The sequence below is a fragment of the Paracoccus liaowanqingii genome (assembly GCF_004683865.2).
GTDB classification, from domain to species: Bacteria; Pseudomonadota; Alphaproteobacteria; order Rhodobacterales; family Rhodobacteraceae; genus Paracoccus; species Paracoccus liaowanqingii.
This window is the reverse complement of sequence record NZ_CP038439.1, coordinates 1342334-1398220: the sequence shown is the minus strand read 5'-3', so window position 1 is coordinate 1398220 and position 55887 is coordinate 1342334. Positions and strand designations below refer to the sequence as shown.

The window sequence follows — 55887 nt, the reverse complement described above, 5'->3', positions numbered from 1 at the left end:
ATCGGTCAGCCAGGCCTCCAGCAGGTCGATGGGCACGGGGGCGCCGGTCCATTCCAGCGCCAGCCGCATCTGGTCCGCCTGGTCGGGATGGACGGCCAGGACCGGCGCATGGCCCCGGTCGCGCAGCCGCGCGTCCAGCGCCAGCAGCAGCGCGTTCAGCCCCGCCGCCTCGGCGCGGAAGGCCAGGCGCGGCAGGGGGGCGGCGGAGGTCAGCCCGGCGGCCAGCTCGTCCAGGCCCGCCATCTGGGCCGGCGCAACGCTGGCCAGGATCTGCGACAGGGTGCGGGTGGTCAGGGCCAGGCCCTGCCCCTCGGCGCGGATGGCCTGCGCCAGCGCGGGCGGGATCGGACCGTCCAGCGCGTCCAACATCGGCACCAGCGTCGCCGCATGGCGGCGCAGCGCTTCCAGCGTGGCGCGCGGCGCGGGCCGGTCCACGGCGGCGTCGCGCAGGATCAGAAGCAAGCCCCCCTCGCCCATGCTGTCGATAGGGCGCAGCCGTCCCGACAGGCGCAGCCCCGCCATGGTGAGACAGGTCAGGTCGGTCGCCCCTGCGCCCGCCGCCAGCCGCACCTGTGCCGCGCGCAGCGCGCCGGGGGTCAGCAGGCGGTCCATCATCCCGTCCAGCGCCAGCCCCGGCAGCAGCCGCGCCGCGCTGGCGTTGTAGAAGACCACCCGCCCCCGCGCATCGGCCATGACCGCGCCCGCCCCGAAATCCGCCAGGATCGATTCGAGGCTGGCCTTCTCGCGCGCCAGTTCCGCCGCATGGGTCTGCAGGGCGGCGTCCAGCGCCTGATCCGACCGCTGCCGCGCCAGCGCCGCGTCATGGGCGGCGGGGCCCAGATCGGCCAGATAGCGGGATTGCGCCAGATCGGGCACCCGCCCGGTGCGCAGCGCGCCCGCCAGCGTCTCGATGGGCCGGGCGATGTTCTGGTCGAACAGATACCACAGCCCGGTCACGATGCCGGTCAGCCCGAAGCCCGCCAGCAGCGCCCCCTGGATCGCGGCATCCGTTCCGCCCGACCCCGCGCGCCACAAAGCCAGCCCCGCGACCGTCAGCGCCGCCCCGAGCGTGCCCGCGAACATCAGCAGGATCCGCCCCCGCAACGAGCCGCGGACCGCCCCGCCCGATGCGGGGGGTCCGGCATCCGGGGCGGGGGCGGGCGCGGTCATGACGTGGCGGGTCCCGGCGCCAGCAGCCGCGCCATCTCGGCGCGCAGCTCGGCCAGCTCGAAGGGTTTGGCAATGAAGCCGTCGGCGCCAAGCGCCAGGCCCTTGCGGCGTTCGACGACCGATCCGCGCGCGGTCATCATCAGCACCCGCACATCCGCCAGCGCCGGATCGGCGCGCACGTCCTGCACGATCTGATAGCCCGAGACCTCGGGCAGCATCACGTCCAGCAGGACCAGATCGGGATGCATCTGCCGGATGCGGTCGACCGCGCCCTTGCCGGTGGCGATGCGGTCGTGGCGGTGCCCGTCGCGGGTCAGCAGGAAATCCAGCGCGGTCGCGATGTTGTCCTCGTCCTCGACGATCAGGATGTCAGCCATCGGAGGCCTCCCCCGGGCAGACGGCGGCAAAGGCCGCGTCGTCGCCCGCCGGCATCCAGTCGCCGCGCGCAGGCCGGATGCGGTCGCCCGCGCAGTCGAAATCCTGCGGCACGATGATCGTCTGGCCGCGCCGTTCGACCAGCATGATCGGCGCGCTGCGGGTGCCGCCCGCCTCGTCGGTGATCTGCGCGGGGTCGAGGGCCGCGAAGCGCACCTCGACCGGGGCCAGATAGGTCCAGGGCGCCCAGGGCTGGCTGTCGCGCCCGACGGCCAGCACCTCGGCCCCCTGCGGCAGGGTCGCCACCGCGCGGTCGAACCACGCATAGTCGTTCCAGACCGAATAGGCGACCATCGCCAGCCCGATCCCCCCGGTCAGCAGCCAGGGCGGCGGGTTCAGCCCCGCCTTGCGCGCCGCATGCATCCCCGCATACAGCACCGCTGCCGCGCCGACCGCGACCGCGATCACCCCCAGCAGATCCGCTCCGATCCCCGTCATCCCAGCATCCCCTTGCCATGTCCCACCGCCGACTGCATGCCGCGCACCACCACGAAGGCGTCGCGCAGATGACTGCGTTCGAAATCCGACAGATCCGCCGGCGAGAGGTAATTGTCGGGCTTGCGCCCCGCGCGCACCAGATGCGCCTGGTTTTCCAGACGCACGGTCTGGATCATGTCATAGGCCGCGATCAGGTCCCGCGCACCCGTTCCCGAGATGACGCCCCGCGCCTCGGCATCTTCCAGCCGGGCGCGCGTGTTGACCGACCCGATCCGGCCCTGCAGCGCATAGCAGCGGCCCAGATCGGTGATCGGCACCACGCCGTTGTGCTTCATGTCGATATGGTGGCGATGCTCGCCCGACCGGATCGTGGCAAAGCCGCCGATCAGGCCCAGGGGCGGGCGGTGCTTGAGCGAATTGGCGATCATGTGCGCCACGAAGATCGAGTTCCTCGACGCGGCCTCCAGCGTCTCGCGCTGCAGCATGTCCAGCAGCGCACCCTCGCCGCCGATGGCGCGCAGGTCGAACATGACGGATGCCAGCATCTGCGCCTCGGGGCTGGGATGGGCGATCCAGTCGCGGAAATAGGCCCGCCAGACCGGGGCGGGCTGGCGCCAGCGCGGGTTGCTGGCCATCATGTCGCCGGGGCAGTGGACATAGCCGCAGGCATCCAGCCCGTCGCAGACGCGGGCCGCCAGGTCGCGGAACCAGGGATGGGCGGGATCGGCGCCGGGCGCCAGGATCAGGCAGTTGTCCTGATCGCTGACGCCGGTCTGTTCCTGCCGCCCCTGGCTGCCGCAGGCGGCCCAGAGCCAGGGCGCGGGCGCGGGCCCCAGATCGGCCACGGCCAGATCCAGCAGGCGGCGGGTGACCGCATCGGCGATGTCGGTGATCATCCGGGTGACGATCTCGTGGCGCTGCCGGGCGCGGACCAGCTGCACCAGCAGTTCGGGGATGCGGGCGGTCACGCGGGCCATGTCGGCGGTGTCGCGCGCCAGCGCCACCTCGCGGATCAGCCCCGCGGCCGAGATCGCCTGCACCCGCGTCAGGTCGGTCTGGCTGACCATGCCGGTGAAGCGGCCGTCCTCGACCACCGGCAGGTGGCTGATCTTGCGTTCCAGCATGATGTTCAGCACGTCATAGCCAAGGGCCGTAGGCGCCAGCGTCACCGGGTCGGGCGTCATCACCTCGCGCACCGGCTGGCGCATGTCGCGGCCCTCGGCCACGACGCGGTTGGACATGTCGCGGATGGTGACCAGGCCGATCAGGCGCCCACCCTCGGTGATCCCCAGGCTGCTGATGCGGGCGTCGCGCATCATCTGGGCGGCGGTGATGATCGGCGTCTCGGGCGGGCAGCTGACCGGCTTGCCCGACAGCAGCTCGCCCACCTTCAGCCGGGCCACGTCGCTGCCGCGATCCACCGGCCCCCGGCCCCGGTCGAAGAAGCGCGCGATGGCGCGGTGTTCCGAGATCAGGCGGATCACCTCGGCCCGGGGCAGCATCAGGATCTGCGCCTCGTCCAGCGCCCGGGCCGAGGTCACGGCCACCCCGTCGCGCAGCAAGCCGCGTTCGCCGAAGGAATTGCGCGGACCCAGCTGCGAGACGCTGTCGCCGTTGCGGTCGGTGACCGCCACATGGCCGCTTTCGATCAGGTACAGCCCCGGCAGCCGGTCGCCGAATTCATAGACCGGATCGCCGGGGGCAAAGCTCCTGCGGCTGAAGGAACCGGCGACCCGCGCCAGCTCGTCCCGCTTCAGGCTGTCATAGGGATGCACGGTGGCGATGAAACCTGCGGTGCGGTCGGACATCCGGGGGACAACTTTCGGATTGGAGGATGCCGCGCCCCCGGGATGGGGGACGCGGCGGTGATGGTCAGTGCGCGACGGCGTCGCCGGCACCGCGCGGGACGCGGATCGATTCGACCAGCTCCTGCACATGGGCCGGGGGACGCTGGCTGACCGCCGAGACACCGAAGGCCACGGCGAAGTTGATCATCGCGCCGATGGTGCCGAAGGAGGCCGGCGAGATGCCGAACAGCCAGGCGTCGGGGGTGTCGGGCAGGATGTTGGTCCCGGCGACGAAGAAGAACCCCTTGTAGGCGAAGATGTAGAGGATGGTCGTCAGCATCCCCGCGATCATGCCCGCGATGGCGCCTTCCTTGCCGACCCGCTTCGAGAAGATGCCCATCATCAGCACCGGGAAGATCGAGCTGGCGGCCAGGCCGAAGGCCAAGGCCACGGTCTGCGCCGCGAAGCCCGGCGGGTTCAGACCCAGGATCGTGGCCACCAGGATCGAGGCGGCCATCGAGATGCGGGCGGCCATCAGCTCGCCCTTTTCGCTGATGCCGGGGCGCAGCGTGCCCTTGATCAGGTCGTGGGACACGGCGCCCGAGATGGCCAGCAGCAGACCCGCCGCGGTGGACAGGGCGGCGGCCAGGCCGCCGGCGGCGACGATGGCGATGACCCAGCCCGGCAGGTTGGCGATCTCGGGGTTGGCCAGCACCATGATGTCGTTGTTCACGGTGGTCAGCTCGTTCCCGGCCAGACCCTGCGCCGCTGCCATCTCGACCGCGGGACCCGCGGTGGCGGCGTCGTTGTAGTACTGGATCAGGCCGTCGCCGTTCTTGTCTTCCCAGTTCAGCAGGCCGGTGATCTGCCAGTTGCGCATCCATTCCAGCTCGGGGCTGGTCTCGATGGCGTCCAGCGAGACGGCCGGCTGGCTGTAGGTGTCGCCGGTCAGGGCGCCCGGCCACATGGTGGCGGTCAAGTTGAAGCGCGCCATGGATCCGACCGCCGGGGCGACCGTGTAGAGCAGCGCGATGAAGACCAGCGCCCAGCCCGCCGACTTGCGCGCATCCGAGACCTTGGGCACGGTGAAGAAGCGGATGATGACATGCGGCAGGCCCGCGGTGCCGATCATCAGCGCCATGGTGAACAGCACCATGTCCAGGGTCGAGTTGTGGTGCCCGGTGTATTCGCGGAAGCCCAGGTCGGTGACCAGCAGGTCCAGCTTGGAGAGGAACTCCATGCCAGAGGCTTCATGCGTGCCGAAGAGGCCCAGGGGCGGCAGGAAATTGCCCGTCAGCTGCAGCGAGATGAAGATCGCCGGGATGGTGTAGGCGATGATCAGCACGACATACTGCGCGACCTGCGTGTAGGTGATGCCCTTCATCCCGCCGAGAACGGCGTAGGAGAAGACCAGCGCCGCACCGATCCAGAGGCCGGTCGAGTTCGACACTTCCAGATAGCGCGAGAAGGTGACGCCCACGCCGGTCATCTGCCCGATCACGTAGGTGATCGAGACGATCAGCAGGCAGATCACGCCGATGATGCGCGCGGTCGGAGAATAGAAGCGGTCGCCGATGAATTCCGGCACGGTGAACTTGCCGAACTTGCGCAGGTAGGGCGCCAGCAGCAGGGCCAGCAGCACGTAGCCGCCCGTCCAGCCCATCAGGTAGGTCGAGTTGTCATAGCCCGTGAAGGCGATGAGGCCGGCCATCGAGATGAAGGACGCCGCCGACATCCAGTCGGCGGCCGTCGCCATGCCGTTCACGACCGGGCTGACGCCGCGGTTGGCGGCATAGAACTCGGCGGTGGACTTGGCGCGGCAATAGATGGCGATGCCGATGTACACCGCGAAGGATGCGCCCACGACAAGAAGGTTCAGGGTAAACTGGCTCATGGCTGTTTCCTCACTCGTCCACGCCGTGTTCGGCATCCAGGCGGTTCATGCGCCAGGTGTAGAAGAAGATCAGCGCGATGAAGCACAGGATCGATCCCTGCTGGGCGAACCAGAAGCCCAGATCCGTCCCGCCCACCGGGATGGACGACAGCAGCGGCCGCAGGATGATGCCGAAGCCATAGGACACCAGCGCCCAGATCGCGATGCACACGTAGATGATGCGAAGATTGGCCTGCCAATACGCATTCGAGGATTGTCTGTCACTCATGTCCTTGGGTCCCTCCCTGTTCAGACATCTTGGTCGATCCGCCTTGTGTCAGTCCGCGCCCGCCCCGGCGGAGGGTCGGGCGGCATTGCGGGGGCCCCAAGGCCGGGCCCCCGGCCAAGCGTCAGCCGCGGTTCATGCGGTTGGCGATCAGTTCGTCCACGACCTCGGGCTCGGCCAGGGTCGAGGTGTCGCCCAGGGTGCCGTGGTCGTTTTCCGCGATCTTGCGCAGGATGCGGCGCATGATCTTGCCCGAGCGCGTCTTGGGCAGGCCCGGCGCCCACTGGATCAGGTCCGGCTTGGCGATGGGGCCGATCTCGGTGCGGACCCATTTCTCAAGGTCCTTGCGCAGGTCGTCACTGGGCTCGACGCCGTTCATCAGGGTGACATAAGCATAGATGCCCTGCCCCTTCATGGCATGCGGATAGCCCACCACCGCCGCCTCGGCGACCTTCTCGTGGGCGACCAGGGCCGATTCGACCTCGGCGGTGCCCATGCGGTGGCCGCTGACGTTGATGACGTCGTCGACGCGGCCGGTGATCCAGTAATAGCCATCCTCGTCGCGGCGGCAGCCGTCCCCGGTGAAGTAGTATCCCGGGTATTGCTGGAAATACGCCTCCTCGAAGCGGGGGTGATCCTCCCACAGGGTGCGCATCTGGCCGGGCCAGCTGTCGGCGATGCACAGCACGCCCTCGGCCGGATCGCCCTGCTGCACCTCGGCGGTGGCGGCGTCCAGGATGACCGGCTTGACCCCGAAGAAGGGCACGGTGGCCGATCCGGGCTTCGTCTCGGTCGCGCCGGGCAGCGGCGTGATCAGGTGGCCGCCGGTCTCGGTCTGCCACCAGGTGTCGACGATGGGGCAGCGGCCCTTGCCGACATGCTCGTTGTACCAGTTCCAGGCCTCGGGGTTGATCGGCTCTCCGACGGTGCCGAGGATGCGCAGCGACGACAGGTCATGCGCCAGGACCGGTTCGGTGCCCTTGGCCATCAGGCTGCGGATGGCGGTGGGGGCGGTGTAGAACTGGGTGACCTTGTGCTTGGCGCAGACCTCCCAGAAGCGGCCCGCATCGGGGAAGGTCGGCACGCCCTCGAACATCACGGTCGTGGCGCCGTTGGCCAGCGGGCCATAGACGATGTAGCTGTGCCCGGTGACCCAGCCCACATCGGCGGTGCACCAGAAGACGTCGCCGTCGTGATAGTCGAAGACCATCTGATGCGTCATCGCGGCATAGACCAGATAGCCGCCGGTCGTATGCACCACGCCCTTCGGCTTGCCGGTCGATCCCGAGGTATAGAGGATGAACAGCGGATCCTCGGCCCCCATCGGGCGCGGCGGGCAATCGGGCGCGACCTGCGCCATCTGCGCCTTCACGTCGACGTCGCGGCCCTCGATCCAGGTGGTCTGGTCGCCGGTATGCTTGACCACCAGGCAGCGCACCCGGTCCGAGCAGTGCAGCAGCGCCGCGTCGGCATTGGATTTCAGCGCCGTCCGGCGACCGCCGCGCGGGGCGGTGTCGGCGGTGATCAGCACCTTGGCGCCGCAATCGTTGATCCGGTTGGCCAGCGCATCGGGCGAGAAGCCCGCGAAGACGATCGAATGGATCGCGCCGATCCGCGCGCAGGCCAGCATCGCATAGGCCGCCTCGGGGATCATCGGAAGATAGATCACCACCCGGTCGCCGCGCATCACGCCCTGGCTCAGCAGCACGTTGGCAAAGCGGTTCACGCTTTCCGACAGCTGGGCATAGGTGATGTGCTGGGCGGGGGTCTGCGGATCGTCGGGCTCGAAAATGATCGCGGTCTGGGTCGCGCGGGTGGCCAGATGGCGGTCGATGCAGTTGACCGAGGCGTTCAGAACGCCGTCCTCGTACCACTTGATGCTGACCTGACCCAGGGTGAAGTCGGTGTTCTTCACCTTGGTGAAGGGCGTGATCCAGTCCAGCCGCCGGCCCTCGCGGCTCCAGAAACCCTCGGGGTCGCGGATCGATTCGTCATAGAGGGGAGCATAGTCCCCCGGTCCGACATGGGCATTCGCGATCCCTGTCGGAATTGCGTGTTTCTGAATGGTTTCGGTACTCATGACATCCCCCTCCGTCTCGGCCATGCGGCAGGTCCGGGGCGGGTTCGATGGCCTGAACCGCATGCCGGGCTGCGTTGGGATGCATGTTAATCACATTCGAGGCAAAAAGTTAACATGTTTTTTATAAACGATAATCTTGTCAATTAATTGACCAGACTTACAACTGTACGGTAAAGTCTTCACAAACCCGTCAAGGCCCGCCGGCAGGGACCGGCGGGCCTTGGGCAAGATGGGACTGGCTGCGGCCGGCGGGCCTAGTTCGGACGGTCCATTCGGGCATAGATGCAGACCCGCCCGCGCAGCGGCTGCGCCCAGGACAGGCGGATCTGGCGGCGCGAGGATCCGATCTCGGGGGTGACGGTGGGGCTGGCATCGCTGCGCACGCCCGCCGCCGTCAGCAGCGGCGTCTCGGTCACCACCGACTGCACCGACTTGGCCCAGCCCTGGAAGGGCAGCCCGGCCAGCGCGGGCGTGGTCCAGGTCGCCGCGGCGGTGTTCTGCGTGTGCTGCACCATCAGCGGATTGGCGACATAGGTATTCACGCCGTTGAAGGTGTTCGCCTCGAACTGCAGGTTGCGCATGTTGGCATAGTTCAGGTCGGCGATCGACGTGTCGACCCGGTCGATCCGGGTGATGTTGCCGAAGAGCGCCTTGAAGACGTTGCCGACCACGTTCAGCCCCTGGATGAAATGCCCGGTCCCGTAGGGCTTGACGGTGATCCAGGTGAACCAAGGCGCGGTGTTGGAGCAGAGGAAGGTGTTGCCGGTCAGGGTCAGCCCGCCGAAGCTGAACTCGGACCCGGTGAAGTTGGGGAGGGCGCTGTGCTCGTTCGTCCATTCGATCGAGGCGTTGTCGATGTAGTTGCCGGTCACGGTGGTCTGGACGTTGGGCTGGGTCAGCACCAGCCCGGCATAGCGCAACCCCTCGCCCGAGCCGTCGCCCTGGAACCAGTGGTTGCCGCTGATGATGTGCCCGCCGCCATTGGCCACCAGGAAATGCGCGAAGCGCACGAAGCGGTTGTTGCGGATCTTGATGTCGTTGGCATTGGTGTTGATGGCGATGGTGGTGCGCTGCTGGGCGGGCAGGTCCATGTCGTCGGACAGGAACTGGCAGTTGTCGACCAGCAGGTCCTGGCAGCCGCGCCCGATCGAGGTGATGCCGCGATTGACAGGGCGGGTGAAGTAGCAGTCCGAGAACTGGATCATCTCGCCCTTGGGGGCCAGCATCACCCCGCTGGCCACGCGGCCGCTGTTGAAGTCGATCTTGGCGAAGTTCAGGCGGCTGACCTCGCGCATGCCCGAGAAGTCGATCAGGTAGCGGTAGCGCTCGAAGGCATAGGTCCGGGTGCCCGCGCCGCCGTAGAAGGGCTGGGACAGGGTCAGCGTCTTCTTGGCCACGTCGCGGGCGGTGACATAGACCTCGCGCCCCACGCCGTTGCCGGTGATGCGGCTGCCCACCTCGATGGCGGCGACATTGGTGACCGCCGACAGGAGCAGGGGCTGGGCGGGGTTGTAGCTCGCCGGGCTGGCCGTCCGCCCCACCTCCCAGGCCGGTCCCGGCTTGGCCTGGATCGAGCCGTTCTGGATCACCCGCCGGTTCGAGAAGCCGTCGGTCGTGGGCGCCAGTTCGGTCACGATCAGCGGCGCCTCCAGGTCGACCCGCCGCCCGCAGAGGTCCAGCGAGATATGGTCGGTATAGCCCAGCAGCGCCTGGATGGCCTTCTGCAGGCCGAGCGTCTCATCCCCGAAGGCATCGGCATAGGTCGGGAAGTCGAAGCTGCGCATCAGGGACACCCGCGTGGCGGCGGGGGTGACGATGCGGCCCTGAAAGCGGATGCGGCTTTCGATGGACAGATCACCCGAGATGAAGAACACCCCCTCGGGCACCAGCACCGCGCCCCCCCGGCTGGCCCGGTCGGCGGCCACGAAGGCCGCGCGGTCGTTGGTGACCCCGTCGCCCACCGCGCCGAAGTCGCGCACGTCGACCCAGTCCAGCAGCGAGGGGACGAAGGCGGCCGTGATGTCCTCGATCCGGATCGATTCGATGCGGACGGCGCCACCATTCGCGCCGACCAGGTCCAGCCCGAAATGCCCGTAGGCGGCGGCCGTGCCCCAGGGCATGTCGACGCCCGAGCGGCGGCCGACGCCGACGATGGCGCTGACCTCGACCACCTCGCCATAGGTCCGCAGCGCAACCGTGGGGCCGGTGGTGACCAGCCCGGCGACGGCGCCGCGCGAGGCGTTGCCCGCCCAGCCCGCGATCCGCACCCCCGCCAGCGCACCCGCCACCGCCTTGACCCGCGCCGAGACGCGCAGGTAGACGCCGGGGATCATCGGCGTCTCGCCCATGAAGCGGAGGCTGGTGGTGGTCTGCTGCTTGGCGATTTCCAGGCAGGGGCCGAAATCCTGGTCGGCGGGCACCAGCGAGGCATTGGCTGCCTGGTCCCAGGTCGGGCTGCCCGACCGCCCGTCGCTGCGCGACCAGGCGCCCAGTCCCGCCCTGAAGGCGGGCGGCATCAGCAAAAGCCCGTTCGTGATCGCAATGTTCATCCGCTATCCCTTCCTGACCGCATGGGGACCGGACCCCGCGGCCCGTCCCGATGGGACAGGAATAGGTGAAGAAAGGTTAACGGCGGCTGAAGGCAGCGCGCGCTGCACCGGGCAGGCGCGCAACGGCCGATGAGGCCGGGGGGCTGTCAGCCCCCCGGACCCCCCGAGGATATTTGCGCCAAGATGAAGGGAAAGGCCGCGTCAGGCGGGGGTGACGGCCAGGTGACCCGACAGCGCGGTCTCGATCAGGGCGCGGGTCTCGTCGATGCCGTAGAGCGCGATGAAGCCGCCAAAGCGCGGGCCCTGATCGGCGCCCAGCAGGACCTGGTAGAGCGCCGCGAACCAGTCGCGCAGCGGCTCGAACCCGTGGTCCTTGCCGATGGCGAAGACCATGGACTGCAGCGCCTCGGGATCGGCGGGCTGGTCCCATGCGGACAGGCGCGCGGCCAGATCCTCCATCGCGCGGCGTTCGATGTCGGTGGGCGCGCGGAAGGTCCGGGTGGGGGCCACGAAATCGGTGAAATAGCGCAGCGCGAAGCCCGCCGCCGCATCGAGGTCGGGATGCGTCTCGGGCGAGGCGTCGGGGGCGTAGCGGCGGATGAAGCCCCAGAGCCCCTCCTTGCCGGTCTGGCCCGCGACGGCGGCCAGGTTCAGCAGCATCTGGAACGGCACCACCATGTCGGAGGCCGGAACGTCGCCGCCATGGATGTGCCAGACCGGGTTGGACAGCTGCTGGTCCGGCGTCTGGTCGGGCCAGGCCCGCAGTTGATGATGATATTCGTCCACCGCCTTGGGGATCACGTCGAAATACATGCGCTTGGCAGATTTCGGCTTCTGATACATGAAATAGGACAGGCTTTCGGTCGCCGCATAGGTCAGCCATTCGTCGATCGACAGCCCGTTGCCCTTGGACTTGCTGATCTTCTGCCCGTGCTGGTCCAGGAACAGCTCGTAGGTGAAATGCTCGGGCGGGCGGCCGCCCAGGATCCTGCAGATGCCGTCATAGATGGGCGTGTTGGTGCTGTGATCCTTGCCGTACATCTCGAAATCCACGTCGAGCGCGGCCCACCGGGCGCCGAAATCGGGCTTCCACTGCAGCTTGACCTGACCGCCGGTGACCGGAAGCGTCGTCTCCTGGCCGTCCTCGACGAAGGTGATGGTGCCGGCTTTCGCATCGACATGGGTGATGGGGACATACAGCACCCGGCCCGTCCTGGGGCTGATCGGCAGGAAGCAGGAATAGGTCTGCTGGCGTTCCTCGCGCAGGCTGGCCAGCATGACCGCCATGATCTCGTCGTATTTCTCGGCGGCGCGCAGCAGCGTCTCGTCGAACCGGCCGGATTTGTAGTAATCGGTGGCGCTGACGAATTCGTATTCGAAGCCGAACGTGTCGAGGAAGCGGCGCAGCATGGCGTTGTTGTGGTCGCCGAAGCTGTCATGCGTGCCGAAGGGGTCGGGCACGGCGGTCAGCGGCAGCTGCAGGTGGCCCTGCATCATCTCTTGCTGCGGCACGTTCTCGGGGACCTTGCGCATCCCGTCCATGTCGTCCGAAAAGCAGATCAGCCGCGTGGGGATGTCGCTGATCAACTCGAAGGCGCGGCGGATCATCGTGGTGCGCGCGACCTCGCCGAAGGTCCCGATATGGGGCAGGCCCGAGGGGCCGTAGCCCGTCTCGAACAGGACATGGCCCTTGTCGGGGTCCTTCTTCTCGTACCGTTTCAGCACCCGGCGCGCTTCTTCGAACGGCCAGGCCTTCGACGTCATCGCGGCATCGCGCAGGGTGGTCATGAGCGGATCTCCTGTTGAGGTCCGCATGCCTTATTGAAAGCGTCGCATATCGTCAATATTCTGGCACCCAACCCAAGCGAGGCCCGCCATGATCATCGACCTGCCTTCCCTGTCCCCCTGCGATGCGCTGGTCGCGGTGATGGTGGCGGTCTCGGCCTCCGACAACACCATCCGCACGTCCGAACTGGTGGCGATCCAGCGCATGGTCGATCACGCGCCGGTCTTTGCCGCCTATGACGACGACCGCATCCGCGCAATCAGCCAGACGGTGATGACCCTGTTCGAGGAGGAGGACGGCGTGGACGCGCTGTTCGGCCTGATCCGCGACGCTCTGCCCGAGAAGCTGTATGAGACTGCCTATGCGCTGGCCTGCGACGTGGGCGCCGCCGACGGGCGGCTCTACGAGGGCGAGGTGATGATGCTGGCTGAGATCCGCGACCAGCTAAACATCAGCCGCCTGCATGCCGCCGCGATCGAGCTGTCGGCCCGCGTCCGCCACATCACTGTCTAGCCGTCCAGCCGCCCCGCGAATGCCCGCACCAGATCGCCCTGCAGCGCCTTGGCCTGCCGGGTCCAGGGCGCGACGCCCGGGGGCATCTCCTGCCCGATGGCCGCCTGCCGCCGGTCGGGGTCCGCGCAGAAGATCGCGAAGACGCCCTGCCCCCCGGACGGGCCGGTGACATAGCCCGCAAGGTTCGACACGAAGTTCAGCGTGCCGGTCTTGGCCGCGACGGTGAAGCGGTCCGAGGGGTGCGGTTCGACCGTGTCGGGGCGCATCAGGGGCGCCAGCAGAAGGTCGCGTCCCGGCCCGGCCAGGATGCGGGTCATGGCGAAGGGGCTGATCCGGCTGCCCTGCGACAGGCCCGAGTGATCGGCCAGCCGCATCCCCTGCCCCAGATCCGCCAGCCAGAGCCGCATCGCCGCTGCCGAGGCGGCGGGGTCCGCCGCCCCGCTGGCCTGCAGGCCAAGCGCCTCGGCCGTCAGGTTGGTCGAATAGCGCAGCATGTCGCGGACCAGCGCCACCACCGGGGGGCTGTCATGCCGCGCCAGCATCTCGCCCTGCGGCAGCCGGTCGATCACCTGGGCCGCAGGCAGTGCCAAGCCCCGCGCCCGGCAGAGGGTCTGGAAGACGTCCGCGGCATAAAGCTCCGGCAGGCGCACCGGCATCCAGCGGCTGCCCGGCGCGGCCAGGGCGGCCCGCGCGATGGTCCAATGCTCCTGCGCGGTGTCCTGGCGATAGGTGAACAGCCCGGGATGGTCGCCGGGCCGGGCGGTAATCGTCCAGGCCTGGGGGGAATGCAGTGCGGCGCGGGCCTCGGCCCGGATGCGCGGCTCGGCGGTGCTGCGGGTCCAACCCAGATGCACCCGGTTGAAGTTCAGCATCAGCCCCGAGATGGCGGGGTTGTAGGCCAGGTGGTCGTCCTGCTCGGGGGCGATCTCGGGCAGCTGCGGCAGGCCGCCGCCCCAGACCCCGAAACGGGCGGGCGCGGGCTGGCCGGTCGCCACCAACCGATCGGCCAGCACCGCCAGATCGTCGGTGGTCAGGACGGGGTCGCCGCCCCCCGCCAGGATCAGCATGTCACCCGCCAGGATCACCTGGGTCGCGAAGCGGCGATCCGGGCCAAGCCGGTCCAGCGTGTAAAGCGCGGTGATCGCCTTCATCGTGCTTGCCGGCGCCAGGGGGATGGCGGCCTTGGCCAGCGCCAGGGGCTCGGTGCCGTCGGTCAGGGCATAGGCCACGCGCCCGGGCAACGCGGTGCGCCGGACCAGATCGCGGGGATCGGGGGCGGGCTTGCGCGGCGGGCGCAGATCCAGCCCCTGAGCTGCCAGCAACGACGGCGCCAGCGTCGCACCCAGGGCTGCAAGGAAGGTCCGCCGGTCCAGGCTCATGCCCCCGCCTCGCGCAGGCCGGTCGAGGACAGGGGCGACATCGGCAGGTTCAGAAGCACCCAGGCCGGGGCAGCTCGCAGGGGCAGCTCGGCGGCCCGCGTCTCGGGCAGGCGGGCGGGGCGCAGGACGGTGGCGGCGACCGACTGGCGCGCCGACAGCCGCGTCCCGGGGCGGGCCAGCACTGCGATGGGCACCTGCCCCGCGATCTGGCGCCAGCGGTCCCAGTGGTGGAACTGCGCCATGTTGTCCGACCCCATCAGCCAGACGAAGCGCACGCCGGGATACAGGCGGTCCAGCGCCGCCAGCGTGTCGGCGGTCATGCGCAGGCCCAGCCTGGACTCCAGGTCGGTGACGACGATGCGAGGGTCGTGGATCAGGGCGCGGGCCACCTGCAGCCGCCGGTCCAGCGGCGCGGGACCGCGCGCCTTCAGCGGATTGCCCGGCGACACCAGCCACCAGACCCGGTCCAGCCGCAGCCGCCGCAGCGCCGCCTTGCTGATCTGGACATGTCCTTGGTGGGCGGGATCGAAGGACCCCCCCAGAAGACCGATGCGCTGGCCAGGCCGCGCGAGGGGAAAGCCCGTCCGCATGATGTCGGCTTAGCCGATCGCGCGGCCCGTGCCAACGGGCGGAACGCGGCCGCCCGCAGAACCGGGGCCCGGCATGGCGCCGGGCCCCGGGGCAGGCTTACTTCACCGTGATGCGGCCGTCGGTATAGGGGGTGTATCCCCCGTCTTGCGCGCCCAGATAGTCGGCCAGGACCTCGGCCAGATCGGGGCCGAAATCATAGGCATCCTGCCCGTTGCTGGCGAAAACGTCATAGCCGTCGCCGCCGCCGCGCATGTAGTTGTTGGTGGCCACGCCATAGGTCGCGGCCTCGTCGATGGGCACCCATTCGCCCTCGACCTCGACCATCACCTCGCTGATGCGCGATCCGACCTCGGCGGAGGGATCGACGGTGTATTGCAGCCCCGCGACCTGGGCAAAGCGGCCCGCCTGCTCCTCGTACTGGCTGGCGCCGTTCTCAAGCGCCGCGATGATGTCGGCCCCGGTCAGCTGGAAGGTCGCCAGCGTGTTCTGGAACGGCAGGACGGTATAGACCTCGCCCATCGTCACGTCGCCCGCGTCGATCGAGGCGCGCAGGCCCCCGCCGTTCTGGATGGCGATGGTGATGCCCTGTTCGGCCACGCGGTCCAGCATGGCATCGGCCACCAGGTTGCCCATCTCGCATTCCTGCGCCCGGCAGACCTCGCGCGCGCCCTCGATGGGCGCCGTCGTGCTGGCCACGACCTCCTCGCGCAGGGCGGCGATGGGCTCGGCCATCTCGGCCACCCGCGCCGCGATCGCCTCATCCTCGGGGACCGAGGCGTCCAGAAGCACCGGCTGCCCCTCGGCACTGACCAGCACGCCCGCATCGTCGAAGGTCAGCGTCAGGTGACCCAGATACTTGCCATAGGCATAGGCCTGCGCCACCGGCACCTCGGTGCCGTCAGGCCCGGCCACCATGGTCGGATAGGCGTCGACCGCGCCCTCCATGTCGCCCAGCAGCGTGTGGGAATGCCCGCCGATGATCGCATCGATGCCCGGCACCTCGGCCGCCAGTTCCAGATCGCGGACATAGCCCACATGGGTCAGTGCGATGACCTTGTCGACGCCCTGATCGGCCAGCTCGGCTGCGGCGGCGGCCAGGCTGTCGGCGTCGTCCTGGAAGATCACGTTGGGGCCGGGCGACGAGGTCTCGGGGGTGTCCATCGCCAAGGCCGCGACGATGCCGATCCGCGTGTCCCCGACCTCGATCACCGTGTGCTTGGCGACCTTGTCGGCCAGGATGTTGGACTGCGAGACATCGAGATTGCTGGACAGGAGCGGGAACTCGACCCCGTCGGTCAGCACGGCCAGTCCGTCGGGACCGTCGTCGAACTCGTGGTTGCCCACCGCCATCGCGTCATAGCCGATGGCGGACATGAACTCGACCACCTCCGCGCCCTTGTAGGTCGTGTAGAACAGCGTCCCCTGATACTGGTCGCCCGCATCCAGCACGATCACGTTGCCGCCCTCGGCGGTGATCTGGTCGCGCAGCTCGTTGATCTTTGTGGCGATCCGGGCGATGCCGCCGAAGCAGGCGCCGGCGGCGATGTCCTCCTCGCCGCAGGTGCTGTCCGAGGCGTTGATCGGCTCGATCCGGCTGTGCACGTCATTGGTGTGAAGGATGTGCAGAACGGTCTCCGCCTGCGCGGTGCCTGCGCACAGCGCGAGGACCGAGGCGGCGGCAAGAAGGCGTCGTGTCATGCGTGATTCCCTGAGATGGCCCTGTCGGCAGATGACCCAGCTTGGCGCAGCCGCGCCACCGGGTCAAACCGTCATGGCCCTGTCCTAGGGCGCGTGCATGACATCGCGATGACGCCTTGACCCGATGCCCGAAGGCACGGCAAATGCCCCTATGCAGATCTACAAGGTTCTCCGCGCGCCTGAATGGGCCCAGATGCAACGCGACGGGCAGACCGCCGGGGCGCCGGTCGATCTGGCCGACGGCTATGTCCATCTCTCGACCGCCGAACAGCTGCCCGTGACGCTCGAGAAGCACTTCGCGAATGTCGACGGGCTGGTCCTTCTGGCCTGCACCGCCGAGGAGATGGGCGCAGAGTTGCGGTGGGAGCCGTCGCGCGGCGGGGCCATATTCCCGCATCTCTACCGGCCGCTGGCGATGGCGGATGTCCTGTGGTCGCGGACCCTGCCGCTGCAGGATGGCCGCCACCGGACCGGGGACCTGACATGAGCCTGCTGGAAAGCCTCGGCCTCAAGGCGCTGCACCGCCTCGACCCCGAACGCGCCCATGACCTGTCGATCCGCGCGCTGGAACGTGGGCTGGCGCCGCTGCACGGGGCGCCGGTCACCTCGGATCGGCTGCGGCTGTCGCTGGCGGGGATGGACCTGCCCAACCCGATCGGGCTGGCGGCGGGCTATGACAAGAACGGCCGCGTCATCGCGCCGCTGATGCGCGCGGGCTTCGGGTTCCTGGAAGTCGGCGCCGCCACGCCGCGCCCCCAGCCCGGCAACCCCAAGCCACGCCTCTTCCGGCTGACCCAGGACCAGGCGATCATCAACCGCTTCGGCTTCAACAACGAGGGCGCCGAGGCGGTGGGCCGCCGTCTGGCCGCCCGGCCCGAGGGCATTCCGGTCGGGCTGAACCTCGGCGCCAACAAGGACAGCGCGGACCGGGCCGAGGATTTCGCCCAGGTCCTGATCCGCGCGGGCGCCTCGGCCGATTTCGTGACCGTCAACGTCTCCTCGCCCAATACCGAGAAGCTGCGCGACCTGCAGGGCGCCGACGCGCTGGCAGCCCTTCTGGACCGGGTGCTGGCGGCGCGCGACAGCCTGCCCGTCCGCGTGCCGGTCTTCGTCAAGATCGCCCCCGACCTGACCGATCCCGAGATCGCCCAGATCGCCGCCGTCGCCCGCAACGCGCGCCTGGACGGCATCATCGCCACCAACACGACCCTGTCGCGCGACGGCATCACCGGCCCGCATGCGGCCGAGGCCGGCGGCCTCTCCGGTCGCCCGCTCTTCAGGCGGTCGACCCGCGTCCTGGCGCTGCTGCACCGCGAGACGCAGGGCAGCATCCCGCTGATCGGCGTGGGCGGCATCTCGGACCCGCAGGATGTCTGGGACAAGCTTGCTGCCGGGGCAAGCGCGGTACAGATCTATTCGGCGATGATCTATCAGGGCCTGTCGGTGGCCCCCCGGCTGGCACAGGCGCTGGACGAGCGGCTGGCGCGGGACCGCATCAGCCTGCCCGAACTGACCGGCAGCGATGCCGCGCGCTGGATCTAGGTGTAATCCTCGATCCCCAGCAGCTGGTTCATGCTGTAGGACGGCTCTAGGCAGCCCGCATCCCCGATCACGCGCGCGGGCACGCCCGCCACGGTCTTGCAGGCCGGCACGTCGTGCAGCACGACCGATCCCGCCGCGATCCGCGAATGATGGCCGACATGGATGTTGCCCAGCACCTTCGCGCCCGCGCCGATCAGCACCCCGTCGCCGATTTTGGGATGGCGGTCGCCATCCTCCTTGCCCGTGCCGCCAAGCGTCACCGAATGCAGCATCGACACGTCGTTGCCGACGGTCGCCGTCTCGCCGATGACGATGGAATGGGCATGGTCGATCATCACCCCGGTGCCGATCTTCGCCGCCGGGTGGATGTCCACGCCGAAGCATTCCGAGCAGCGCATCTGCACGAAATAGGCCATGTCGCGGCGCCCCTGCTGCCACAGCCAATGCGCCATCCGGTACGCCTGCAGCGCCTGGAAGCCCTTGAAGAACAGCACCGGCTGCAACAGGCGGTGCGTCGCCGGATCGCGGTCATAGACCGCCATCAGATCGGCCCGCGCCGCATCGCCCATCTGCGCGGTGGTGGCATAGGCCTGGTCGGCGATCTCGCGCAGGATCTGCTCGCTCATCTCGCCCGAGGCCAGCTTCAGCGAGAAGCGATAGGCCAGCGCCGCCTCCAGGCTCTGATGGTGCAGCAGGCCCGCATGGATCAGCGCGCCCAGCAGCGGCTCGCCCGCGACGGCGGCAGAGGCCTCGTCGCGCAACTGCGACCAGATCGCGTCGCGATCCAACGCCAGCGGGGTCTTGTCGACATGTTGCATGTTCATCCTGAAGCCCACCCGATCCTTTGGTTCCCCTACATAAACCACATGACGATGCGGTTAAAGACGGGCGGGCCCAAAACGATCCGCGGCCCTAGGTCGGCAGCCGCATCTCCAGCCAGTGCACCGCCAGGCGGATGCGCCCGCCGGTCATCGTCCCGCCTTCGGCGGTCACGATCAGCGGCTCGGTCTGGTAATAGGCCATGGGGCTGCCCAGCAGGCCTCGTGCCCAGGACCCCTCCTGCTTGCCCAGGCCCTGACCGAAGCGGTTCAGCGCCCCCGTGGTGCCAAGCCGCCAGCCGGTCAGCGTGCCGGTCAGGCCGCTGGCCACCCGGCCCACCGCACCGATCACCAGCGCGCCCGCCGGGATGAAAACATCCGTCGCCACGCTGGTCCCGCCGCCCAGGGTCGCCTCGCCCTCGGCCATGCCCGCCATCAGCCCCGATCCGCCCGCGCCCAGGCTCAGCGCACCCACGGCCCAGTCCGTGCCGTCATGGATCGCCTGCAGCCCGTGATCGGCCACGAAAGCCCGCATGCCCGGCGCGGGCGGCAGGAAGACCCATCCGCCATTCGACCCCACCGCGATCCGGCCCCCCTGCCCGGACCACGCGCCCTGGCCCGAAATCGGCACGCCCCAGCACTGGCCGTCCAGCACCGCCTCGGGCGGGACCGCCACCGAGACGCTCTGCAGCACCAGGTTCACCATGCCGTCCAGCCGCATCAGGGCCTCGTTGACGGTGACATGCTTCTGGGCCTGGGCGGGGGCCAGCAGCGGCATCTGCAGGCGCATCGTTTCACCGGACATCGAAATCTCTCCTTGCAAAGGGGCCGCGCCCGAAGGTCTGCGACAGTTGGGCCACGGCGACCGTGACCGGACCGGGGGGCAGCGACGCCCAGAGGGCTTCTGGCACGCTCCAGTCGGGGTCCGAGGTCTGGACCTCGGCCAGCACCACGCCCTCACGCATCAGCCGCAGCAGATAGCGTTCGCTCTCCTCGCCCAGGGGGATGTCGGGACCGTCCCAGCCATCCCCCTCGATCCGGCTGCGCCGCACCCAGGTGACCCGGCGCCCCTCCATCCGCAGATGGCAGGGCGCATAAGGCCGCAGCCCGATCCCCTAGGCCTCGGTCGTCAGGTCGCGATAGCTGGCATCGTCGGGCGCCCGCAGCGCGGGACCGACGCGCCAGAACCGTTCCCGCCCCCGCGCCGAGGGCGGCAGGTCCAGCTGCTTCGGTGCCCCGTCCAGCAGCACGACCAGGCTGCCCGCGGGCCAGACCTGCGGCATTACCCCGTCCGTGCCCGCCTGCCCGCGCAGGCGGTGGCTGATCTCCCAGAGATTGGGGGCCACCAGATCGGCGCGGGCGAACTGCATCACCTCCCACCCGTCCACGCTGCCATCGCCGATGGCCAGGGCATTGGCCCCGGACAGCAGCGCGCGTTCCGTCACCGACCGCAGCGGATCGCCGATCAGCCGCAGCCGCAGGGGCGCGCCCCGGTCGATCACCCCCGGCCGCGCAGGGGCCAGCGGCGTCAGCGTCCGCCCGATCAGCGCCCGTCGCTGCAGGATCAGGTTCAGCTCGAACCCGCCCTCGGCCTCGGCCGAACCATAGGCCGCAACCGACCCCGGCCAGGGATGGGCCGCTACCGCCAGCCAGGGGGCGTGCGGCACCTCGTCGCCGCGCAGCAGCGGCAGGTCCAGCATCACCGGGAAGACCGGCATCGGCGGCGCATAGCGGCGCAGGCCGCCCTGCTCCTGAAAGCTCAGGCGCGGGGTATAAAGGCCGGGATCGACCCGCACCGCGTCGATGGTGATGGCGCCCGCCCGCTCGACCCGGTCGATGCGCCAGCGGCGGCTGTCCTGCCCGGGCATCCGGCTGGTGATCACATCCCCCGGCCCCAGATCAGCGCGCGAGGGCGGCAGGGCGAAGCGCGCCGTGTCCCGCGCCAGCTCGGCCTCGGCGATCCAGCGATCGGCGATCGCGCGGCCCTCGGCGCGCGTCAGCACCATCGCGAACTCGCTCTCGGACACCGCACGGCGGTCGGCATCGGCCAGGCTCGCCTCGGCGGTGGCCACCCCGTAATCGCCGCCCGCCGCGACGTGGCTCAGCCGCAGCTGGCCCGGCTGCGCCGCCTCGATCTGGCGGACCGTCTCGAAGCCGGTGACCTCGTCGGCCAGCGCCAGATCCTCGGGCCCGATCTCGGCCCGGGCCAACCCGTCGCGCATGACAAAGCGCAACGTGCCGTCCCGCTCGACCGCGTCGAAGCCATGGGCCAGCATCAGGGGCTGCAGCGCCGCCCGCGCCGATTCGGACCCCTGCAGCGCATAGCCGCGCACCACGCCGGACAGGCCCGAGACATCGACACCCTCAAGCCCCGCCGCGCGGCAGATGTCGGCCACCACCGCGCGCAGCGTCACCGCGCCCGCGCGCCCGTTCAGCCAATGGCCGCGATCCCAGGCCGGGCCGTCCGACCACAGATCCTCGCGCCCCGGAAAGCCCGGATATGGCCGCGCGTCCCAGCACCAGACATGCGCCCGGTCCAGATCCAGCATCCGCAGGCCCGTCGCATTGACCGGATTGTTGTCCGGATCGCGCCAATGCGCCGTCACCGCCGCGACATAGGCCGCCTGCAGCCCGTCGTTCCGGGTGCCGTTCGAGTAATAGGGCAGCATGCTTTCCGACGACATCGCGTCCAGGAACTTGTTGGGCTGGTTGGTCGCCTTGTCCAGCGCCGCGCAGCCGAACTCGGTGAACCAGATGGGCTTGGACCCGGGCACCCAGGCCGTCGCCTGCGCCTGCCGCACCCCGCCGGGGCGGTCGTAATGCAGGTTCTGCCACCAGCCGGCCAGATCCTTGTAGCGCCAGACCCAGGCCTCGTCATAGGTGCCGTCGGTGATGGGCGTGCGGACCTGCGCGTCGCGGTCGGCCTCGCTGGCATAGTACCAGTCGTACCCCTCGCCCCCCGCCACATTGGCGCGCAGATAGTCGATATTGTCGATCCGGCCCCAGGATGCGTCCAGATGGTCATCGCCGTCGCGCCAATCCGACAGCGGCATGTAGTTGTCGATGCCGATGAAGTCGATGTTGGGGTCCGCCCAGAGCGGATCGAGGTGGAAGAACAGCTCGCCCGCGCCCGGGTGATGCCCGAAATACTCCGACCAGTCGGCGGCATAGCCGATCCTGACGCCCGGCCCCAGGATCGCGCGCACGTCGGCGGCCAGCTGGCGCAGCGCCGCCACCGCCGGATAGCTGTTCTGCGGCCCCCGGATCCGGGTCATCGCGACCATCTCGGACCCGATCAGGAAGGCGTCGCACCCCCCCGCCGCCGCGCAGACATGGGCATAGTGCAGGATGAACCGGCGATAGGACCACGTATCCGGCCCCGAATAGCTGACCCGGTCGCCGCTGCGCGTGAAATGGCCGGGCTGGGCGGTTCCGAAGAACGCCGCGACCTGCGCCGCCGCCGCCGCGGTCCCGTCCGTCGTCCCCGGCCGCCCCGGCGCCACGCTGGAGGTGATGCGCCCACGCCACGGCAAGGCCGGTTGCTCCTCGGCCCCATAGGGATCGGGCAGCCCGTTGCCCGCCATCTGCTCCATCAGGATGAAGGGATAGAAGATCGCCCGCCGCCCCGATGCGCCGAGCGCCCGCAGCCCCTCGATCACCGAGCGGTCCGAGGGCGTGCCGCCATAGATCGGACGCCCGTCCTGCCGCGCGACCTCGGCCGCCTCGGCCCGGGTGATGCCGCCCGCACGCCACGGCATCTCGGCGCCGTCGACCTCGCGGAACTCGACCTTGGGGCGGACCTCGCACTGGCCGATCCGAAGGTCGCTGCCGAACCAGGACACGACCATCGCGACCGACCCGACCCCGGGCAGCTCGCGCCCCAGCACGTCCAGCGAGGCCGAGAAGTCCGTGCCCCCCATCGGCGTGTTGGTGTTGAAGCTGCGGCTTTCGCCCAGATCGCCGCCCTCGGTCACCGGGGTCGTGGCCAGCGCATATTCGCCCGTGCCGGGGATCAGCGCCACGGCCCGCACGTCGCGCACCAGCCCGCTTCCGTCGCGCGCCGGGCAGGTGACCTCGAAGCTCAGCTGCGGCAGGCGGTTGCCCCATCGCTCCAGCGCCAGGTTCTCCAGCACCACATAGGCGATGCCGCGATAGCTGGGCGCCATGTCCCCCTCCAGCGCGGCGATGACCGGGTCGGGCATCTGCGCCTCGCCGCCCAGATAGATGCGCAGGTTCAGATCCCGCTGCGCGATCTCCTCGCCATCCGCCCAGATCCTGCCGACCGACAGGACCGGCCCCTCGGCCAGGGCCAAAGCCAGCGACAGCCGATAGCTGATCTGGGTGACCTGCGTGCGCGGCGCGCCCTTGCCGCCGCCCGCATCCTCGCTGCGCGCGATCTCCTCCAGGGGCGAGGCCCAGATCACGTGTCCCGGCACCCGCATCTGTCCCCAGATGCGCGGCACGGCCATGCCCTCGCCGGCGGTCTGGATGCGCAGCCGGTCGATGCGCCCGGTCTCGACCGCCCGGGCGCCGCCGCCCAGCAGGCGCTGGTCGATGGCCCGCCCGACCAAGGCACCCGCCGCACGTCCCAGCACGGCGCCCGACAGGCCCAGGACGGCGCCGCCGAACCCCGCCCCAAGCGAGGCCCCCACGGCAGACAGGACGATCGTGGCCATCAGGGCCTCCTTTGTTCGAAATGCTCAGGGAAACCGAAACCGTGCCACGATCCGGGATCGCCAGGGCGGGGTCAGCGGACTGTCGATGACCCCGTGAGAGGTATAGGCATGGATGAACCGTGCCGCGTCCCCGTCCTGCGACAGGATGCCCAGATGCTTGGCGATGGCCCCGGGACGCATGCGGAACAGCAGCACCTGGCCCGGCGCCCATGCGGCATCGGCGGGAACGGGCGCCAGGTGGCGCATCGCGGCGCCCAGCAGCACCTCGGTCCCGCCGCATTCCGCCCAGTCCGCGGTATAGGCGGGGGGCGTCTCGGGCTCGGCCCCGCGGATCTCGCGCCAGATGCCGCGAATGAGGCCCAGGCAATCGGCACCGCTGCCCTTCGCGCTGGCCTGATGCACATAGGGCGTGCCCAGCCAGCCCCGCGCCGCCACGACGACCGGGTCATCCATGGCGGTTCACCTGCGGGGCCAGCAGCCAGTCCTCGGGCGGCAGATGCGGAAAGCCGCGGAAATTGGCGAAATTCCCGAACTTCAAGCGGCAGCTGGTTGCCGCCTTGTCGCATCCCGCCGTCAGCCGCAGCTGATCGCCGGGCGCGGGCAGCAGACCAAGCGCCGACCACAGCTCGATCACCCGCCCGCCGCCGGGCAGGGCGCTGTCGTTCTTGATCGCGCCCTGCAACCCCTCGGCGGCGCCCGTCCGCACCTCCAGCCGGCCATGCTCGAACCAGTTGGCATCGAAGGCGGGGAATGCCGCGAACCGGAAGACGCGCCCCTCTTCCAGCCCCTCGACCGCCCGGTCCACCGACAGGCCGGATGCCCCCAGATCGACCCGGCAGGCCCCGTCGCCCAAGCGCGCCGAACAGCGCGGGTGATAGACCCGGCCTTGCGGCGCATTCAGCAGGTCCGACAGCCCGCGCAGCTCGGCCCGGAAGGCGCCGTTGCTGCGCGAGACCTCGCCCAGGGAGCCGCGAAAGACCAGCCGCCGCTGCGCGACATCGGTCCAGTCGACCTCCCACAGGCGCAGCTCGGCCGCATCCCACCGGCCCGCCATCAGATCGCGCTCGGTGATCGCGTCGTCGCTGAGGGCGCCGGTGGCCTCGGAATTGTCGACCGACAGCCCGGTGCCCTGCACCAGCGCCCGGGCCGTCAGCCCCCGGTCGGGGCGGAACGCGATGCCGTCGAAGGCCAGCGGACCGTCATGATCGGTAAAGCCCAGCACCAGCCCGTCACCGCGCCGCAGCGACCAAGCGCGGGCCATCGTCGTGACGCTCATGCCCGCACCTCCACCACCGGGATGCTGGGCACCTGCCCCGCCTGGAACGACCCCACCGACACCGCGATCCGGTCCGTGTCGAAGCGCACCGGCACGTCGAACTCGAAGCCCGCGGTGATCTCGGCCCCGACGCCCGGGGGCTCGTGGAACAGGATCAGCCCGGCGCCATGATCGACGGCGTAGTTCAACTCGACAAAGACCTCGCTGCCGCCGATCCCCGCCCGGACCGAGCCCGCGACCGGCTTGGTGATGGGGCGGTGATAGACCGTGGCCCCCGACCGATAGGCCTTGCTCAGGGCAAAGCTGCGCCGCTGCCCGTCGCCCACCGCGATCACCTGGTCGGTGAACTCGGGCGCGGCCGAGGGCAGGCAGCTCTTGTGATCCGACCAGTCCTTCCAGCGAAAGGCGTGCAGCTGCCCGGCGCGCGCCTCGAAGAAGGCGATGACGGCCGACAGATCGTCTAGCGACCGCAGACCCATCCCCGCATCGAAGCGGCGCAGGGCATGGCTCCAGGGCGTGTTGCGCTCCTCGAAGCCGCTGGCCAGGGTGACGATCTCGGTCCGCCGCTCGGGGCCGCCGATGGCGCCAAAGGACAGGTTGGCGGGAAATCTGACATCGTGAAAGGCCATCTGCTGCCCCCTTTCAGCTGTTGCGCTCGCCGCGCGCCAGCACGCGCGACATCTGGGCGGCGATCTGCCCCTGGCTGCGCCGGAAGCCCGCCACGTCGGGGGTCTGGATGTTGAAGGTGACGTTCACCGACCCCCCCCCTCCGGCGGCGGCGACCCCCAGCCTGCCATCCGGGCCGCGCCGCAGCGGCAGGATCGCCTCGGGACCGGCCTCGCCCATCAGGCCCTGCCCGCCCCGCATCGGAAAGGCCGTGGGGGCCGAGACGATGCCCCCGATCTGGCGCCCTTGCGCAAAGGCACCGCCCTTGGCGAAGGGCGTCAGGCTAGTGCCCAGCAGGCTGCCCAGACCGCCCGCGAAGGTCCCGGCCAAGGCCCCCTCGACCGGCTTCATCGCGATGCCATAGACCGTGTCGGCCAGCGACCGGCCGATGGTTGTCAGCGCATCCGATAGGTTGCCGCCATCCAGCACCAACCCGTCGATCGCCCGCCCCAGCCCCCGTTCCAGACCCGAGCTCAGCGTGCCCACCTCGCGCGAGGTCAGCGTCATCGACTGGCGCAGCCGCCCCAATTCGGCCTGGAACTCGCGCGTCTCGCGGGCGGTGCCGCCCAGATCGTCGTCCAGCCGGTCCAGCATGGACCCGGCCCCCTCACCCATCGCCATCGTCCTGTCCCCTCGGTTCATCCGTTCGCGCGCCCGAAGGTCCGGACGCGTCAGGATATCGGGCCGCCAGCCCGGCCAGCCGGTCGCGCGTCATGCGGGGCAGGCCCGCCGGGCCCAGCCCCAGCATCAGCCCCAGTTCGGCGGGCGTCAGCGCCCAGAACTGGTCGGGATGCAGCCGCAGGTCGCGCAGCCCGGCGCGCATCAGCCCGGCCCAGTCCAGGCCCGCGCCCCCGGATCCGGCGCCCCCGCTCATTCCGGCGCCCGGAAGGCCAGCGCCAGCAGCCGCGCCGCGATCCGGGCGGCCTCCAGCGGCCCGCCCCCGATCTGCACGGCCGTCAGGTCCCGCGCCTGGCCGGTCCAGCCCGCGCCCCGCAGGCCCGCCACGACGACCGCCAGGATCTCACTACTGGAAAACCGCCCGTCGTCCATCCGGGCCACCAGCCCGGCCAGCCCGTCGGCCTGCAGCTGGCCCTCCAGCTCGGCCAGCGCGCCCAGGGTCAGCCGGGCGACATGGGGCTGGCCATCCAGCACCAGCGCGACCTCACCGCGCAGCGCATTGGCCATCACAAAGCCACGAAGCTCAGCGCCCCGGCCGAGGCCAGCGCCATCTCGTAGGTGGCCTCGCCGTCATGGCTGCCGGCATAGTCCAGACCGGTGATCTGGAACGGCCCCTCGACGCGCCCGAAATCGGGGATGATCACCTGAAAGCGCGGGATCTCGCCGTCGAAGAAGGCCTGCCGCGCCCGCCCGTCGCTGTCCGCGTCGCGGAACACGCCCGAGCCCGCGATCTGCGCGCTGCGGATGCCCGCCCCGCCCAGCAGCTCGCGCCAGCCGCCCTCGCTTTCCAGGCTGGTGACGTCCACCGTCTCGGCGTTGAAGGACAGGCGCGTCGCGCGCAGTCCCGCCAGGGTCTCGAACGTGCCGTCGCCGGACATGTCCATCTTGATCAGCAGATCGCGTCCGCTCTGTACCGCCATTGTCCTGTCCTCTCACGTCAGATCGATGCGCGCGCGAAAGGTCAGGTCGACCTGGCGCGCCGCACCGCTTTTCACCCGGCGTGCCGAGGCACGCAGGAACCACATCCCGGCCAGCCGGCCCCGCGACAGAACCAGCCCGCCCGCCTCCAGCGCGTTGGCCACGGCCACCGCCGCCGCCTTGACCGCGCCGAAGCCCGCACCGCTGTCGCTGCCTGCCATCACCGAGATCACGAAGTCATGCCGCGACCCGCGGGCCGTGGCGTCGCTGGCATCGCGCGCCTCCTCGGGTCCCAGGGACACGAAGACCCCGCTCGGCGCCTCGACCGGCATCGCGTCATAGATCGCGTCGCCGACCAGATCCGCCAGCGCGGCATCGGCGCGCAGGTGCTGATAGACGGCCGCCTGCAAGGCGACCCCCGCCCCATAGCTCATGTCAGGTCCTCCTCGCGCGAAAAGCAGTCCAGGAACCGCCCCGTTCCGTCGTGTTCCGCGACCGCCTCGATCAGGAACAGCCGGGGGCCAAGGCGGAACCGCTGGCCCGGGCGCGGCCGGCGCGGATCGCCCACCGGGGCGGCCCTCAGGGTGATGCGCCACTGCACGACGCTAATCAGGCCCGCCCCGGTGCCCTGCTCGCGCCCCGAGCGCGCATCCAGATGCGCCCAGAGCCAGCCCAGATGCCGCCAGACGGTGGCGTGCCCGCCCAGCCCGTCCGCGATGCGCTCGGATGTCTCCAGCCCCAGGCGCGTGGTCAGATCCGGCAGGGCCATCAGCGCCACTCCCGGTTGCCGCGCCCGGCCAGCGTGCGCACCGCCCGCCAACGCTCGATCAGCGAGCTGACCCCGAAGGGCATCGCATGATGGCGCTCGTCCCGGCTGCGGTCGTCGTAATAGCGCGCCGCCAGCAGCAGGACGGCCTGCGCCAGGTCGGGCGGCACCTCTGCCCAGGTCTCACCGAAGCCCGCAAGGAAGGTCACCGTCACCGATCCCCGGCGCGGCACATGGGGCAGGACCACGCCCGTGGGCAGGATGACCGGGCGTTGCAGGTCCGGGACCAGCCGCCAGCCCTCGGGCGGCAGCGAGGTCACGGTGCCCGACCCGTCGTCGATCTCGATCCGCTCGACCGCATGGACCGGCGCCAGCGGCAGGGCCTGTCCCAGCCGGTCGCGCCAGTCGTCCAGCTGCATCCGGAAGCGCCGCTTCAGCAGAACCTTGCCCGTGCGCCCCTCGATCGCGGCGATCGCCGCGCGCAGAAAGCCCGCCAGCGCCGCCGTCTCGGCGGCATCCTCGGGCCCCTCGAAGCCCTGGGCCAGCCGCAAATGCCCGCGCAGGGCGGCCACCGGCAGCGCCTCCGCCGCAGGCGCCGTTTCCTCTATCAGCATCATCTCGCGAACCTCCCGTGCCATCCGTCCGCATCACCACCGTAGGCAGGCCCCCGCCCAGGGGGCCCGCCAGCCTTCCAGCGCAATGGGAAAAGAAGGGGACGCGCCCGCACGCCGGCCATCAGCGCGCGCGGACAGTTGCTAGACCGGAACGACCGGCAGCAAACGCGCCCCCTTCCCCTCACCCGATCCCCGAAGGGATCAGGAGAACTTCAGCAGCTTGACCGCCCGGAAATCCGTGACGCCGCCGCCGACGCGCTTGGTGGCGTAGAACAGGACGTGGGGCTTGGCGCTGAACGGATCGCGCAGCACCCGCAGGTCGGGACGCTCGACGATGGTATAGGCGGCGCGGAAATCCCCGAAGGCGATCGCCAGCGCGTTGTTCTCGATGTCGGGCATGTCCTCGCTGATCATCACGCCATAGCCCAGCAGCTGCGACACCTGCCCCGCGCTCAGCGCGTCGGTCCACAGGAAGCGGCCGTCGGCATCCTTCATCTTGCGCACCCGCGCCGCGGTCTTCGAGTTCATCAGGAAGGTCGCATTGGCGCGGTATTCCGCCCCCAGCGCATAGACCAGGTCGATCAGGCAGTCCGCCGGGGCCGCGGCCGGGAACTCGCCCAGGCTGCCGCTGATGACGAAGCCGATCTGGCTGGCCGTCGCGGTCGCCGCGGGCGCGGTCGGATAGGCCAGAATGCCGCGCGGCTTGGCCACGCCGTCGCCCCGGATGAAGGCCTGCGCCTCGCTGCGCGCGAACTTGTCCGCGATCCGCTCGGCCAGCCAGCTCTCCACGTCGAAGGCGGCATCGTCCAGCAAACGCTGGCTGGCCTTGGGCATGGCCGACAGCTCGTGGACGGGAATGCTGATGCGCTCGATCCCGGCATTGGCGCTTTCGGTCGCGGCCGCCTCGGTGGCCCAGCCGGCGCCCGTGTCGCCCTTCTCGACCAGCGCCTCATAGACGGCGCTCTCGACGGTGACCACATTGGCCAGTCGGCGCAGCGAGGCACCCGAATGCAGCACGCTCTGCACCGTCTCGGCCACGCGGGGCGCCGCCAGGAAGCCGCCGTCGCTGGCGACCGTCAGGGCCTTCTCCTCCAGGACAAGGCCGCGCAGGCCGTCATCGTCGCCGCTGCGCAGATAGGCGTCGAAGGCCTTCTGATGCGGCACGCCCACCTCGGCGGTGGCGGACAGCGGGGCGCGGCCCCGAAGGGCGGTCTTGCGGTCGATCATGGTCATGCGCTCTTCCTGTGCATTGAGCTTGGTCTGGATATGGTCACGAAAGCCCTTGAGTTCGTTCACGAACCCCATCATGGCCGCCTTCAGGTCGGCAGGCATGTCGCCGCCGGCCGCGGCCTTCACCTCGGTCATGGTCGTCTCCTCATCGCGATGAACGGGGCCGCGCCCCTGTTGCCGGACCGCGCCGGCCCGCCTGGGGCCTGGCCGGTCCGAACCTCCGGATGGACCGCGCGGGGCATTGCCCGCCCGGCCCGAAACCCTCATGCGCCCCGCAGGGCCTCGGCCGCTTGGGCGAACAGCGCGGCCATCTCGCGCAGGTCCTCGGCCTCCTTGCGGCCGACCTTGGCCTCGGGCAGCATCGGGAAGGTCACCAGCGACACCTCCCACAGCTCGACCTCGGCCAGGGCGCGGCGGCCCTTGGCATCCCGCTCGGCGCGGATCGTGCGATAGCCGATGGACAGCCCGTCGATGGCCCCCGCCTCGATCAATGCCGCCGCCTCGCGGGCCTGCGCCACCTCGGGCAAAAGGCGCCCCTTGACCCACAGGCCCGTCGCGTCCTCGCGGACCTCGTCCCAGACGCCGATGGGGCGGGTGGGATCGTGCTGCCACAGCATCCGCACCTTGTCCCCCTTGGCCCCCAGCCGCGCCAGCGAGGCCGAGAACGCCCCCGGCAGGACCGCGTCGCCCCCCTGGTCGGTCAGCCCGAACAGGCTGGCATAGCCCTCGATCACCCGCCCCTCGGTCAGGACGGGCGCCCCGCCCGCGAATTTCACCTCAAGCCCCGGTACCATTCGTCAGCCCCCCTTCGGCGCATAGTCCAGAATTCCCTGAACGGCCTGTGTCAGGATCACCGCCACGACGCCGTGGACGGTCATCCACAACCGCCGCTCCAGCCCCTCGATCATCGCCTCGATCCGCTCCAGCCGACGCTCGACCTGACCGAATTGCAGCGCCGTGATCCGCTCCTGCGCCTCCAGGCGCTGGTCGTGCCACAGCCCCTCCTTGACGAAACGCGACCCCTCCATGCCTCACGCCCCCTCCAGGGGCGGCAGGCCCAGCAGGGCGCGCTTCTCGGCATCGCTCAGGAACCCCGCCGCGCTGATCCGCGCCCATTGCTGGTTGCGCTCCTCGGCCAGGGCGGGGATCTGGTCCGGATCAGGCCGCAGCTCGACCTCCGCCCCCAGATGCTCCGACAGCCACCACGCGACCGAGGCCGTGACCCGCGCCACCAGCGGCAGCACCGTCAGCCGATAGAAGGCCCGGTGCGCCTCGGCGTAATTGGCATAGGTCGCATCGCCGGGGATGCCCATCAGCATCGGCGGCACCCCGAAGGCCAGGGCGATCTCGCGTGCCGCCGACAGCTTGGTCTCGTGAAACTCCATGTCGGCGGGGCTGAACCCCATGGGGCGCCAGTCCAGCCCCCCCTCCAGCAGCATCGGACGCCCCGCATTGCGCGCGCCCTGGTGGTTCATCTCGATTTCGCCCACCAGCCGGTCGTACTGCTCGGGGCTCAGCACCCCCTGCCCGTCCACCCCCTTGTAGACGATCGCCCCAGAGGGCCTTGCTGCATTGTCCAGCAGCGCCTTGGACCAGGCACTGGCGCTGTTGTGCACATCCAGCGCCACGGCGGCCGCCTGCATGGGCGACAGCCCGTAATGGTCGTCCTGCGGATGGAAGGCCTTCACGTGGCAGACCGGATCGGGACTGCCGGTCATGTCGAAGCGGTGCTTGCGCCCCCCCACGGCATAGTCATAGGCCACGGGCCAGCCATCCGCCCCCGGCACCACGCTCATCCGGTCCGAGCGCAGGACATGCAGCTCCTCCGGCAGGCCAGAGGCCGCAGCCCCCACCGCCTCCAGATAGCCGTTGCCCGACAGCAGGATCTGCCCGAACAGCGCCTCGAACAGCTCGGCCCGGCCCTGCCCCGGATTGGGCCGGCGCAGCAGGTCCAGCACCGGATGCACCTCATAGCGGCTGGCCCGGTCCGCGCAGACCAGCGGCACGGCGGCCGCCGCCTCGGCGATCAGCTTCACGCAGCGAAAGCCCACCGGATTGCCCACGAAGCCGCCCCGCGTCAGGCTGCCCGTGTCGCGCGCCGACCAGACGGCCCCGCCGCGCCCCAGGCCGCTGGCAAAGGCCACCACGCGACCCACGGCACTGGCCTTCCTCTCGGGCACGGCCCCCTCCGGCACCACGGCCGCCTCCCGCGAAAACAATCGAAACACCATGCTCGCCTCCATCTCAGCGCCATGCGACAGCCCCGCCCCGGCGGGACGGCGCCTTCATCTTGGCCCAAATATCCTCAGGGGGGTCCGGGGGGCAGACTGCCCCCCGGCTGCTCACAGGCGCCGCATCTGCGGTCGCCGCCAGCCCGTCGCGGGCTCGATCATCAGCTCGTGGATCGCCCAGACCAGCGCATCCAGCCGGTCCGGACTGCCGCGCCCCTCGAAGCCGCGCACCGTCATCTGGCACATCTGGTCCTCCAGCGCGCCCAGGGCACCGCGCAGATGCTTCACGCGGCCCTGCTCGTACAGCGCCGCCACCGGCTCGGCCCGCAGGCCCTTGCCGCGCGACGCCCGCAGCGCCTTGAACGGCACCAAAGCGTCGATCTGGCGCACCACGCTCTCGACCAGATCGCCGCCCTGATTCACCTCGGCCACCAGCTTCTCGGCCCCGTGCCGGTCCATCGCCGCGATCGCGGCGCGGGCCCAATCCATCGGACTGCCGCGCACGCTGGCATCCTCCAGCACATAGGCCCGCCAGTCCGCGGGCTCGCCCTGCGTGACGACGCCCGCCACCACGATCCCGCATTCGTCGCTGGCCCGGCTGCCCGTCACCGAAGGGTCGACCGCCACCACGATCCGGTCCAGCTTGGGCACCGCCTCGACGCGCGATGCCTCCAGCATCGCCGTGGTCCACAGCGCACCCTCCACATCATCCAGCAGCACGCCGTCCAGCTCCTGCCGCCCCATCCGGGTGCCGCCATAGCGGCTCTGCACCTCGGCCAGAAAGCTCTCGGCCAGATAGGCGCGGTTGGCGTCGGTCGGCGCATGGGTCACCACCGTGCTGGCATTGCCCAGGATGCGCTTCAGCACCCCCACATTGCGCGGCGTCGTCGTCACCACCTGCTGGGGATGCGCGCCCAGACGCAGCGCGAACTGCAGCATGTCCCAGACATCCTCGGCCTTCTTCCACTTGGCCAGCTCGTCCACCCAGGCCGCGTCGAACTGGGGGCCGCGCAGCGCCTCGGGCTCATGCGCGGAATAGACCGTGGCGGTCGCGCGATTGGCCCAGACCAGCCGCTTGCGCCCCGCCTCCCAGACCGGACGCCGGTCGGGGGGCGAACAGGCCAGGATCCCGCTTTCGCCAAAGACCATCACCTCGCGCACCTGATCGAAGGTCTCACCCACCAGCGCCACGCGATGGCACCGCCCCGGCGCGTCGGGGGTCGGCCCCTCGACGATGCGGCGCACCCATTCGGACCCGGCGCGGGTCTTGCCCGCGCCGCGCCCCCCCATGATCACCCAGGACTTCCAGTCGCCCTCGGGCGGCAGCTGATGCGGCAGGGCCCAGAACTCGAACAGCCATGGCAGGCTGGTCAGCGCGTTCTCGGACAGACCGCCCAGAAATTCCTCAACCTCCCGAGGCTCGGCGCAGGCAAGCCAGGCGGCGCCCGATCTCGTCTCGTGCGGCGTCGAGGTCGAGGCAGCCTCCTCCGACCCCGCCGGCGACATCCTTGCGAAGTTTGTCAACCTTGATCCTTTCCGCCATCAGCAGCTGCACGGCCTCGCGGACCGTCTTCGCCGTGTCGATGGCCTTTTTCAGCTTGGCGGGGTCAAGTTCCGCCGTTTTCAGCGCCTCGAGCTCGGCCTGGTGGCCCCGCAGATCCCTGACGTAGTCCCAGAACAGCCAGCGCAGGACGTCGATCTCGTCCTCGCCCTCGGCAATCTCCGGCATCCGGACCGCCACCTTCGCAGGCGGCGCACCGGCCACGAAAGGTCCTTCGGTGTCCCCGATCCCGCCCATCTCCATGTCGTTCATGCAATCTGCCCCGCCTCGTGTCCTGTCCGCACGAGCCCAGAAACGAAAAAGCGACCAAGGGTTACCCCCGGCCGCTTGCCCACCTCTTCCAGCATGTAGAATTTCTACTTCAGAGCGTTCACGAAGTCAATACATAAACCCAGGGTTGCGCTCACCAGGGAAGTTCGGCAGTAAATTCAATCTCCTGACCCGTGCAACACCCCCGGCGCGCGCCGCGCAACACCGCCCCGACTCAGCCCCTCGCGGCCGCGCAGAAGGCCCCGATCCGCGCCGAATCCTTCACGCCCGCCGCCGATTCCACGCCCGAGCTGACATCGACCGCCGGGGCTCCGGTCAGCCGGACCGCCTCGGCCACGTTGTCCGGCGTCAGACCCCCGGCCAGCATCCACGGACGCAGCCAACGGCGCCCGACCAGCAGCCGCCAATCGAAGGCCAGCCCGTTGCCGCCCGGCAGATCGGCGCCCTTCGGTGGTTTGGCATCGACCAGCAGCATGTCCGCCACGACGCCATACTCCGTCAGCAGCACCAGATCGTCGGGCCCCGAGATCCCCACCGCCTTCATCACCGGCAGGCCGGTCAACGCCTTGACCTCGGCCACCCGCTCGGGCGTCTCATGGCCGTGCAACTGCACGATATCCAGCGCCACCGCATCCAAGACCTCGGTCAGCAACGCGTCCGAGGGGTCCACGAACAACCCCACCTTCGCCACGCCCACAGGCAGATCGGCGCTCAGCGTCGCCGCCTCGGCCCCGGTCACCGCGCGCGGCGATTTCGGAAAGAACACGAACCCCAGATAGCGCGCGCCGGCCTCGACGGCCGCCGCGACATGGGCAGGCTCGCGCAGTCCGCAGATCTTGACCTCGGCCACGCCTCAGCGCGCCGCAGGCAGGCTGGCGCGGTTGGTTCCGGGCCGCGTACCACGCGCGGGCTCGTCCAAGATCGCCAGCACCTCGTCGCGCGGCGCGGCATGGCGGTCGCGCAGATGCCCGACCTCGCCCTCGAGGCGGGTGACCTCGGCGCTGCGCAGCTTGGCCTCGCGGCGGAAATGCGCCTCGCGCATCCATTCCCAGACCAGACCGGCCAGCATGCCGGCGGCGAAGGCCACGAAGATCACCAGGAACAGCGGCAGCGCGATCGTCCAGGTGCCGCCCAGATACTGGCCGAAATTCGCCGGAAAGGCCGACAGGGTCACGATCTCGCGGTTGGCCAAGGCCACGCCGACCAGCACAAGCGCCAGCAGCGCGACAAAGATCAGACGGATGAAGCGCATGAGAATTCCTCGGGTTGCGGATGGCGAAGGGGCCACCCTGTTCTACGCCGCTCAGGCATCGCCGTTCAAGCGGTCGCGCAGCAGCTTGCCGGTCTTGAAGAACGGCACGTGCTTTTCGTCGACCTCCACCGATTCGCCGGTGCGCGGATTGCGCCCCGTGCGCGAATCGCGCTTCTTGACCGAGAAGGCCCCGAAGCCGCGCAGCTCCACCCGGTCGCCGCGGGCCATCGCGTCGATGACCTCCTCGAAGACCGTGTTCACGATCCGCTCGACATCCCGTCGGAACAGGTGAGGATTTTCATCGGAAATCTTCTGGATCAGCTCGGACCGGATCATGTCTTCCCCCAAATGGACGGGTCATTCCTGCCACGGCGAACGAAAGCGCCTCTGCGCGAGGACAGCGTGGCACCGCCCTTGTGATCCCGATAACGCCGGACAGAAGTCACTGGTTTCATAGCGTTGCCAGCTTTGATTCCGGCGTGCAAGCCGGATGCGGCCCCGCCCGCGGCGCGGGCATGAAAAAGCCCGCCCCGGATGCACCGGGGCGGGCGATGTCGGACCGGGTGGTTCCGATCAGCTGTTGCGGTTCAGCGCCGCACCCAGGATGTCACCCAGCGACGCGCCCGAATCCGAGCTGCCATAGGTGTCGATCGCTTCTTTCTCTTCCGCGATCTCGCGGGCCTTGATGGACAGGCCCAGACGGCGGGTCTTGGTGTCCACGTTGGTCACGCGGGCATCGACCTTGTCGCCGACATTGAAGCGCTCGGGGCGCTGGTCCGCACGGTCGCGGGCCAGATCCGAACGGCGGATGAACGACTTCACGCTGTTGAACTCGACCTCGATCCCGCCTTCCTCGATCGCGGTGACCTCGGCGGTCACGATCGAGCCACGCTTCACGCCGTCAACCGCTTCGGCCATGTGCTCGTTCTCGAGCGACTTGATCGACAGGCTGATACGCTCTTTCTCGACATCCACGTCCTGCACGACCGCCTTGACGACGTCGCCCTTGCGGAAGTCCTGGATCGCATCCTCGCCCCGGGCATCCCAAGAGATGTCCGACAGGTGAACCATGCCGTCGATGTCGCCGTCCAGACCCACGAACAGACCGAATTCGGTGATGTTCTTGACCTCGCCCTCGATGACGGTGCCGGTCGGGTGCGTTTCCGCGAAGACTTCCCACGGGTTGCGCATGGTCTGCTTCAGACCCAGCGACACGCGGCGCTTGGCCTCGTCGATCTCCAGCACCATCACTTCGACTTCCTGAGAGGTCGAGACGATCTTGCCCGGATGCACGTTCTTCTTGGTCCAGCTCATTTCGCTGACATGGACCAGACCCTCGACACCGGCTTCCAGCTCCACGAAGGCGCCATAGTCGGTGATGTTGGTGACGCGACCCTGATGGACCGATTCGATCGGGAACTTGTCCGCGACCGTATCCCACGGATCGGCCTGAAGCTGCTTCATGCCCAGGCTGATGCGGTGGCTGTCCTTGTTGATCTTGATGACCTGGACCTTGACGGTCTCGCCGATCGCCAGGATCTCGGACGGGTGGTTGACGCGACGCCAGGCCATGTCGGTGACATGCAGCAGGCCGTCGACGCCGCCCAAGTCCACGAACGCACCGTATTCGGTGATGTTCTTCACGACGCCGTCGATCGACTGGCCTTCGGTCAGGTTGGCGATGACCTCGGCGCGCTGCTCGGCGCGGCTCTCTTCCAGAATGGCGCGACGCGACACGACGATGTTGCCGCGGCGACGATCCATCTTCAGGATCTGGAAGGGCTGCTTCAGACCCATCAGCGGGCCCGCATCGCGCACGGGGCGCACGTCGACCTGGCTACCGGGCAGGAAGGCGACAGCGCCGCCCAGATCGACCGTGAAGCCGCCCTTGACGCGACCGAAGATGGCGCCCTCGACGCGCTCCTCGCTCTCGTAGGCTTTTTCCAGACGATCCCAGGCTTCCTCGCGGCGGGCCTTCTCGCGGCTGATCGAGGCTTCACCACGGGCGTTCTCGACGCGGTCCAGATAGACCTCGACCTCGTCACCGACCTTGATGGTCGATTCTTCGCCCGGATTTGCGAATTCCTTCAGATCGACGCGGCCTTCCATCTTGTAGCCGACGTCGATGATGGCCTGACCCGCCTCGATGGCGATGACGCGGCCTTTGACAACGCTGCCCTCGTCGGGGGTGTCAATCTCGAGGCTTTCATTCAGAAGGGCCTCGAACTCCTCCATAGTCGCTTTAGCGCACATGCGTATGCAGTTTCCTTTGTGTCTGTTTTCCGGCCTGACGGTTGGCTCCGCCGGTCTTTATGGTGCCTCGAGGGCAACGCCAAAGGGTCGCGGCGTGACGCCCGACCCGGTGGAAAGCGGCCTGTTCTGGCCATGTCGCCCGTTTGACTGCGGTCCCCTTACCCGCGATCGGGGCAAAATTCAACGGCTAAACGCGCCGCCACACGCCCGAGGCGCGACTATAGCGGGCGATCTCGGGCTCTCCGAAGCCCTGCCCGCCCATCGGGGCCATGTGACGTTCCAGCCGCAGCTCGGTGCCCTCGATCTCCAGCAGCGCGAATTCATTCTGCACGTCGGTGACCCTGGCGCACAGCGCGGTGCCCGTCTGGATCTGCAGCACGCGGGGATAGCGCCCGGTCGCCAGCAGATCGTCCACCGCCCAGCGATGCAGATGCCCCGACAGCACGACATGCACGCCCGCCGCCTCCATCCGGCGCAGCCCCTCGGCCGCCTGCCGCGCCAGGGCCTTGTCCACCCGGGGCAGCTGCTGCAACGGATGGTGCAGGACGGCGATGTTCGTGCCCAGCGGATCGACATGCTCGATCACGCGGGCGACCTCACCGGCGCGGATCTTGCCGCGCTGCCAGGAATAGGGGTCCGCGCTGTTGATCGCCATGACCCGCACATCCCCCGCCTGCGCCCGGGGCGTCAGCGAGGGGCCAAAGACCTTGCGATAGTCGCGGAACGGCCAGAAGGTCCGCGCGACCAGGTTCCACAGCGGCACGTCGTGATTTCCGGGCAGGCAGATCAGCGGCGCCGCGATCCGGTCCAGGAAGGCCCGCGCCTGCGCCATCTGGCCGGTCAGCCCGCGATGGGTCAGATCGCCCCCCACGGCCACCAGGTCGGGCTGCAGCGCGGCGATGCGTTTCAGCAGCGGCGCCTCCAGCGTGGCGCGGTGAAAGCCGAAATGCAGGTCGGTCAGATGCAGGATGCGCGTCACCGGGTCAGGCCTCGTCACGGGCGGTCTTGCTGACGCCGTCGCGCGGCAGCAGCACGCGCAGGCCGTCATGGCGCACCTGCAGCCGGAAGGGGCTGTCCAGCGTGGCCTTCTCCCCGTCATGGGCGACAAGCTGGCGCCGCTTGGGCGTCTCGATCTGCAGCTCGTCGGTCAGGATCAGGTCGAAATCGTCATCCTTGGCGCTTTGCCCCACCGCCATGCGCAGGGCCGAGCGCATCAGCGGCAGCGGCTTCTTGGCCTTGGCGATCAGCACCGCGAACTCGCCGCGTCGGATCTCGGCCGCGCCCTCCAGCCCGAAGCTGTCCAGCTGATAGGCGCTGCGCGCGACGAAGACCAAGGCGCTGGTATAGCGGCGGGATTCGCCCTCCACCCGGGCCACCAGCTGCATCGGGTTGCGCAGCCGCCGCAGCGCCACCAGCACCGACCAATAGGCCGCCAGCCGCGACCGGCCCCAGCGCTTGTAGATCCCCTCGCGGGTCTTCAGGATCTGGGGATAGGCGCCGAAGCTGAGATTGTTGAGAAAGATCAGACCGTTCACGTCGCCCACATCGACGGCCTCGACCCGTGCGTCCAGGATCGTCTCCAGCGCGTCCTCGACGGTCTCGCCGACGCCCAGATCGCGCGCGAAATAGTTGAAGGTGCCGCCCGGCAGGACGCCCATGATGGTCTCGCTGCCCGTCAGCGCGTCCGCCACCGCCGATTGCGTGCCGTCGCCGCCTGCCGCGATGATCAGGTCGAACTCCTCGCCCGCCACCTGCCGCGCCAGTGCGGGCAGGTCGCTGCCCTTGCGGCTTTCGCGTAGCGTGTAGCTGCCGCAAGCCGGCGCCAGCCGTTCCTCCAGCATCTGCCGCAATTCCTGATGCTTCTCCTTGCCCGAGCCGCGATTCATCACGACGCAGACCCGCGCATGCGACAGGTCGAACCCGTCCGTGCTGTCCTGCATAGGTTGCCTGTCCCCGGCCAAACTGTTCTCTCTGCCGATGCAACCCGCAACCCCCGGCAAGGGTTGCATGACCCCTCAGAGGCGGCGGGCCGCTTCCAGCGCCGAGGGCTTCAGCCCCTGCCCGCCGCTCTCCAGAAAGGCCAGCAGCTGGGCCCGCATCCGCGGTTCCCAATAGTCGCGCAGATGGTCGGCGACCTTCTCGGCGGGATCGCCGGGCTGGCTGTCGAAGAAGGTGGCGATCTGGTTGGCCATCATGACCATCTTTTCAGGCGACATCGGACACCTCGGCACGCAGCCTCTCGGGGTGGGAAAACAGATCGAAGCCCTCGCCGCGCGCAAACGCCGCCAGCGTGATGCCCGACCCTTCGGCCAGGCGCAGCGCATGGGCCGTGGGGGCGGACACCGCGATCAGCACCGCGCCTCCGGCCATCGCGCATTTCTGCACCATCTCAACCGAGACGCGGCTGGTCAGCACGAAGGCCCCCTGCCCGGCATCCAGGCCCTGGCGGACCATCGCGCCGATCAGCTTGTCCAGCGCATTGTGACGGCCCACGTCCTCGCGGGCCAGCACGATGCCCCGACCCGGGATCAGGAAGCCCGCCGCATGGACGGCGCGGGTCTGGTCGTGCAGCGGCTGCCAGCGGCGCAGATCCTCGGTCGCCCCGGCGATCTGGGCCGCGTCCAGCACCGGCCCGACGCCGTGCAGGTCGGGCAGCGCGCGCACCGCCTCGTCCAGGCTGTCGATGCCGCACAGCCCGCAGCCCACCGGCCCCGCCATGAAGCGACGCCGCGCCGACAGCGCCTCGGCGCGATCCTCGCCCAGCCACATCTGCGCCTCGACGCCCTTGGGATGGGTCATCACCTCCAGCCGCTCGATCTGGCCCGCATGGGTCACGATCCCCTCGGTCAGGGAAAACCCCACCGCGAAATCCTCGAGGTCCGAGGGCGTGGCCATCATCACGGCCTGGGTCGAGCCGCCATAGACCATCGCCACTGGCAGTTCCTCGGGCAGGGCGCGGGAGACGCGGCCGCGACGGCCGGCCCGGACATGGGTGGCGGTCGCGGCATGGACGGGGGCAGGCAGGGTCACGTGGTTCACTCCGCGGCTGACAGGATCCGCCGTGACCTTTCGGCCTGTGCATTGTAGGTTTCCTGCCAGTCCGAGGGACCGTTGGACGGGCTGACCTGCACGGCGGTGACCTTGTATTCGGGGCAGTTCGTCGCCCAGTCCGAAAAATCGGTCGTCACCACGTTAGCCTGCGTCGCCGGATGATGGAAGGTCGTATAGACCACCCCCGGAGAGACCCGTTCCGTCAGCGTCACCATCAGCGTGGTCTCCCCCGCCCGGCTGGCCAGCCGCACCCAGTCACCGTCGCTGATGCCGCGCGTCTCGGCATCATGGGGATGGATCTCCAGAACGTCCTGGCCGTGCCAGACGCTGTTCTCGGTCCGCCGGGTCTGCGCGCCCACGTTGTATTGCGACAGGATCCGCCCGGTGGTCAGCAGCAGAGGGAAGCGCGGCCCCGTGCGCTCGTCCGTGGCCACGTATTCGGTGACCATGAAATGCCCCTTGCCGGTCTGGAACCCGTTCACATGCATGACCGGCGTCCCTTCGGGGGCGTTCTCGTCGCAGGGCCATTGCACGCTGCCCAGCTCCTCCAGCCGCTCGTAGCTGACGCCCGTGAAGCTGGGCGTGGTCGAGGCGATCTCGTCCATGATCTGGGACGGGTGGGTATAATGCCAGGCCGGGCGCCCGTCCTCCTTCAGCAGGGCATTGGCCAGCATCTGGGTGATTTCCCAGTCCTCATAGCCGTTGCGGGGCGCCATCACCTTGCGCACGCGGTTGATGCGGCGTTCGGCATTGGTGAAGGTGCCGTCCTTTTCCAGGAAGCTGCTGCCCGGCAGGAAGACATGGGCATAGTTCGCCGTCTCGTTCAGGAACAGGTCGTGCACGATCACGCATTCCATCGCCCGCAGCCCGGCGGCGACGTGATGGGTGTCGGGATCGGATTGCAGGATGTCCTCGCCTTGGCAATAGAGGCCCTTGAACGTCCCCTCGACCGCCGCATCTAGCATGTTGGGAATGCGCAGCCCCGGCTCGGGATCGATCTCGACGCCCCAGACCTCCTCGAAGATCGCGCGGACATTGGGCAGCTTCACATGGCGGTATCCCGGCAGCTCGTGGGGGAAGGATCCCATGTCGCAGGCGCCCTGCACGTTGTTCTGGCCCCGCAGCGGGTTCACGCCCACGCCGGGCCGCCCGATATTGCCGGTCAGCATCGCCAGGTTCGCGATCGCCATCACGGTGGTCGAGCCCTGGCTGTGCTCGGTCACGCCCAGCCCGTAATAGATCGCGCCATTGCCGCCCTTGGCGAACATCCGTGCCGCCGCGCGCAGGTCGGCGGCGGGCACCCCGGTCACCGCCTCGGTCGCCTCGGGGGCGTGGCGGGGATTGCTGATGAACTCGGCGTAATGCTGGAACTCGTCCCAATCGCAGCGGTCGCGGATATAGGCCTCGTCCATCAGCCCCTCGGTCACGATCACATGCGCGAAGGCGCTGACCACGGCCACGTTGGTGCCGGGCCGCAGCGGCAGGTGGTACTGCGCCTCGACATGGGGGCTGCGCACGATGTCGGTGCGGCGCGGATCGACGACGATCAGCTTGGCCCCGGCCCGCAGGCGCTTCTTCAGCCGGCTGGCAAAGACCGGGTGCCCGTCCGTGGGGTTCGCGCCGATGATCAGCACCACGTCGGTGTGTTCGACGCTGTCGAAATCCTGCGTGCCCGCCGAGGTGCCGAAGGTCTTGCCCAACCCATAGCCCGTGGGCGAATGGCAGACACGGGCGCAGGTGTCGGTGTTGTTGTTGCCAAAGACCGCGCGGGTCAGCTTCTGGACCAGATAGGTCTCCTCGTTGGTGCAGCGGCTGGAGGTGATGACCCCCACCGACCGCTTGCCGTGCCGCTCCTGGATGCCGCGCATCCGGGCGGCGGCGAAGGACAAAGCCTCGTCCCAGGCCACCTCGCGCCACGGCTCGTCGATGCTGTCGCGGATCATCGGCGACAGGATGCGGTCCTGATGGGCGGCATAGCCATAGGCGAAGCGGCCCTTGACGCAGCTGTGCCCGCGGTTGGCCTTGCCGTTCTTCCACGGCACCATGCGGACCAGCCGGTCGCCGTTCATCTCGGCCTTGAAGCTGCAGCCCACCCCGCAATAGGCGCAGGTGGTGATGACCGACCGCGTGGGCGTGCCCAGCTCGACCACCGATTTCTCCTGCAGGGTCGCGGTCGGGCAGGCCTGCACGCAGGCGCCGCAGCTGACGCAATCGCTGGTGAAGAAGTCATCCGCCGCCATGCCCGCCCTGACGCGGCTGTCGAAGCCCCGGCCCTCGATGGTCAGCGCGAAGGTGCCCTGCACCTCGTCGCAGGCCCGCACGCAGCGGGAACACACGATGCACTTGCTGGGATCGTAGGTGAAATAGGGGTTGCTGTCGTCCTTGGGGATAAATTGCGGATTGTCCTGCCCGCCGCGCAGCCGCGCCTCGGCCTGGGACCGCGCGCCGGTGCCCGAGGGGTCGAAATGGTTGTCGCCGGGCGCATAGCGCACGTCGCGCAGGCCCACCTGCCCCGCCGTGTCCTGCAATTCGCAATCGCCATTGGCCGCGCAGGTCAGGCAGTCCAGCGGGTGGTCGCTGATGTACAGCTCCATCACGCCCTTGCGCAGCTTGCGGATCTTGTCGGACTGGGTGCGCACGACCATGCCCTCGGCCACCGGGGTCGTGCAACTGGCGGGCGTGCCGCGCCGCCCGTCGATCTCAACCACGCACAGGCGGCAGGACCCGAAGGCCTCCAGGTTGTCGCTGGCGCAGAGCTTGGGGATCTCGATTCCGGCCACGAAGGCCGCGCGCAGGACCGAGGTACCCTCGGGCACCACCACCTCGAACCCGTCGATGGTCAGCGCCACCGGGGCGCCCTGCCGGGCGGGGGTGCCCATGTCGCGCTCGTCGCCCGGGGGGAACTGGGGGAGGATGAAGTCCTTCATTCGGCGGCCTCCTTCAGGGTGGCGAAATCGTCTGGAAATTGCGTCAGCGCGGACATGACGGGATAGGGGGTGAACCCCCCCAGGGCGCAGAGCGACCCGTCCTTCATCGTCTCGCACAGATCGCTCAGCAGGGCAGCGGCATTGGGGTCGCCCGCAGCGATGCGGTCGATGGTCTCGACCCCGCGCACCGCGCCGATCCGGCAGGGCGTGCATTTGCCGCAGGATTCGATGGCGCAGAACTCCATCGCGAAGCGCGCCATCTGCAGCATGTCGGCGCTGTCGTCGAACACGACCAGCCCCGCATGGCCGATCAGCCCGCCCGCGGCGTCGAAATCCTCGTATCCCATGGCCGTGTCGAACTTCGACACGGGCATGTAGGCGCCTAAGGGACCCCCCACCTGCACCGCCTTGACGGGCCGCCCCGACAGGGTGCCGCCGCCGATGTCGTTCACGACCTCGCCCAGGGACATGCCGAAGGCCGTCTCGAACAGCCCGCCGCGCCGGACATTCCCGGCGATCTGCAGCGTCACCGTGCCGCGCGACCGGCCCAGCCCGAAATCTGCATAATGCTGCGCGCCGCGCTCGAAGATCACCGGGATGGTGGCCAGGCTGATCACGTTGTTGACCACGGTGGGCTTGCCCAGGAACCCCTCCAGCGCGGGCAGCGGCGGTTTTGCCCGCACCGTGCCGCGCTTGCCCTCCAGGCTGTTCAGCAGGCTGGTCTCCTCGCCGCAGACATAGGCGCCTGCACCCACGCGGACCTGCATGTCGAAGGCCCGGCCACTGCCCAGCACATCCGCCCCCAGCATCCCGCGCTGGCGGGCGATCACCACGGCGCGTTCCAGCACCTCGATCGCCACCGGATATTCCGACCGCATGTAGACATAACCGCGCGTAGCGCCGACGCCCAGACCCGCGATGGCCATCCCCTCGATCAGGGTGAAGGGATCGCCCTCCATGATCATGCGATCGGCGAAGGTGCCGCTGTCGCCCTCGTCGGCATTGCAGACGATGTATTTCTGATCCGCCCGCGCCTCGGCCACGGTCTTCCACTTGATGCCGGTCGGAAAGCCCGCGCCGCCGCGCCCGCGCAACCCGCTGGCGGTGACCTCGGCCACGATGGCGGCGCTGTCCAGGCCGATGGCGCGGCGCAGGCCCACCAACCCGCCAAGGGCCGCGTAATCGTCCAGATCCAGCGGATCGATCACCCCGCAGCGCGCGAAGGTCAGCCGCGTCTGGCGGCGCATCCAGTCCAGATCCTCGACCGGGCCCAGGCTGTTCATCCGACCGTCCAGCAGGGCGGGCACGTCGGCGGGCGTGACCGGGCCATAGCCCACGCGCCCCTCGCCTACATCGACCTCGACCAGCGGCTCCAGCCAGACCATCCCGCGCGAGCCGTTGCGGATGATCTGCACGTCCATGCCGCGCGCCTTGGCCTCGCGGGCCAGCGCCTCGGCCACCGCATCGGCACCAAGCGCCTTGGCGGCGCTGTCCAGGGGAACCCAGATCCTCATGATGCAGCCTCCAGTTCGGCGGCCAGCCGGGCGGCATCGACCCGGCCCAGCACGCGGCCATCGATCATCGCGGCGGGCCCGCAGGCGCACAGCCCCAGGCAATAGACCGGCTCGACCGTCACCGCGCCATCGGCGGTCGTGCCGTGCCAGTCCACGCCAAGCCGCGCCAGCGTCTCCTGCGCCACGGCGGTGCCGCCGACGGACTGGCAGGCCTCGGCCCGGCAGATCTTCAGCACATGGCGACCGGTGGGGTGGTCGCGGAAATCGTGATAGAAGCTGATGACCCCGTGCACCTCGGCCCGACCCAGGTTCAGCACATCGGCCAGCACCGGCACGGCGGCCTGCGGGACATGGCCCCAGACCTCCTGGATGGCGTGCAGCATCGGCAGAAGCGGCCCCTCCAATCCGGTCAGGGGGGCGATGACATCCCGGATTTCTTCGGGAAGCGGGGCTGGCGCGGTCGACTGCATGGCTGGCCTTTCAGGTTCGAACCCCCATCAGACCGCCATTCATGCGTCAAATCAATATCGCAGTTCCGTCGAACGATAGGCATTGCCTATCGAACCATGCGCCGCGCCTCGGTCAGCAGCGCCTCCAGCACCGGGGTATGGGGTTCCCGCCACGGCGCGATCAGGCCCACCGCATGGCCCGGCCCCTCGCCCTCCATCGGCATCAGCGACAGGGGCTTGCCCTGCGTCAGGAAGCCCGCGATGTCCTGCGGCAGGATCGTCAGCCAGCCGCCCGCCAGCACCTGCGAGACCAGCACCACGGTCGAGTTCGATTCGACCATCGCCAGCGGGCTGACCCCGGCATCCGTCAGGCGGCGGTTGATGATGCGGCGGTTCTGCATGTCGGGGGTCAGAAGGCACAGCCGCTGCCCGTCCAGCGCCGACCAGGCCACCGATGCCTGCCCCGCCAGAGGGTGATCCCGCGGCGCCACCAGCGCATAGCTTTCGTCATAGAGGGGCACCGCGCTGACCTTGCCCAGAGGCTCATTGTCGAGATAGGAAATGCCCGCATCCACCTGAAGATCCTCGATCATCTGCAGGATCTGGACCGAACTGCGCGACAGGATGGTGAAGCCCACATTCGGATGCGCCTTGCCGTATCGCGCCGCCAGCCGCGCGGCCCAGGTCAGCGCGGTCGGCACCACCGCGATGCGCAGCCGCCCCGACAGGCCGTGGCGGGTGGCGCGCATCTCGTCCTTCAGCTGGCGCGCATCCCCCACGATGCGCCGCGCCCAGACCAGCGCCGACTGCCCCTCGGGCGTCAGCCCGCCATAGCGCGAGCCGCGAAAGATCAACAGCACGCCCAGGGACTCCTCCAGCTGCTTGATCCCGGCGGACAGGCTGGGCTGGGTGATCCCCAGGGCGCGGGCGGCGCGGCCGAAATGGCCCTCCTTGGCGACGGCCAGGAACATCTCCAGCTTGTCGATCATCGCGCGGTCCCCCTTGGGCGCGCATCAGGCCGCAGGCGGGGGGCGGGGTCAAGGCGCTTGCGGGCGGGGCAGCGGGGCGGCACAGTCGGGCGATGACGACGGTCCTGCTGATCCACGGCGCCTGGCATGACGGTGGCTGCTTCGCGGCGCTGGCCCGGGCGCTGGCCGCGCACGGGCATCGGGCGCTGTGCCCCGACCTGCCGGGGGCGCCCGGCACCGGGCTGCAGGACTGCGCGGACGCCCTGCCATCCGCGCCGGTCGTGCTGGGCCATTCCATGGGCGGCATGGTGGCCGAGGCGCTGGCGCTGGCCCGCCCGCCGCGCCTGCTGATCCATCTGTGTTCCTATCTGCCCCTGCCGGGCGACAGTCTGGCGGCGCTGGACCGCCTGCTGCCCCGCCCCCCGCGGCGCTGGCCCCGCGACGCGTCAGGCAGCCTGATCCTGCCGTTCGAGGCCGCGCGGGCGATGATGTATCCTGACCTGCCCGAAACGGTTGTGGCGCCCGCGCTGGCCCGCCTGCGCCCGCAGCCCGTGGGACCGCTGCGCGACCCCCTGCCGGGGCCGTCGCGGGCCGCGGTGCGGCGGCACTATCTCCTCTGCAATGGCGACCGCGCGATCCCGCCCGCCCTGCAGCGCGCCATGATCGCCCGCGCCCCCGTCGAGCATCTGCACGAAACCCCTTGGGGCCATTCGCCTTTCCTGTCCGACCCACAGGATCTGGCTGCCCTGCTGGACCGGATCCTGCGGGCCGAGGGGCTGGCCGCCGCCCCGTGACCGGGCCGCGCGCCACCCCTTGCAGATCGCGCAAATCCTTGCTCTCTGTCCCGGGTGGCGCCGTCCCCGGCGCATCCCCCGGCAAGGACGCGACCGTGACCCTGACGCATCTGGCGACCTTTGCCACCGCCCTCGCCGGAGCGGCGCTGTTCGTGGCCCTGGGCCTGCCCCTGCCGTGGCTGCTGGGCCCGATGATCGCATGCCTGATCGCGGCGCTGCTGGGCCAGCGGCTGGCGGGCACGGGGCAGATCGGCATCTTCATGCGGACGTTCCTTGGCGTCGCGGTCGGCGCCTCGATCACGCCCGACGTGCTGGCCGGGCTGCCCGCGATGGCGGTGTCGCTGTCCATCGTGCCCGTCTTCGTGGGCGTGATCGCGGCGGTGGGCTATCCGCTGTTCCGCCGAGTCTTCGGCTTCGACCACCCGACCGCCTGGTACGCCGCCATGCCCGGCGGGCTGCAGGACATGCTGATCTTCGGCGAGGAGGCGGGCGGCGACATCCGCGCCCTGTCGCTGATCCACGCCACCCGCGTGCTGGTCATCGTGACCGTGGCGCCGCTGATCATGACGCTGTGGTGGGGGCTGGACCTGACCGCGCCGCCCGGGGCGCCGCTGACCTCGGTCGCGTGGGGCCAGCTGGCGCTGATGGCCGGGGCCGGGCTGATCGGCTGGAAGGGGGGCGAGCGGTTGGGCCTCTTCGGCGCCTCGATCCTGGGGCCGATGATCCTGACGGCGGCGCTGTCGCTGGCGGGGATCATCCAGACCCGCCCCCCGGCCGAGGTCATCCAGGCCTCGCAGTTCTTCATCGGCATCGCCATCGGCGCGAAATACATGGGCATCACCGGGCGGGAACTGCGCATCGACGTGACGGCGGGCGTCGTCTATTCGCTGATTCTGGCCGTCATCAGCCTGATCTTTCTGGAGGCGATCCACCTGCTGGGCCTGGCCCCGGGGCTGGACGCCTTCCTGGCCTTCCTGCCGGGCGGCCAGGCCGAGATGGTGGTGATCGCCATCATCGCGGGCGCCGATCTGGCCTATGTGGTCAGCCACCACATCCTGCGGATCGTGCTGGTGATCCTGCTGGCCCCGATCGCAGCCCGGCTGATGCGTTAGTCGACCTCGACCGCGATCACCGCCAGACAGTCGCCCGACTGGACAAGGCCCGGGAAATGCCGCGCCGCGACCAGGCCCGCACGGTTGGCGGTCACGGTGACGGGCGCCACGCCGGTGCGGTCGGCGGGCCAGATCTGCGCCAGCGCCTGCCCCTCGGACACCCGCTCGCCCAGATCGGCCAGCGGATGCATCAGCCCGTCGCTTGGCGCGAAATGGAAGCAGTCGTCGCCCGGCATGTCCAGCATCCGGCTGTCCTCGGCGCCCTCGACCTCGCCAGACAGGATGCCCGCATGGCGCAGCAGGTTCCTGGCGCCGCGGATGGCGATGCGGGCGCTGGCGGCGGTGGCGGTGCCGCCGCCCCCCAGCTCGGTCGTGACGAAGACCTTGCCCTGCGCCTCGACCTCGGTGTCGAACATGCCCACCGCATCGATCTCGCGCATCATCATCGACCACGGCGCGGCAAAGGCCCGCATTGCCGCCACGCAGGCCGTTTGCTGATCCTCGTCGTTCAGGTAATGCGCCGCCGCATAGGGCAGGAAGTCTAGCGTCTTGCCGCCTGAATGATAGTCCAGCACCAGATCCGAGATCGGCACCAGCGCATGGCTGATGTAATGCGCGATCTTCTGCGTCACGCTGCCATCGGCCCGGCCCGGAAAGCAGCGGTTCATGTTGACCTGATCGATCGGGCTGACCCGCGTGCCCGCACGGAAGGCGGGCGCGTTCATCGTCGGCAGGATGATGACCCGGCCCTGCACCTGGGTGGGCTCCAGCTCCCATGCCAGTTGCTGCAGGGCGATGGGGCCCTCGTATTCGTCGCCGTGGTTGGCACCGGTCAGCAGCGCCGTGGGCCCTTCCGAGCCCACGATGACGGTCAACGGGATCAGCACGCTGCCCCATGCGCTGTCGTTGCGCGAATGGGGCAGGCGCAGGAAGCCGTGATGCTTGCCGGGCTGATCCAGCGGGATGGTGGGACGGATCGGGTTCATGCCTTCACCAGCATCCGGCGCGGGATGGAACAGAACAGCTCGGGCTCGGCCTCGGTGATGACCAGCGACTCGGTCGTCTCGTAGCCCCAGCCCTCCATCCACAGGCCCGTCATGAAGTGGAAGGTCATGCCCGGCTTCAACTCGGTCCGGTCGCCCCGGCGGAGCGACATGGTGCGTTCTCCCCAGTCCGGCGGATAGGACAGGCCGATCGGATAGCCGGTGCGGTTGTCCTTGACGATGCCGTGGCGGTCCAGGACCGTGAAGAAGGCGTTGGCGATATCCTCGCAGGTATTGCCCGCGCGGGCGGCGCCCAGGCCCGCCTCCATCCCTTCCAGCACGGCCTTCTCGGCCTCCAGCATCTCCTGCGGCGGCTTGCCCAGGAAGATCGTGCGCGACAGCGGGACGTGATAGCGCTGATAGCAGCCGGCGATCTCGAAGAAGGTGCCCTCGTCCACCTTCATCGGCTGGTCGTCCCAGGTCAGGTGCGGGGCGGCGGCATCCGGCCCCGAGGGCAGCAGCGGCACGATGGCGGGATAGTCGCCGCCATGGCCCGACCATTCGTCATAGCGCAGGCCCGCATCATAGATCTCGGCCACCAGGTCGCATTTGCGCATGCCGACCTCGATCTTGTCGGCGATGCGGCGGTGCATGCGTTCGACGATCCGCGCGGCCTTGCGCATGTATTGCAGCTCCTTGGGCGTCTTGACCGCGCGCTGCCAGCTGACAAGGCCGGTCGCGTCCAGGATCTGCGCCTCGGGCAGGCCGTGGACCAGGCGCTCATGCGCCTTGGCCGAGTAGTAATAGTTGTCCATCTCGACGCCGATGAAGCCGGTATGCCAGCCCCGGTCCGCCAGCTGCGCCCAGAGATAGTCCATCGGGTGCCGCTCGGTCGATTGCACGTAATGGTCGGGATAGCCGATGATGTGGTCATCGCTCATCCACACCGTGCGCAGGGCGCCCTGGGCATCCTGCCCGCGCCCGAACCACAAAGGCGCCCCGGTCGGCCCCACGATCACGCATTGATGGACATAGAAGGACCAGCCGTCATAGCCGGTCAGCCATGCCATGTTCGACGGATCGCTGACGATCAGCAGATCGAGGCCCAGCTTTTCCATGCTGGCGCGGGTCTTCTTCAGGCGCTCCTCGTATTCGGCGGTCGAGAAGCGTTCGGGCGTCCTTTGCAGTTCAGGCATTCGGGTCGTCTTTCGAAAATGCGTCCAGCGCATGGGTGGCAATGGCAGTGTCCTGCACGCCGGTTCCGGTCAGATCGCAGATGGTGATCTGGTCGGGGGACTGGCGGCCGGGATGGGTGCGGGCGATGATCTGGCCCAATTCGGGATGCTCGCCGTCAGGCATCGTGCCCGCGGAGATGGCGGCGCGCAGCTCGCCCATCAGGCGGGTCTGGCTGGTGCGGTCCGCGACATACAGGTCGGCGCGGGCCAGGCAGTCGGGATGCAGCTCGGCCTTGCCGGGCTGGTCGCTGCCCATCGCGGTGACGTGCTGGCCGGGGCGCAGCCAGTCGGCCTGCAGGATCGGCTGCGTCGCGGGGGTGGTGGTGACGATGATATGGGCCTGCCCTGCCGCCTCCGCGGGGTCGGCGGTCGCGGTGACGCGGCAGTCGGGGCTGTCCAGCTCGCGCGCCAGCGCCTGCGCGCGGGCCGCATCCCGCGCCCAGATCACCGCATGGGTCAGCGGCCGGACCAGCCGCAAGGCCTGCAGTTGCAGCCGCGCCTGCATTCCGGCGCCGAAGATCGCCGCGCGGGTCGCGTCCGGTCGCGCCAGATGCCGCGCCGCCACGCCGCCCGCCGCCGCCGTGCGGATGTCGGTCAGATAGCCGTTGTCCAGCAGCACCGCCCGCACCCGCCCCGTCAGCGCGTCCAGTACCACCATCAGCCCCGAGGTCGAGGGCAGCCCGCGCCCCGGATTGTCGAAGAACCCGGGTGAGATCTTGACCGCAAACCCCTGAAGTCCCGGCACATAGGCGGTCTTGACGTCCACCTCTCCGTTCACCTGCGGCAGGTGCATCGACAGGACCGGCGGCATCACCACGCCGCCCCCCGCCAATCGGGCGAAGGCCGCCTCGACCACGTCGATGGCGGCCAGGTCCAGGGGGACGCGGGCGCGCAGGTCGGGTTCGGACAGGATCAGCGGGGTCATGCGGCCTCCAGCAGCCGGGCATGCTGCGCGGGGTCGATATTGGCGCCCGACAGGATCAGGACCAGCGGGAACGGCCCGCCAAGGCGCCCGGCCAGCACGGCGGCGGCGCCCACGGCGGCGGCGCCCTCGACCACATGACCCTCGGACGCCAGATGGCGGATGCCGGTGGCGATCTGATCCTCGGTCAGCAGGATCAGATCGTCCATCAGGTCGCGCACCATGGGGAAGGTCAGCCGATTGCCCAGCCCGATGCCGCCGCCCAGGCTGTCGGCCAGCGTCGGCAATTCGGCGACCTCGACGGGCTGGCCTGCGGCAAGACTGGCGGCCATGGCGGCGCCGCGATCCATGCTGATCCCGATGATGCGGATGTCGGGGCGCAGCGCCTTGGTGGCCGCCGCGACCCCCGCCAGCAAGCCGCCGCCCGACAGGGGCACGGCAATGCTGGCCGCCTGCGGGATCTGGTCGAGGATCTCCAGCGCCAGCGTGCCCTGCCCCGCGATCACGTCCGCATGGTCGAAGGGCGGGATCAGCGCGAAGCCTTCGTCCCGGGCCAGACGGTGCGCCTCGACGAAGGCGTCGTCCTGGCTGTCGCCGACGATCCGCGCCTCGGCGCCAAGGGCGCGGATCGCCTCGACCTTGTTGGCGGGCACCAGGCGCGACATGCAGATCACCGCGCGCAAGCCCCGGGCGCGCGCCGCATGGGCCAGCGCGCGGCCGTGATTGCCGGTCGAGGCGGTGGTGACCCCCGCCACCTTCCCCAGCCCCGCCACGGCATTGGTCGCGCCACGCAGCTTGAAGGCGCCGGTGGTCTGGCGGTGTTCCAGCTTCAGCCAGACCTCGCCCCCGGCGCGTTCCGACAGCGCCGCCGACAGGGCGACGGGGGTGCGCAGCACGTCACCGCCGATGCGCTCCCGGGCGGCCAGCACCTGATCCAGCCCTACCATGTGCGCGCCCGGAACAGCGCGCCGGGCCCGGCCGCGGGGATCGCTGCGATGTCCAGCATCGCCCAGAACAGCACCTGGTTCGAGGTCAGGACCGGCTTGCCCAAGCGCGCCTCCAGATCGTCGATCAGGCCAAGCGCGGGCAGCGCGGTGCAGGACATGAACAGCGCCTGCGCGTCGGGGTGATCGCTCTCCTCGGCCATCTCGATGATCTCGGCGTCGCGCAGCATGGCCATGTCGCGGTCGTCGGCATGGCCCATCGAGCTGCGCCGCAGCACCTGCACGCCATGGGCCTGGAAGTGATCGCCGACCAGATCGGTGGTCGCCGCCAGATAGGGCGTCATCAGCGCCACCCGGTCCAGCCCAAGCGCCGCGAAGCCCCGCAGCGCCGCGCCCGCCGGCGTGGTGACCGGGGCGCGGCCGCCCGCCAGTCCCTCGATCTGATCGCCCAGCACCGCCGACGCCGAGGTGCAGCCGAAGCCGATCCCCGCAAGCGTGATGCCCGGCACCAGCAGGTCGACCGCCGCCCGCAGGCGCGGGCCGGTGAGGCGCAGGTTCTCCTCGGTCGTGGGGTTGTCGAAGGCGATGCGCGTGACATGCAGCTGCGTGTCGCGCGGCATCAGGACGGCGGCGTCGCCCTCGATGGTCAGGTCGGTGGCCAGGGTCACCAGGCCGAAGCGGGTCAGGCTGTCGCGGCGCATGCCGATCAGCCCGAGATCGCCAGATCGCGCAGGAACAGCGCGATCTGCGGGAAGAAGATCAGCGCGACCGAGACCGACAGCAGGATGATGATGAAGGGCGGGGTGCCCCGGATCACCTCCCAGTAGGGCCTCCGGAAGACGGCGATGGCCGTGAAGATGTCGCAGCCGAAGGGCGGCGTGGCGCTGCCGATGGCCACCTGCAGCGTGACGATGGTGCCGACCAGCACCGGGTCGAGGCCGGTGGCCTGCACCACGGGGGCGAAGATCGGCACCAGGATCAGGATGACCACGATCGGATCGACGAACATGCAGCCGATGAAGAAGGCGATCGAGATGGTGAAGAGGACGCCATAGGGCCCCATCGTGTCAATGCCGATGCCGCCCAGGATCTCCTGCGGGATCTGCGCGAAGCTGATGACATAGCTGAAGGCCGCGCCCGCGCCGACCAGGATGAACACGACCGCCGTGATCAGGCCGGTCGATTTCGCCGTGGCGTACAGCTGGCGCGGGGTCACCTCGCGGAAGATGACCATCTCCAGCAGCATGGCGTAAAGCACGCAGGCCGCAGCCGCCTCGGTGGGCGAGAAGATGCCGCCATAGATGCCGCCGATGATGATCGCCGGAAAGCCCAGGGGCCAGATGGCGCGGCGCATGGCGCGGAACCGCTCGGGCCAGGTGGCGGCGGGTTCGGTCGGCACGTTGTGGCGCACCGCGTAGATGTAGGAATAGATGGAGAACAACAGCAGGATCAGCAGCCCCGGCCCGATGCCCGCCAGGAACAGTTCGGAGATCGAGGTGCCCGAGACCACGCCATAGATGATCATCCCGATCGAGGGCGGGATCAGGAAGGCGATGTCGGAGGCGTTGATGATCAGCGCCAGCGTGAAGCGGTCGGAATAGCCCGCCTTCAGCAGGCGCGGGCGCAGCGGGCCGCCCACCGCCACCACGGTCGCCTGCGTCGATCCCGACACCGCGCCGAACATCGTGCAGGCCCCGGCGGTCGAGATCGCCAGCCCGCCCTTGATATGGCCCAGAAAGGCCATGACCAGGTTGATCAGCCGCTCGGCCGACTGGCCGCGGGTCATGATCTCGGCGGCGAAGATGAACATCGGCACGGCGATCAGGCTGGAGGGCTGGATGCCCGCCACGACCTGCTGGACCAGCGTCTCCAGTTGGCCCAGGCCCCCGAAGAGGCCCACGAAGCCCACCATGGACCCGATGATCAGCGGCACCATCATCGGGAAACCCAGCAGCAGCAGCACGATCATCGTGCCCAGAATGGCGGCGGTCATGGGGCGCTGTCCTTGTGCGGCAGGTCATAGCCGTCGCGTGTCGCGGTCGACAGCCAGATTTCGGGATCGGTCAGGTTCTTCAGCGCGGTCAGCGCGTATTGCAGCCCGGTCAGGAACAGGCCCGCCGGCACCCAGACCAGGACCCACCATTGCGGGATGCTCAGCGCGGGCAGCACCCGGCCCCGCCCGGCGGTGGTCATCACATAGGACAGCGCGTACCAGGACAAGGCCAGCAGCAGCACCGCCGTCACGGTCGAGATCATCACCATCATCGCCTTGCGCGCCCGGAAGGGCAGCGCGTCGGTGATGGCCGACATGCGGATGTGCCGCCCGTGCCGCGCCGCATAGGAGATGCCGGCAAAGGTGATCAGCACGATCAGCCCCTGGTTCACTTCCTCCGCGAAATAGAGCGACTGGCCGAAGACGAAGCGCCCGACGACATTGGCGACCGTCATCGCGGCCATGGCCAGGACCCCGAAGGCCAGCGCGAAGGCCTCCATCCGCGCGATCACCTTGTCGATCAGGCCAAGCGGCCCGGGCAGACCCGATTCGTACAGTCCATCATCGATGTCGTCCTGGGCCTGCGTCGCCTCGGCGGCGGCCAGGATCTCGGCATCGACGGTCGTGGTGTTGGGGGGGGCATCGTGGGGGCCAGGCCCACCGGGATCGACATCGCGCGTCATGGCCACCTGTGCCTCGAATGGGTTGGTCGGAGGACCCGGCCGCGACGGCGACCGGGTCCGGATTTGGTCGGGATCAGCTGGCGGCGGCTTCCAGATCGGCCTTCATCTGGTCCAGCACCTCTTGCGCGCGCGGCCCACCGATCTCCAAGAAGGTCGCCTCGACATCGGCGGCGGTCTCGCGGAAGGGGGCGCGCTGCTCCTCGGTCAGGGTGGTCATGGTCATGCCGGGCTTGGCCTCCATGATCGTCTCCAGCGCGGTCTCGGTCAGGCCCTGCTGATACTCGATGATGTGGTCGAAGGCCGCGTCGGCGGCCGCCTGGATCACCTGCTGGTCCGCCTCGTCCAGCCCCTCGAAGAACTCCTGGTTGGCCATCAGCGCGGTGGTGAAGTTGTTGTGGCCAAGCCGGGTGATGTGGTCGGTGACCTCGTACATCCGCGTCGATTCGATGAAGAAGGCCGGGTTCTCCTGGCCGTCGATGATGCCGGTCTGCAACCCGCCATAGACCTCGCCCCAGGCCAGCGGCGTGGGCGTGGCGCCGAAGGCGCGATAGCTTTCGACCAGCAGCGGGTTGGTCATCACCCGCACCTTGACGTTGCTCAGGTCCTCGGGGGTTTCCACGGGGGCCTTGGTGGTCAGCATGACCTCGCCCTCGGGATACATCTTCAGCAGCTCCAGGCCCTGCTGGGCGTAAAGCTCGGGGAAGATGTCGGTGATGGTCTCCGAATTGCGGAAGAAGCTGACCAGCTGGTCCTGGTCCTCGGGCAGCAGGTAGGGCACGAAGAACACCTGCGCCTCGGGGATCAGCGCGCCAGTGAATCCGGGCGACTGGTTCACGAACTGCAGGATGCCCGACTGCGCCTGTTCCATGATGTTGTCGGATTCGCCCAGGGTGCCGAAGGGGAACAGCTGGACCTCGTGGTCGGAATTGGCCTCGACCTCTTCCTTGAACTTCTGGGCATAGACGCCTTGGACCTC

General features: G+C 69.4%; 55 protein-coding genes and 1 pseudogene (2 of these 56 only partly in view). 5 read left to right on the top strand and 51 right to left on the bottom strand.

Annotated features, from left to right (window positions below; translation table 11 throughout):
• The 9 genes from E4191_RS06675 to E4191_RS06635 all read right to left on the bottom strand — a co-directional run.
• Positions 1-1170, bottom strand: partial view of a 3'-5' exonuclease gene (locus E4191_RS06675; RefSeq protein ID WP_135312717.1) — the 5' portion only. Its footprint begins 792 nt before the window's first position; 1170 of the gene's 1962 nt are visible here — the first part of the coding sequence; the start codon lies at positions 1168-1170; its stop codon lies beyond the left edge, outside the window.
• Positions 1167-1547, bottom strand: a complete 381-nt coding sequence (locus E4191_RS06670) for a response regulator transcription factor (RefSeq protein WP_135312716.1) — start codon at positions 1545-1547, stop codon at positions 1167-1169. Before E4191_RS06670 ends, E4191_RS06675 begins: the two co-directional genes overlap by 4 nt.
• Positions 1540-2043, bottom strand: coding sequence for a hypothetical protein (locus E4191_RS06665; RefSeq protein ID WP_135312715.1), 504 nt, complete (start codon positions 2041-2043; stop codon positions 1540-1542). Before E4191_RS06665 ends, E4191_RS06670 begins: the two co-directional genes overlap by 8 nt.
• On the bottom strand, positions 2040-3851 hold the full coding sequence (locus E4191_RS06660) for a DUF294 nucleotidyltransferase-like domain-containing protein (RefSeq protein WP_135312714.1): 1812 nt from the start codon (positions 3849-3851) through the stop codon (positions 2040-2042). Before E4191_RS06660 ends, E4191_RS06665 begins: the two co-directional genes overlap by 4 nt.
• A 64-nt stretch (positions 3852-3915) precedes the next feature.
• Positions 3916-5724 carry a sodium:solute symporter family protein gene (locus tag E4191_RS06655; protein ID WP_135312713.1) on the bottom strand — a complete coding sequence of 603 codons (1809 nt, stop codon included), beginning with the start codon at positions 5722-5724 and terminating at the stop codon, positions 3916-3918.
• 10 nt (positions 5725-5734) lie between these two features.
• Positions 5735-5992, bottom strand: coding sequence for a DUF4212 domain-containing protein (locus E4191_RS06650; protein WP_135312712.1), 258 nt, complete (start codon positions 5990-5992; stop codon positions 5735-5737).
• Between the two features lie 121 nt (positions 5993-6113).
• Entirely contained in the window at positions 6114-8069 is a 1956-nt protein-coding gene (gene acs, locus E4191_RS06645; protein WP_135312711.1) for an acetate--CoA ligase, read from the bottom strand.
• Positions 8070-8323: 254 nt separating this feature from the next.
• A complete protein-coding gene (locus E4191_RS06640) occupies positions 8324-10618 on the bottom strand; it encodes a glycosyl hydrolase family 28-related protein (protein WP_135312710.1) in 2295 nt (764 codons plus the stop codon).
• Between the two features lie 201 nt (positions 10619-10819).
• The gene (locus tag E4191_RS06635; protein WP_135312709.1) at positions 10820-12406 is read right to left on the bottom strand and encodes a lysine--tRNA ligase; all 1587 of its coding nucleotides are present in this window, start codon (positions 12404-12406) and stop codon (positions 10820-10822) included.
• Positions 12407-12494: 88 nt separating this feature from the next.
• On the opposite strand from E4191_RS06635, the gene E4191_RS06630 reads away from it, so the two are divergent.
• Complete coding sequence (locus tag E4191_RS06630) at positions 12495-12917, top strand: tellurite resistance TerB family protein (RefSeq protein WP_135312708.1); 423 nt, start codon at positions 12495-12497, stop codon at positions 12915-12917.
• On the opposite strand, the gene E4191_RS06625 is transcribed toward E4191_RS06630, so the two are convergent.
• The 3 genes from E4191_RS06625 to E4191_RS06615 form a co-directional block, all read right to left on the bottom strand.
• The gene (locus tag E4191_RS06625; RefSeq protein ID WP_135312707.1) at positions 12914-14296 is read right to left on the bottom strand and encodes a D-alanyl-D-alanine carboxypeptidase; all 1383 of its coding nucleotides are present in this window, start codon (positions 14294-14296) and stop codon (positions 12914-12916) included. The two genes, E4191_RS06630 and E4191_RS06625, sit on opposite strands and share 4 nt — an antisense overlap.
• Entirely contained in the window at positions 14293-14886 is a 594-nt protein-coding gene (locus E4191_RS06620) for a nicotinate-nucleotide adenylyltransferase (protein ID WP_135312706.1), read from the bottom strand. Before E4191_RS06620 ends, E4191_RS06625 begins: the two co-directional genes overlap by 4 nt.
• Before the next feature lie 97 nt (positions 14887-14983).
• Positions 14984-16585, bottom strand: a complete 1602-nt coding sequence (locus E4191_RS06615) for a bifunctional metallophosphatase/5'-nucleotidase (RefSeq protein ID WP_135312705.1) — start codon at positions 16583-16585, stop codon at positions 14984-14986.
• 151 nt (positions 16586-16736) lie between these two features.
• On the opposite strand from E4191_RS06615, the gene E4191_RS06610 reads away from it, so the two are divergent.
• Both E4191_RS06610 and E4191_RS06605 read left to right on the top strand, forming a co-directional pair.
• Positions 16737-17072, top strand: a complete 336-nt coding sequence (locus E4191_RS06610; RefSeq protein ID WP_135312704.1) for a DUF952 domain-containing protein — start codon at positions 16737-16739, stop codon at positions 17070-17072.
• Positions 17069-18127 carry a quinone-dependent dihydroorotate dehydrogenase gene (locus tag E4191_RS06605; RefSeq protein WP_135312703.1) on the top strand — a complete coding sequence of 353 codons (1059 nt, stop codon included), beginning with the start codon at positions 17069-17071 and terminating at the stop codon, positions 18125-18127. Before E4191_RS06610 ends, E4191_RS06605 begins: the two co-directional genes overlap by 4 nt.
• Here E4191_RS06605 and cysE read toward each other — a convergent pair.
• The 31 genes and pseudogenes from cysE to E4191_RS06450 all read right to left on the bottom strand — a co-directional run bounded on the left by cysE (position 18124) and on the right by E4191_RS06450 (position 46266).
• The gene (gene cysE, locus E4191_RS06600; protein ID WP_135312702.1) at positions 18124-18951 is read right to left on the bottom strand and encodes a serine O-acetyltransferase; all 828 of its coding nucleotides are present in this window, start codon (positions 18949-18951) and stop codon (positions 18124-18126) included. The two genes, E4191_RS06605 and cysE, sit on opposite strands and share 4 nt — an antisense overlap.
• Positions 18952-19039: 88 nt before the next feature.
• Complete coding sequence (locus E4191_RS06595) at positions 19040-19750, bottom strand: DUF2793 domain-containing protein (protein ID WP_135312701.1); 711 nt, start codon at positions 19748-19750, stop codon at positions 19040-19042.
• Positions 19740-23621: pseudogene (locus E4191_RS06590) on the bottom strand (baseplate multidomain protein megatron). Before E4191_RS06590 ends, E4191_RS06595 begins: the two are co-directional and overlap by 11 nt.
• Before the next feature lie 24 nt (positions 23622-23645).
• Positions 23646-24074 carry an NlpC/P60 family protein gene (locus tag E4191_RS06585; protein WP_135312700.1) on the bottom strand — a complete coding sequence of 143 codons (429 nt, stop codon included), beginning with the start codon at positions 24072-24074 and terminating at the stop codon, positions 23646-23648.
• Positions 24067-24897, bottom strand: a complete 831-nt coding sequence (locus tag E4191_RS06580) for a DUF2163 domain-containing protein (protein ID WP_135312699.1) — start codon at positions 24895-24897, stop codon at positions 24067-24069. The genes E4191_RS06585 and E4191_RS06580 overlap by 8 nt, the downstream gene beginning before the upstream one ends.
• A complete protein-coding gene (locus E4191_RS06575; protein WP_135312698.1) occupies positions 24894-25526 on the bottom strand; it encodes a DUF2460 domain-containing protein in 633 nt (210 codons plus the stop codon). The genes E4191_RS06580 and E4191_RS06575 overlap by 4 nt, the downstream gene beginning before the upstream one ends.
• Positions 25527-25539: 13 nt before the next feature.
• Positions 25540-26184, bottom strand: coding sequence for a phage tail tape measure protein (locus E4191_RS06570; RefSeq protein WP_407947051.1), 645 nt, complete (start codon positions 26182-26184; stop codon positions 25540-25542).
• Positions 26171-26437 (bottom strand): rcc01693 family protein, encoded by a 267-nt coding sequence (locus E4191_RS06565; RefSeq protein ID WP_135312697.1) that lies wholly within the window; start codon positions 26435-26437, stop codon positions 26171-26173. The genes E4191_RS06570 and E4191_RS06565 overlap by 14 nt, the downstream gene beginning before the upstream one ends.
• Positions 26434-26748, bottom strand: coding sequence for a gene transfer agent family protein (locus tag E4191_RS06560; protein WP_135312696.1), 315 nt, complete (start codon positions 26746-26748; stop codon positions 26434-26436). Before E4191_RS06560 ends, E4191_RS06565 begins: the two co-directional genes overlap by 4 nt.
• Positions 26748-27161 (bottom strand): phage major tail protein, TP901-1 family, encoded by a 414-nt coding sequence (locus E4191_RS06555; protein WP_135312695.1) that lies wholly within the window; start codon positions 27159-27161, stop codon positions 26748-26750. Before E4191_RS06555 ends, E4191_RS06560 begins: the two co-directional genes overlap by 1 nt.
• 12 nt (positions 27162-27173) lie before the next feature.
• Positions 27174-27593: a DUF3168 domain-containing protein gene (locus E4191_RS06550; protein WP_135312694.1), complete on the bottom strand. Its 420-nt coding sequence runs from the start codon at positions 27591-27593 to the stop codon at positions 27174-27176.
• On the bottom strand, positions 27590-27928 hold the full coding sequence (locus tag E4191_RS06545) for a head-tail adaptor protein (RefSeq protein WP_135312693.1): 339 nt from the start codon (positions 27926-27928) through the stop codon (positions 27590-27592). Before E4191_RS06545 ends, E4191_RS06550 begins: the two co-directional genes overlap by 4 nt.
• Positions 27928-28542: a head-tail connector protein gene (locus E4191_RS06540; protein ID WP_135312692.1), complete on the bottom strand. Its 615-nt coding sequence runs from the start codon at positions 28540-28542 to the stop codon at positions 27928-27930. Before E4191_RS06540 ends, E4191_RS06545 begins: the two co-directional genes overlap by 1 nt.
• A gap of 198 nt (positions 28543-28740) precedes the next feature.
• The gene (locus E4191_RS06535) at positions 28741-29904 is read right to left on the bottom strand and encodes a phage major capsid protein (RefSeq protein WP_135312691.1); all 1164 of its coding nucleotides are present in this window, start codon (positions 29902-29904) and stop codon (positions 28741-28743) included.
• Between the two features lie 128 nt (positions 29905-30032).
• The gene (locus E4191_RS06530; protein ID WP_135312690.1) at positions 30033-30563 is read right to left on the bottom strand and encodes an HK97 family phage prohead protease; all 531 of its coding nucleotides are present in this window, start codon (positions 30561-30563) and stop codon (positions 30033-30035) included.
• A 3-nt stretch (positions 30564-30566) separates the two neighbouring features.
• The gene (locus tag E4191_RS06525) at positions 30567-30797 is read right to left on the bottom strand and encodes a GTA head formation protein, RCAP_rcc01685 family (RefSeq protein WP_135312689.1); all 231 of its coding nucleotides are present in this window, start codon (positions 30795-30797) and stop codon (positions 30567-30569) included.
• A gap of 3 nt (positions 30798-30800) precedes the next feature.
• Positions 30801-32000, bottom strand: coding sequence for a phage portal protein (locus tag E4191_RS06520; protein WP_135312688.1), 1200 nt, complete (start codon positions 31998-32000; stop codon positions 30801-30803).
• A gap of 111 nt (positions 32001-32111) precedes the next feature.
• Positions 32112-33506, bottom strand: coding sequence for a DNA-packaging protein (locus E4191_RS06515; RefSeq protein ID WP_135314358.1), 1395 nt, complete (start codon positions 33504-33506; stop codon positions 32112-32114).
• Complete coding sequence (locus E4191_RS06510) at positions 33406-33813, bottom strand: permease (RefSeq protein ID WP_135312687.1); 408 nt, start codon at positions 33811-33813, stop codon at positions 33406-33408. Before E4191_RS06510 ends, E4191_RS06515 begins: the two co-directional genes overlap by 101 nt.
• Before the next feature lie 232 nt (positions 33814-34045).
• On the bottom strand, positions 34046-34681 hold the full coding sequence (locus E4191_RS06505; RefSeq protein WP_135312686.1) for a phosphoribosylanthranilate isomerase: 636 nt from the start codon (positions 34679-34681) through the stop codon (positions 34046-34048).
• A gap of 3 nt (positions 34682-34684) precedes the next feature.
• Positions 34685-35083: a lipopolysaccharide assembly protein LapA domain-containing protein gene (locus E4191_RS06500; protein ID WP_135312685.1), complete on the bottom strand. Its 399-nt coding sequence runs from the start codon at positions 35081-35083 to the stop codon at positions 34685-34687.
• 51 nt (positions 35084-35134) lie between these two features.
• Complete coding sequence (gene ihfB, locus E4191_RS06495) at positions 35135-35419, bottom strand: integration host factor subunit beta (protein ID WP_135312684.1); 285 nt, start codon at positions 35417-35419, stop codon at positions 35135-35137.
• A 237-nt stretch (positions 35420-35656) separates the two neighbouring features.
• Positions 35657-37336, bottom strand: coding sequence for a 30S ribosomal protein S1 (rpsA, locus tag E4191_RS06490; protein ID WP_135312683.1), 1680 nt, complete (start codon positions 37334-37336; stop codon positions 35657-35659).
• 187 nt (positions 37337-37523) lie between these two features.
• Entirely contained in the window at positions 37524-38333 is an 810-nt protein-coding gene (locus E4191_RS06485; protein ID WP_228461611.1) for a metallophosphoesterase family protein, read from the bottom strand.
• A complete protein-coding gene (locus E4191_RS06480; protein WP_135312682.1) occupies positions 38320-39276 on the bottom strand; it encodes a diacylglycerol/lipid kinase family protein in 957 nt (318 codons plus the stop codon). The genes E4191_RS06485 and E4191_RS06480 overlap by 14 nt, the downstream gene beginning before the upstream one ends.
• A gap of 75 nt (positions 39277-39351) precedes the next feature.
• Positions 39352-39552: a formate dehydrogenase subunit delta gene (locus E4191_RS06475; RefSeq protein ID WP_135312681.1), complete on the bottom strand. Its 201-nt coding sequence runs from the start codon at positions 39550-39552 to the stop codon at positions 39352-39354.
• The gene (gene fdhD, locus E4191_RS06470) at positions 39542-40360 is read right to left on the bottom strand and encodes a formate dehydrogenase accessory sulfurtransferase FdhD (protein WP_135314356.1); all 819 of its coding nucleotides are present in this window, start codon (positions 40358-40360) and stop codon (positions 39542-39544) included. The genes E4191_RS06475 and fdhD overlap by 11 nt, the downstream gene beginning before the upstream one ends.
• 11 nt (positions 40361-40371) lie before the next feature.
• Positions 40372-43314 (bottom strand): formate dehydrogenase subunit alpha, encoded by a 2943-nt coding sequence (gene fdhF / locus E4191_RS06465; RefSeq protein ID WP_135312680.1) that lies wholly within the window; start codon positions 43312-43314, stop codon positions 40372-40374.
• Positions 43311-44828 carry a formate dehydrogenase beta subunit gene (locus E4191_RS06460; protein WP_135312679.1) on the bottom strand — a complete coding sequence of 506 codons (1518 nt, stop codon included), beginning with the start codon at positions 44826-44828 and terminating at the stop codon, positions 43311-43313. Before E4191_RS06460 ends, fdhF begins: the two co-directional genes overlap by 4 nt.
• A complete protein-coding gene (locus E4191_RS06455) occupies positions 44825-45298 on the bottom strand; it encodes a formate dehydrogenase subunit gamma (RefSeq protein WP_135312678.1) in 474 nt (157 codons plus the stop codon). Before E4191_RS06455 ends, E4191_RS06460 begins: the two co-directional genes overlap by 4 nt.
• 86 nt (positions 45299-45384) lie before the next feature.
• Complete coding sequence (locus E4191_RS06450; protein WP_135312677.1) at positions 45385-46266, bottom strand: LysR family transcriptional regulator; 882 nt, start codon at positions 46264-46266, stop codon at positions 45385-45387.
• Between the two features lie 92 nt (positions 46267-46358).
• Here E4191_RS06450 and E4191_RS06445 point away from each other — a divergent pair, with 92 nt between their 5' ends.
• Positions 46359-47039 carry an alpha/beta fold hydrolase gene (locus E4191_RS06445; protein ID WP_135312676.1) on the top strand — a complete coding sequence of 227 codons (681 nt, stop codon included), beginning with the start codon at positions 46359-46361 and terminating at the stop codon, positions 47037-47039.
• Between the two features lie 95 nt (positions 47040-47134).
• Complete coding sequence (locus tag E4191_RS06440) at positions 47135-48151, top strand: AbrB family transcriptional regulator (protein ID WP_228461609.1); 1017 nt, start codon at positions 47135-47137, stop codon at positions 48149-48151.
• Here E4191_RS06440 and doeB read toward each other — a convergent pair.
• The 8 genes from doeB to dctP form a co-directional block, all read right to left on the bottom strand.
• The gene (gene doeB / locus E4191_RS06435) at positions 48148-49137 is read right to left on the bottom strand and encodes a N(2)-acetyl-L-2,4-diaminobutanoate deacetylase DoeB (RefSeq protein WP_135312675.1); all 990 of its coding nucleotides are present in this window, start codon (positions 49135-49137) and stop codon (positions 48148-48150) included. The two genes, E4191_RS06440 and doeB, sit on opposite strands and share 4 nt — an antisense overlap.
• Positions 49134-50330, bottom strand: a complete 1197-nt coding sequence (doeA, locus tag E4191_RS06430) for an ectoine hydrolase DoeA (protein WP_135312674.1) — start codon at positions 50328-50330, stop codon at positions 49134-49136. The genes doeB and doeA overlap by 4 nt, the downstream gene beginning before the upstream one ends.
• Positions 50323-51294 carry a cyclodeaminase gene (locus E4191_RS06425; protein WP_135312673.1) on the bottom strand — a complete coding sequence of 324 codons (972 nt, stop codon included), beginning with the start codon at positions 51292-51294 and terminating at the stop codon, positions 50323-50325. Before E4191_RS06425 ends, doeA begins: the two co-directional genes overlap by 8 nt.
• The gene (gene eutB, locus E4191_RS06420; protein ID WP_135312672.1) at positions 51291-52238 is read right to left on the bottom strand and encodes a hydroxyectoine utilization dehydratase EutB; all 948 of its coding nucleotides are present in this window, start codon (positions 52236-52238) and stop codon (positions 51291-51293) included. The genes E4191_RS06425 and eutB overlap by 4 nt, the downstream gene beginning before the upstream one ends.
• Positions 52232-52936: a maleate cis-trans isomerase family protein gene (locus E4191_RS06415; RefSeq protein WP_135312671.1), complete on the bottom strand. Its 705-nt coding sequence runs from the start codon at positions 52934-52936 to the stop codon at positions 52232-52234. Before E4191_RS06415 ends, eutB begins: the two co-directional genes overlap by 7 nt.
• Before the next feature lie 5 nt (positions 52937-52941).
• Entirely contained in the window at positions 52942-54228 is a 1287-nt protein-coding gene (locus E4191_RS06410; RefSeq protein ID WP_135312670.1) for a TRAP transporter large permease, read from the bottom strand.
• Complete coding sequence (locus E4191_RS06405; RefSeq protein ID WP_135312669.1) at positions 54225-54911, bottom strand: TRAP transporter small permease; 687 nt, start codon at positions 54909-54911, stop codon at positions 54225-54227. Before E4191_RS06405 ends, E4191_RS06410 begins: the two co-directional genes overlap by 4 nt.
• 73 nt (positions 54912-54984) lie before the next feature.
• Positions 54985-55887 carry the 3' portion of a TRAP transporter substrate-binding protein DctP gene (dctP, locus tag E4191_RS06400; RefSeq protein ID WP_135312668.1) on the bottom strand. It continues 105 nt past the right edge of the window, so 903 of the gene's 1008 nt are visible here — the last part of the coding sequence; the start codon falls outside the window, past its right edge — the gene reads right to left on this strand; it ends in the stop codon at positions 54985-54987.

Bases quoted from the DNA above. Each gene is read 5' to 3' on its own strand.
- E4191_RS06670 (WP_135312716.1), bottom strand. From the start codon at position 1,547: ATGGCTGACATCCTGATCGTCGAGGACGAGGACAACATCGCGACCGCG.
- E4191_RS06665 (WP_135312715.1), bottom strand. From the start codon at position 2,043: ATGACGGGGATCGGAGCGGATCTGCTGGGGGTGATCGCGGTCGCGGTC.
- E4191_RS06660 (WP_135312714.1), bottom strand. From the start codon at position 3,851: ATGTCCGACCGCACCGCAGGTTTCATCGCCACCGTGCATCCCTATGAC.
- E4191_RS06655 (WP_135312713.1), bottom strand. From the start codon at position 5,724: ATGAGCCAGTTTACCCTGAACCTTCTTGTCGTGGGCGCATCCTTCGCG.
- E4191_RS06650 (WP_135312712.1), bottom strand. From the start codon at position 5,992: ATGAGTGACAGACAATCCTCGAATGCGTATTGGCAGGCCAATCTTCGC.
- acs (WP_135312711.1), bottom strand. From the start codon at position 8,069: ATGAGTACCGAAACCATTCAGAAACACGCAATTCCGACAGGGATCGCG.
- E4191_RS06640 (WP_135312710.1), bottom strand. From the start codon at position 10,618: ATGAACATTGCGATCACGAACGGGCTTTTGCTGATGCCGCCCGCCTTC.
- E4191_RS06635 (WP_135312709.1), bottom strand. From the start codon at position 12,406: ATGACCACCCTGCGCGATGCCGCGATGACGTCGAAGGCCTGGCCGTTC.
- E4191_RS06630 (WP_135312708.1), top strand. From the start codon at position 12,495: ATGATCATCGACCTGCCTTCCCTGTCCCCCTGCGATGCGCTGGTCGCG.
- E4191_RS06625 (WP_135312707.1), bottom strand. From the start codon at position 14,296: ATGAGCCTGGACCGGCGGACCTTCCTTGCAGCCCTGGGTGCGACGCTG.
- E4191_RS06620 (WP_135312706.1), bottom strand. From the start codon at position 14,886: ATGCGGACGGGCTTTCCCCTCGCGCGGCCTGGCCAGCGCATCGGTCTT.
- E4191_RS06615 (WP_135312705.1), bottom strand. From the start codon at position 16,585: ATGACACGACGCCTTCTTGCCGCCGCCTCGGTCCTCGCGCTGTGCGCA.
- E4191_RS06610 (WP_135312704.1), top strand. From the start codon at position 16,737: ATGCAGATCTACAAGGTTCTCCGCGCGCCTGAATGGGCCCAGATGCAA.
- E4191_RS06605 (WP_135312703.1), top strand. From the start codon at position 17,069: ATGAGCCTGCTGGAAAGCCTCGGCCTCAAGGCGCTGCACCGCCTCGAC.
- cysE (WP_135312702.1), bottom strand. From the start codon at position 18,951: ATGAACATGCAACATGTCGACAAGACCCCGCTGGCGTTGGATCGCGAC.
- E4191_RS06595 (WP_135312701.1), bottom strand. From the start codon at position 19,750: ATGTCCGGTGAAACGATGCGCCTGCAGATGCCGCTGCTGGCCCCCGCC.
- E4191_RS06585 (WP_135312700.1), bottom strand. From the start codon at position 24,074: ATGGATGACCCGGTCGTCGTGGCGGCGCGGGGCTGGCTGGGCACGCCC.
- E4191_RS06580 (WP_135312699.1), bottom strand. From the start codon at position 24,897: ATGAGCGTCACGACGATGGCCCGCGCTTGGTCGCTGCGGCGCGGTGAC.
- E4191_RS06575 (WP_135312698.1), bottom strand. From the start codon at position 25,526: ATGGCCTTTCACGATGTCAGATTTCCCGCCAACCTGTCCTTTGGCGCC.
- E4191_RS06570 (WP_407947051.1), bottom strand. From the start codon at position 26,184: ATGGCGATGGGTGAGGGGGCCGGGTCCATGCTGGACCGGCTGGACGAC.
- E4191_RS06565 (WP_135312697.1), bottom strand. From the start codon at position 26,437: ATGAGCGGGGGCGCCGGATCCGGGGGCGCGGGCCTGGACTGGGCCGGG.
- E4191_RS06560 (WP_135312696.1), bottom strand. From the start codon at position 26,748: ATGGCCAATGCGCTGCGCGGTGAGGTCGCGCTGGTGCTGGATGGCCAG.
- E4191_RS06555 (WP_135312695.1), bottom strand. From the start codon at position 27,161: ATGGCGGTACAGAGCGGACGCGATCTGCTGATCAAGATGGACATGTCC.
- E4191_RS06550 (WP_135312694.1), bottom strand. From the start codon at position 27,593: ATGAGCTATGGGGCGGGGGTCGCCTTGCAGGCGGCCGTCTATCAGCAC.
- E4191_RS06545 (WP_135312693.1), bottom strand. From the start codon at position 27,928: ATGGCCCTGCCGGATCTGACCACGCGCCTGGGGCTGGAGACATCCGAG.
- E4191_RS06540 (WP_135312692.1), bottom strand. From the start codon at position 28,542: ATGATGCTGATAGAGGAAACGGCGCCTGCGGCGGAGGCGCTGCCGGTG.
- E4191_RS06535 (WP_135312691.1), bottom strand. From the start codon at position 29,904: ATGACCGAGGTGAAGGCCGCGGCCGGCGGCGACATGCCTGCCGACCTG.
- E4191_RS06530 (WP_135312690.1), bottom strand. From the start codon at position 30,563: ATGGTACCGGGGCTTGAGGTGAAATTCGCGGGCGGGGCGCCCGTCCTG.
- E4191_RS06525 (WP_135312689.1), bottom strand. From the start codon at position 30,797: ATGGAGGGGTCGCGTTTCGTCAAGGAGGGGCTGTGGCACGACCAGCGC.
- E4191_RS06520 (WP_135312688.1), bottom strand. From the start codon at position 32,000: ATGGTGTTTCGATTGTTTTCGCGGGAGGCGGCCGTGGTGCCGGAGGGG.
- E4191_RS06515 (WP_135314358.1), bottom strand. From the start codon at position 33,506: ATGTCGCCGGCGGGGTCGGAGGAGGCTGCCTCGACCTCGACGCCGCAC.
- E4191_RS06510 (WP_135312687.1), bottom strand. From the start codon at position 33,813: ATGAACGACATGGAGATGGGCGGGATCGGGGACACCGAAGGACCTTTC.
- E4191_RS06500 (WP_135312685.1), bottom strand. From the start codon at position 35,083: ATGCGCTTCATCCGTCTGATCTTTGTCGCGCTGCTGGCGCTTGTGCTG.
- ihfB (WP_135312684.1), bottom strand. From the start codon at position 35,419: ATGATCCGGTCCGAGCTGATCCAGAAGATTTCCGATGAAAATCCTCAC.
- rpsA (WP_135312683.1), bottom strand. From the start codon at position 37,336: ATGTGCGCTAAAGCGACTATGGAGGAGTTCGAGGCCCTTCTGAATGAA.
- E4191_RS06480 (WP_135312682.1), bottom strand. From the start codon at position 39,276: ATGCAGGACAGCACGGACGGGTTCGACCTGTCGCATGCGCGGGTCTGC.
- E4191_RS06475 (WP_135312681.1), bottom strand. From the start codon at position 39,552: ATGTCGCCTGAAAAGATGGTCATGATGGCCAACCAGATCGCCACCTTC.
- fdhF (WP_135312680.1), bottom strand. From the start codon at position 43,314: ATGAAGGACTTCATCCTCCCCCAGTTCCCCCCGGGCGACGAGCGCGAC.
- E4191_RS06460 (WP_135312679.1), bottom strand. From the start codon at position 44,828: ATGAGGATCTGGGTTCCCCTGGACAGCGCCGCCAAGGCGCTTGGTGCC.
- E4191_RS06455 (WP_135312678.1), bottom strand. From the start codon at position 45,298: ATGCAGTCGACCGCGCCAGCCCCGCTTCCCGAAGAAATCCGGGATGTC.
- E4191_RS06450 (WP_135312677.1), bottom strand. From the start codon at position 46,266: ATGATCGACAAGCTGGAGATGTTCCTGGCCGTCGCCAAGGAGGGCCAT.
- E4191_RS06445 (WP_135312676.1), top strand. From the start codon at position 46,359: ATGACGACGGTCCTGCTGATCCACGGCGCCTGGCATGACGGTGGCTGC.
- doeB (WP_135312675.1), bottom strand. From the start codon at position 49,137: ATGAACCCGATCCGTCCCACCATCCCGCTGGATCAGCCCGGCAAGCAT.
- doeA (WP_135312674.1), bottom strand. From the start codon at position 50,330: ATGCCTGAACTGCAAAGGACGCCCGAACGCTTCTCGACCGCCGAATAC.
- E4191_RS06425 (WP_135312673.1), bottom strand. From the start codon at position 51,294: ATGACCCCGCTGATCCTGTCCGAACCCGACCTGCGCGCCCGCGTCCCC.
- eutB (WP_135312672.1), bottom strand. From the start codon at position 52,238: ATGGTAGGGCTGGATCAGGTGCTGGCCGCCCGGGAGCGCATCGGCGGT.
- E4191_RS06415 (WP_135312671.1), bottom strand. From the start codon at position 52,936: ATGCGCCGCGACAGCCTGACCCGCTTCGGCCTGGTGACCCTGGCCACC.
- E4191_RS06410 (WP_135312670.1), bottom strand. From the start codon at position 54,228: ATGACCGCCGCCATTCTGGGCACGATGATCGTGCTGCTGCTGCTGGGT.
- E4191_RS06405 (WP_135312669.1), bottom strand. From the start codon at position 54,911: ATGACGCGCGATGTCGATCCCGGTGGGCCTGGCCCCCACGATGCCCCC.